This is a genomic window from Halomicronema sp. CCY15110 (genome assembly GCF_016888165.1).
In the GTDB taxonomy this organism is placed as follows: Bacteria; Cyanobacteriota; Cyanobacteriia; order Phormidesmidales; family Phormidesmidaceae; genus Halomicronema.
In genome coordinates this window covers 1-52176 of record NZ_JACSWC010000220.1, presented here as the reverse complement: position 1 = coordinate 52176, position 52176 = coordinate 1, and the positions used below count along the sequence as shown (strand labels likewise).

Genomic DNA, 52176 nt, shown 5'->3' with positions numbered 1-52176 from the left:
AAATTTGAGGCCATCTTTCAGGGATGGTCACTAGCCCAGGAGGGATTTATGTGTACTTAGTAGCCCAGCCTCGGGAGGGAGACTTGTCCGCCCCCCTTCTCCCAGTTTTGGGAGAAGGGGCTGGGGGATGAGGGGGCTTGGTTTGCGAAGTATATGAATGCCTTTGTAAGCTATCCATTCGGAAAAACTCTATCAAAGACTTGTATAGCAAGGTTTCTGGCCTTGAGTTGCGGGGGGTAAAACCTCACCGCCTGCGGCACCTCTCCTTGGTAAGGAGAGGTTTATCAAGGCTGCCGGTTCGTCTCCTTGCGTGGGCGTAGCCTGTCCGAAGGGCTTAGGAGAGGAGAGGAGAGGTTCTACAGCCCATAAAACTGCCGCAACCGATCGCTGCAACCTTTCCCCGACAAGCGATGCACCAACTTGTGTATAAGGGATAGCTTTGTAAGGGGGATTAAGGGGGATCGGCGATAGCATGACGCTAAATATGGACTGACCGACTCGACCAATTACCGATCAGTCGGTCGTCCGAGCGGGTAGAGATTGTGACTTCACATCACTTTACGCCGCGAGACTACACTGCCATCAACCTTCTATGGGAGAATTTTGTCTCTAGGTGGTTGTTTATCCGAAGGACTATGCAAACTTACTACTACCTTGCTGCCAGCCAAAAATTTTTGCTCGAAGACGAACCCCTTGATGAGGTGCTGCGCGAGCGCCGTCGCCACTATCAAGAACAAGAAAAGGAAATCGATTTTTGGCTGGTCAAGCAGCCCGCTTTTTTAGAGAGCGAAGGCTTTGGCGAAATCAAAAGTCGCTGTCCGCAACCCGCAGCAGCGGTGATTTCGACTGACAAGACAGTCATTACCTGGCTCAAACTCCGGTTAGAGTATGTCATTACGGGGGCATTTCAGGCTCCGTCGCCGACGCTGCCCGATCCTTTGGCATCGCTGGAGCCTGTGGCTTAACGTCCGCCGGATTGGCGGTCACCAGTCGGGCTGGCCGGCAGTGCGGGCACCATCCTCACCGCTGAACGTCGATGGGGCCGTCGTCACTGATGGCGGCAGCCAGCGCCCTTCCTTTTGTATTCAGAGCGCGTCATTGTGTCAGAGACTCCCAAAAAACTGCTGATTGCCGCGAGTGGCACCGGCGGCCACCTGTTTCCCGCGATCGCCACGGCAGAGCAACTGCCCGAGTATGCGATTGAATGGCTCGGCGTACCGGATCGTTTAGAAACCGAGTTGGTGCCTCAGCAATATCCCCTGCACACATTACGGTTGGGCGGTTTTCAGGGGCGGCTCGGGCTGGGGTCGCTACGGTTGCTCGGGCAAGTGTTGCAAGCCACGTTGCAGGTGCGGCAGCTACTCCAGCGCGAGCAGTTTGATGGGGTCTTTACCACCGGCGGCTACATTGCGGCCCCGGCCATCCTGGCGGCGCGATCGCTGGGGCTACCGGCTATTTTGCACGAGTCGAATGCGCTGCCGGGCAAGGTGACTCGCTGGCTCAGTCCTTGGTGCTCGGTGGTGGCGCTGGGGTTTGAGGCGGCGACCAGCCACTTGCCCAAAGCGAACAGTGTGGTGGTGGGCACCCCGGTGCGATCGCAGTTTCTCAGCGGTCAGGAGTTGCCAACGGAGGTGGCACTGCCGCCCGATGCCCCCGTCATTCTGGTGGTGGGGGGCAGCCAGGGGGCCGTCGCGGTTAATCAATTGGTGCGCACGGCCGCGCCAGCTTGGTTTGAGGCGGGGGCTTGGGTGGTGCATCAGACGGGCACGAACGATGCTGCGGCCCAGAGTTTGCAGCACGATCACTACATTCCTCTGCCTTTTTTTGACGCGATGGCTGGGCTGTTTCAGCGGGCCGATGTGGTGATCAGCCGGGCGGGGGCGGGCACGCTCACGGAATTAGCCTTCACCCATACCCCGTCGGTGCTCATTCCTTATCCCTTTGCGGCGGAAGACCACCAGGCGTATAACGCAGCGGCGTTTGCAGCGGCCAATGCGGCGCTGGTTTGTCGGCAGGCCGATTTGACTGCCGCTACCCTGCAAGATATGGTGCTCACGCTCATTCATAATCCCGAGCGTCGGGCGCAGATGGCCGCCGCTGCTGCCAACTTGGCAATTCCGGATAGTGCGGAGCAGCTGGCCAGTCTGATTCGCCAAACGCTGACATCATCCGGCTAGTCGCACGGAGACTGGCGGCGATCGCGCTTCTCCCCACGGATCTTGAACGGCCACTCTGGTCTCTCGCCGGGATTGACGCTCAGTTGACCGCGATCGCGGGGGATGGCTACTGTAGGAAGGTTTACGCCCTAAGCCGCGAGATGCCGAGTAATCGCGGCCTCGTATTCTTCCTGCTTTTTGGCTCCGATCAGGGTTTCCGCCAGGTCACCGTTGGCAAAAAACATGACCGCTGGAATGCTCCGCACCCCAAAGCGTTGAGCGACTTCTTTATTGGAATCGAGATCTAATTTCAGAATTTTGACGCGATCGCTGTAGTCATCGGCCAATTGGTCAATCAACGGCGCAATCAATTTGCAGGGGCCGCACCAGGTCGCCGTGCAATCGATCACCACCAGGGGTTCGGACGCTAGCAGGGCGTCAAATTCTGTTTCGTTTTGCACATAAGCAGCGGGCATAAGATCGCCTCATTAAAAATTCATTCTCTCACGGCTACCCACCAGGAAACTGCAAGCTGCTGGGATTAGCCTTTGTGCTCTGGGGAGCCCGGCGGGTAAGTGGGGCCTGGAAAGACTCCCTTCAGTGAAGGGGAAAGCGATCGCCCTGCCTCGCCTCAATACTCACGTCTGCTTTTGCCGCGATCGCGGCATAGCTCAGGTTTTGCTCAGCCTTGACCGCTTCGAGCCGCTGCATTCCTTCGAGGCTGGCAAATACAGGGTGATGAGTGACGACATGGCGGCGGGGAGCGATTTTCTCTAAGGTTGATGAATGGGGGATTGGGGATGGCGGATTTTGGCGTGGCGAGTAGAGGGGATGCCGCGATCGATCAGGTTGAATACAATAGGGCGGTTTCTCTGTTCCCGCTGTCCTCGTTAATCAACCTGCTATGACCACCCCCACCCCCATCACCCCCGCCCAGTACCGCATCATTGCCGGGTTTGGTGGTTTCCTCATCCTCATTGGTGCGGCCCTCAGCATTTTTGGCGTCATCTTTCTCAAAAGTGCCCTGGCGAGTTATACCTGGCCCAGCACCCCTGGCCTAGTGCAGGCCGTCACGTCGAATCTCTACTATTCCGAATCGAACGGCAGCATCAAAACCTATAGCTACACCGTGGCCTATCAATACGAGGTCGCCGAGATTAGCTATACGGGCGATCGCTACTCCCTGGGGGCTGGCCCCACCGCGAGCCAACAACAATACGACAGCCATGCCGAGGCCCAGCGGGCAGGCAAAGCCGCCTATCCCCCCGGTAGCGAGGTGACCGTCTATTACGATCCAAAGACTCCCACCGCCGCCGTGCTCCAGCCTGGGGCTAATTGGGGCACCTATGTGCCGCTCATGCTGGGGGCGGTGTTTTTACCCTCCGGCGTGTTGTTTTTCAAGGTGTTGGCGCGTGCCCAACAAGCCGCTGGCTAGAGCCGGCCCCCTTATCACAGTCACAGGGCAAATTATTGTCGACTTCTCATCACCGACTCAGTCAGGGCGGCGAGTTTCGATCTAAGTTGAAGTGTCTGTTTTAGACGCGCAAACTGATTAATTCCTTGTAAACCCATGGCAAATTTTGTTCTGTATGGCCCGGCGCTGAGCACCTACGTTCGCACCGTGCGGATGATTTTCACCGAAGCCAACACCCCCTACGAGCTCAAGCCCGTCGACATTTTCACAGGCGAGCAAAACTCCCCCGACTATCTAGCCAAGCATCCCTTTGGCAAAGTCCCTACGCTCGAAATCGACGGTCAGTATTTGTATGAGACCTGTGCGATCGCTGAATACCTCGACGCCGCTGTCAATAACAATGGCCTCACCCCCGATGACCTGATGGCCCAGGCCCACATGCGGCAAATCATGGCGATCGTCGATAGCTATCTGTATCCACCCGCCATCACCACCATCACCATTCAGCGGTTGATTGTGCCCAGTCGGGGCGGCCAAACCGATGAAGCCGCCGTTGCCGCCGCCGTGCCCAAAGTGCAAACGGCGTTGAAAGCGATTGAAGCGATCGCCGCTTGTTCACCTTATCTCCTTGGCGCTGAGTTGACCTTGGCCGACCTGTATCTCTTGCCCGTCGTGCTTTACCTGTCCAATACCCCCGATTGGGAGGCCGTCATCAGCGAGACGCCCCAACTCAAAGCCTGGTGGGAAACCGCAAGTCAACTGCCCAGCTTTAAGCAGGTACTGAAGTAGTCTGATCAGACGATGACGCGATCGCTCCCCTGGCGCGCTGACCAATTTTTCTCTCAGCCGTTAAATTGGGGGGGCGATCCGCTGTTTGTTCGGCATCGCTGCCGCGCTGTCGATTACTCAACGTTTGAAACCTGATGGAAACTCAAAACCCAAGCCTCTTTGAACAATTTTTAGCGCCCCTCTTTGAACAGTTCATCGACAAAGAAGCGCTGCTGACACTCCGCAACAGCATTGATTGGGAGACGGAAGTCGGGGCGATCGCCAATCCCCAGGTAACCTATCCCCACTATTACCAAACCAGCAAATTTCACGGCATCGACGACGGCTATCTCAACATCGATGCCGCCATCACCTACGACCCCATCACGCAATACGTGCTGCCCCCCAGCGAAACCTGGGTGCGCGAAAGCCTCGTCAACGCCATTCAGGGAACTCCCCGCCGCATTTTAGACTTGGGCTGCGGCACAGGCACAACTACGCTTATGCTCAAGCGCCGCTTTCCCCAAGCCGAGGTGGTCGGGCTCGATCTGTCGCCTCACATGCTGATCATGGCCCAGCGCAAAGCCCAAGCGGCCGGGTTGGAGATCACGTTCCGCCATGGCGATGCGATGGCGACCGGCCTCGATGACGCCTCGTTTGATGTGGTGTGCGCCACCCTGCTCTTTCACGAAACGCCGCCCCTCGTCGCGAAAACCATTTTGCAAGAAAGCTGGCGGGTCATGAGCCCCGGCGGTCAAATGCTGGTGCTCGACGGCAATCAGCAAACTCTCCGCACGGTGGATTGGCTCAGCAATATTTTTGAAGAACCCTTTATCCGTGAGTATGGGCAGGGCAATTTGGATGCTTGGTTGGGCTATGCCGGGTTTGAGACCGTCCGTACCCAAACTGTGTTTGTGCTCAATCAGCTCAGCACTGCCCGCAAACCATTGCCCGTGGCCGCTGCTGCCATGGCTGATGAACCAGTCGCAACGCCGTTTACCGCCCCTGGCGACCCGGTGCCGGTTTAGAAGCTAATCCTGGTCGATCGCGATTTTCGGTCGGCTCAAGTCCGGTCGATCCCCGGTCGGGTAGGCTTCCAGCCTGCCGCCCTCACCCGTCAGGGAGAACATACCTCTGGATGGCTAGTCAGCGGCTGCGGACGGCCAGGATGGCCATCCAACCAGAATCCTGAAAATCTCGACAAGATGAGGGATAGAGGGGGGAGAGCGCGATCGCCGGACTTCCGATTGAGCTACCCATCAGCCCAACTCAAAAGTCGTCACCCCAAAAATGCGATCGCACGGCAACACCGGCACCGCAGGCAAATACATCCGCGCCGTTTCGAACATGCTGGTCAAACCATAGCGTTGGGCCAGCGCGACAGCGGCAGCATTCACTTCTGGCACATCCAGATAAACGGGCTCGCCAGCGGGCACATGAGCTTTGAGCTGCTGAAAGAGGGGGTCTGCGATCGCGGGCGTATCGGCAAACAGTGGCCCAATCTTGTACCCCTGACGGCAGGGCCGCAAAACGCCGTACCCCACCAGAGCCTGCCCCTCTAAATATCCCAGTGCCACACTCTCGGGCTGGGTGAGCCAGCAGCGCAAAAAGGCGGTGCGATCGTCGGGAAATAAGGGGCGATCGTATTCGATAATTTGGGCCGGTGGCAAGGACGACAACGGCACAATTGCCTCAGGCGGCGGCGCAACCTGGCCATCCCCCCATCCCTCATAACGAATGTTGCGATAGGCCAGTTGAAACCCCGATTTCAGATAATTACTCTGCTGATCGACGACGCCATCCAGCCCGACGGTGCGACCCTTTAGCGTGGCTAACCCAGCCTGCCACAGCTGCCAGCCATAGCCCCGCCCGCGAAACTCTGGCCGCACCATATAAAATCCCAAAAAGCCGAAGGACGCGCCATATTTCACGACTGAGATAGCCGCGATCGGTTCATCATCGAGCCAGCCCATGAAAAAGCCGCTGGGATCCGCCGCATAAAAGCAATCGGCATCGTGTAGACCAGGATTCCACCCCTCGGCAGCAGCCCAGTTGATGGCTAAGTCTAAATCCTCGCGAGTCATCGGTTTGATGGTGTAATTTGGCATACGCTGTTAGCTGATTCTCAAGTACAGTTCCCAGAGAGTTTAGGACGATCGCCCCATGACTGCTGCCTACCCCCGTGATCTCATCGGCTACGGCCACAACCCGCCGCATCCCCACTGGCCTGACGGGGCGCGGCTGGCTCTCCAGTTTGTCATCAATTATGAAGAGGGGGGCGAAAACTGTATTTTGCACGGGGATGCCGCTTCCGAAGCCTTTTTGTCAGAAATTATTGGGGCACAGCCGCTACTGGGCGTGCGCCACATCAACATGGAATCCATGTATGAGTACGGCAGTCGGGCGGGCTTTTGGCGGCTGCATCGACTCTTTACCCAACGGCAATTGCCGGTAACCGTCTACGCGGTGGCGATGGCGTTGGAGCGTAACCCCGATGCGGGTAAAGCCATGGTCGAAGCGGGTTGGGAGGTCGCTAGCCACGGCTACCGCTGGATTGATTACCAATATGCGAGTGCGGACACTGAGCGCGAGCACATTCTCAAGGCCATTGAAATTCACACTCAAGTGATTGGCAGTCGCCCCCTCGGCTTTTATCAGGGACGCATGAGTCCCCATACCCGCCGCCTGGTGATGGAAGAGGGCGGTTTTCTCTATGATGCCGACAGTTATGCCGATGATTTGCCCTACTGGGTGGGCGGCGGCGATCGCCCCCACCTGGTGATCCCCTACACATTGGACAACAACGACATGCGCTTTGCCACGGCGCAGGGCTTTAACTCCGGGGATCAGTTTTTTACCTACCTCAAAGATGCGTTTGATCTGCTTTACGCCGAAGGTGAAACCGCCCCCAAAATGATGAGCGTCGGCCTGCACTGTCGCCTATCGGGGCGTCCGGGTCGGGCCGCCGCCCTGGCCCGCTTCCTCGATTACGTGCAGAGCCACGAACAGGTGTGGATTTGTCGCCGGGTCGATATTGCCCGCCACTGGCACGAAAATCACGCGATCGGTTAGCCCCGTAGCCCCGTCTCCATGCCGCTAGCTGAGGTCTTTTTTTAACGCATCTTTAGTCAACACCTGAGGGCTAAATTTTGCGGTGTACAGTCAAGGATATCGATTGGGTAAACAGTAGATGAGCAAAAATCTGATGCGGGCGATCGCGATCGGGCTGGGGTGTATGGCCGCTTTGACCATCCTCCTTGGGGGCTTTCAGGGGCGCGCTGCAACGGCCCCTTCAGAAATGCCCGTCGTCAACGAAGCGATTGTTGCCACGGCACCCGCTCCGCCCCGACTGGTGACGGAAATTCTCAACGGTGAACCGATTGCCGTGTTGTACATGACCCGTGCCGACGATCAGGTGCTAATGCGGTGTTATCCCGGTTATGTGCCGGTGGTGAGCCATCGTGCTATGGGGCCAGACCCACAGGCTAATACCGCCCCCCAAGAAGGCGTTTTGCGTTGCCTCCCGCCCTTGCCCCACATCGGAAACGATGCCTCGTCGTTAGACCGCGAAATCCATCCCAGCTCAGAGCCTGCACCATAGTTGCGACCTGACCATTGTTGCCCTGTGGCAAGTGGCGGAGCAACGCCGCTTTGGCAATGGGGATGGCACAAATTGGAACAGCCAAGACAGCTGTTCACGGTCAGACACTGGATTTAGTTAGCCAGAATTGGCTTTTAGGTAATCCTGATCTCGGAGCCACCACAAGGAAGCCGCCGCCCGGCCCATGTCCGAGCCGCAAATTCGCGATTGTCTGCGGCAATTGGTGCGCGATCGCGGGCCAGCAAAAACGACCTGTCCTGCGGAAGTGGCCCGTGCTCTCAGTGCCGATGATTGGCGATCGCTGATCCGCAAGTTCGAGCAGTTGGTGTGGCCCTGGCGCAAGCGGGTGCGATCGTCGTGACGCAAAAAGGCCAAGTGGGCAATCCGCAAACAGCGAGAGGGCCGATGCGCTATCGCTTACTCCACCAGCAGCAGCCCGATCGCTGCTCCCAATCCTAATCCAGCCAAACACGCCACCGCCAGCAGCAGACTCGTCCGCAGTCGGGTAAACACGGTCAATAGGCGATCGCCCGTCTCAGCGGCGATAATGCCTCCCATGGCGGGTACCAAAATGGCGAGCAGACCCACCCGCAGCACCTCAAAGGCGGTGCTTTGCATTTCGACTTCTTCCAGGTTTTCGGTGCCGACAAACCCCATCGAAACGCCGAGGGCCACAGCGACCAGCCCCGCCCCCAAAATCGCCACCAGCGTTAGCACATTGGCCGACCACCAGCGAAATCGACCCAGGGCCTGGGGGCCAGCCAGAGCGATCGCCTGCAACACCACCCCGCCAACGGCGAGATACCAAATCCACAGGGGTGCTGGAAACGCCATGAGCAGCAGCCCAATCGAGAGATGCAGCAGAGTGACGACCACCAGCCACCCCCAGGGAAACCGACCTGTCCCCCGGGAAGCTTGGTGACGAAGCCGCCGCCACCCTCTGGGTTTGAGACGCTGACGCGGAGAAGAAGCCATATCGTTAGAAAGCTTGCGATCCAAGCAACGAAAACATTACCAGCCAGCCCTTCTTACTCATCAGCGGATGGACGAGGCCGTGGCAAAACGGTGACCAGGCTGTCGTATCACCAACCCGCTTGCAAGAATGCCAGCAATCTTACTCAGACTACCTTCATCAAGACAGTTTAAGCTGAGACACAGTATACAAGTTGACTGATCCCGAGCATGAAGTCTTTTCCTGTATCTTTCCAACCGCTGCGCCCCAGGCGGCCCCGTTGGCCAGGTGCCGCAGTTTTTTCAGGGCTGGCCTTACTGCTAATGTTGGCCGTGAATCAGGTGAGTGGGACAGCTGCGGACAGCATTTCTGCAGCGGCGCTGCACCGACGGCTCAATACTGAGGCCGCGCCGCTGGTGTTAGATGTGCGATCGCCCGCCGAATATGCAGCCGGTCACATTCCGGGAGCTCGCAATCTGCCCTATCAGGACATGCCCGATCACCTGATGGCGCTATCCGCATTTCGAGAGGGCGAGGTGGTGGTGTACTGCGAGGTCGGTGTCCGGGCGAGGATTGCCCAAAATCTCTTGGAGCAGGCGGGGTTCGCCCAAGTCCGACCTTTGGTGGGCGATCTGCGAGGCTGGCGCGAGGCTGAACTGCCGATTTCGACTCAGAATCTTGAAAATACACCCTAAATTCAGTGAAAAGATTGCCTAAATCACTGTCTCCGGGTTTATCTTATGCTTGTGAACTGTAGCAACTATGCCCTTAGAAGCATTATTTCAGGGACTCTTAGGTGCCTCTAGCCTACTAATAGGGGCCGTCTTGGGTATCTGCTGGAAGCCTGGCCGAGTAATTACTGCGGCCATTATGGCCTTCGGCAGCGGTACGCTGTTGGCGGCGATCGCCTTCGACATTACCCAACCCGTGTTTGAAAATGCGGGTTTCCTTCCCCTATTAGTCGGATTCGTTTTAGGCGGCACCCTCTTTACTCTCATCATCAATTACATCGACGATCGCGGGGGCTTTATCCGGCACCCGTCCTCGTCCCGGCGGTTTTTCTACCATCACCGTCAAGAAGAAACCTCGGAAGTGCTCGACGAAATCGCCCATGTCGAGATGCTCCATAATCTCTCGCCGTCAGAAGTGCAGGCGATCATTCCCCTGCTCAAGCCATTAACCGTGGAACCGGGCACCACCCTCTGCGAAGAAGGTACCCCCGGCGATGCGATGTTCATTATTCTGTCGGGCGAGGCAGACATCTACAAAGGGCCGCAGTTGATGGCGCAACTCGGGGCGGGGGAAATGTTTGGCGAAATGGCTTTACTCACGGGGGAAGAGCGATCTGCCAGCGTCATTGCCCGTACGCCGATGAAGCTTTACGAACTCGATAAGTCTGACTTTGACGGCATGTTGACGCGATCGCCCCACCTCGCGAGTGGGCTCAGCCGTATTTTGGCCCGCCGGTTGCGAGAGACCACCCAATCCACTGCCAAGGCCCGCGAAAAATCCGAGGGGCAATGGCGTCAGCAAGTGCTCGACAGTGTGGAAGTCGACTTTCCCCTATCGGAGCAGCAGATTCAACAACTGGCGAAAAGTTCAGCTCCCCTCGCCATCCTCGTCGGCACCCTGATGGACAACATTCCCGAAGCCTTGGTGATCGGCTTCAACGTGGGAAGTGGGCATCTCAGCAGTTCCTTCTTGATGGCGGTCTTTATCTCCAACATTCCCGAAGCACTCTCTAGCACCGTCGGCATGCAACAGGCTGGCACCAAAGCCAGCCGCATTTTGACCCTGTGGGGGGGGGCCGTCGTGTTGAGTGGCCTCACCGCCATGCTGGGCAACTTTTTGAGTACCTTTGCCAATGCCTGGGTATTGGGCACCGCCCAAGCGCTGGCTGGGGGCGCGATTCTCGCCATGCTTTCCAGCACCATGATGCCGGAAGCCTACGAAATGGGGGGCGGGACGGTCACCTATTCCACGATCGCGGGCTTTCTGGTTGGGTTTTGGGTGGTGACCCTGTCGCTCGGTTAATCCGGCGCGGGAGACGTGGCCACCGTTGACTGCTCGCTACTTTCCCCAAGGGCTTGAGTGGCCGAGGCCGCTTCAATAAAGATACGCCTGACCTCTTCATGATTAGTGCGAATGCTCTGTTCAATACGGCGCACAGCGGCCTCAATATCGTCAGCGGAAAGGGCGTCAGCAAATTCAATATTCAACGCCAGCATGACGTCCTTAGGCCCCATGTGCAGCGTGATCAGCTGACCTAAACTCGTCACCGCCGGATCGGCTTGAATAATCGCTTTGATGCTGTCTTGGGTCTCTGGCAAGGCACTTTCGCCAATCAGCAAGCCTTTGGTCTCAGAGACTAGCACCATGGCCACCAGGGTCAAAATGATGCCAATGACGATGGAAGCAATGCCGTCATACATCTCGTTTTGGGTCAACTGGCTCAGGTACACTCCCGCAAATGCGACTCCCAGGCCCAATAAAGCCGCTGCGTCTTCAAAAATGACGATGAAACTGCTGGGGTCTTTGCTGCGTTTCATCGCTGCCCAAAGACTATCTTGGCGGTTGGGATTCTGATGGTTGAACTCGCGAATGGATACAGTCAGGGCCGCCCCTTCAACAATGGCCGCTGTGCCCAGGACGACGTAACTTACCAGGGCATTGGCAGACGGTTCAGGATCTTGAAAACTCTTCACCCCTTCATAGATGGAGAAGCCACCCCCGAGCGAGAAAATCAAGACGGCGACCACCAGCGACCAAAAGTAGAGCTCCTGGCCGTGGCCGAGGGGATGCAGCTCATCGGGGCCTTTTTCGCTCTGCTTCAAGCCATACAGCAGTAATACTTCGTTCACTGAGTCAACAACGGAGTGGATGCCCTCGGACAACATGGCGGAGCTGCCGCTGATGCTGGCCCCGACGAATTTAGCGATCGCGATCGCGAGATTGGCTCCCAGCGCCGCGTAGATAGAAACTTTGGAGGCTGACTCGGCCATAATGCTGATAGTCCGTAGGGCTGACAGGATCTACAGACAAACTGTAACGGTAGATCTGCCGTCAACTCCACTGTCAGCAGATTTAGATTTTTGCCTGAGCAAAATTAATCAGGGCACAAAACCCGATGACCTGTACTTCCAGGGCCTCATACCGTTGCCTTGAAGCATCATTTACCGAGTTTTATGCCCAGAGCGTATTAGCGGACAAACTGCGGCATCACTTCCGCTGCCGTATAGAGCCCTTGCTGCCCGCGCTGGTGTAAGGCAATCCCGGCTTTGAGATATCCAAACGCTGGCCCACAGACGTTTGCCGCCATGCTGGTTTCATCGCCCAGGGTAAACGTGTGGGTCGAAATTTTGCCCTCAAAGGTGCGGCCCGTCACTTGGACATTGGTGCTGAGGGGCTTCTTCGCGTTGCGGGTATCCACAATGCCGCCGACGGTCACCTGGTCGCGATCGCAAATCCCCGCCAGTTCCAGCATCAAATCATCGGCATGTTCCATATTTTCGAGCTGGAGAACGCCGTTGGTGCGATCTAGTAGGGCTGCCACTTCGGCATCGCTCATCGCCTGGGCCGAGTCCACGTCGTACTCCGGCATGTGGGCAATATCTTCGCGAATGGTGGCCCGATACGCTTCCCAGTTGGCGATGCCCACCCCAAAGGTGATTTTGACACTGTGAATCTCGGTGTAGCTTTGGGCCGCCACCGTCGCCGCTGCGGTCAACAACCCTGGGGTAGCCCCACACCCGGTCATATAGGTAATGCCCGCGGCTTGCAACTCGTCCCGCAAGGCCCAAATTTGCTCCATGGCACTGGTGCGCTTCAACGCATCCACCAGCACCCCCTGCCAGCCGGACGCAATGAATTGCTTCACAACAGAAGCCATAAAGGTGTTGGGCAGGTTCGGCAAGGCCAGAAAGTAACCCTGCACGTCAGGAGCCGCCTGAATCAGATCGGCAATGCTTTGCTGACTGAGCACGCCGCCGGACTCGACATAGCCCACCGAGCCGCGATCGCGATATGCCGCAATACAGCTTTGAGGGTCTAAACCGCGCGCATCATACACATAGCCTTGTTTGTCTGCCGCTGCGACCAACTGCATTTCTGTCTTGGGCATGAGTACCCGCGTTGCGGCCTGACCCAGCCCACCAAACCCGAGCACGCCCACTGCGATCGGTGATTGTGACGCCATTGTTTGAGAATTCATGGGGTTATCCGTTTACTTCACAGTTCCTCATTATCGGGCGATCTCGCCGCAGTCATCGCGCCAATTTCAACCCGGCCAACCGCAATCGCAGTATGATGTTGCAAGTCGTAAAGAACTGCAACGTTTTTGCGATCGAGATCGCAAGGACCCTTGATTTTAGCGTCACCCATCCTGCTGATAGGTTGACGCTAAGCAGCTATTTACGTAACACTGAGCAGTAATTCGAAGTGAATACTCTCGCTGTCAATAACTTGCATTAACATTTGCTATGCGATGGCTCGTCTTCCTTCAGAAATGCTTAGTAGGATAAAGTTGTCTAATAGCTTCTATCCTAGTATTCCAGTCTTTTCAGACTGACTCATTTTCCACTACCTGAAGCGCTGTATGGAAACCTTGGAATTCATCATCTATCCCGACGGTCGTGTCAAGGAGATGGTGACGGGTATTGTTGGTCGCTCTTGTGAAGAGGTGACTCGCAAGATTGAGGAACAGTTGGGGAATGTCGTCAGTCGTGAACAAACGTCTGACTTCTACGCTCAATCGACTCATCAAGCATCTACAGTCGATGCCCAAAACCAAGCGACTTATAGCGACTGGGGCTAGTTCAACGTTCGTTAAAGCACGGATAATATGTCACACTTTAGCCAGATTCGGACGAAAATCCGCAACCTCACTTCCTTGCAATCGGCCCTTACTGATCTGGGTGTTGATTGGAAGTCCGGCCCGTCGCCAGTGCGTGGTTATCAAGGTGCCACCGAAGCCGCCGAGGTGGTGATTGAGCAACCTAACGGGTTTGACATCGGGTTCCGTTTGAATCCCGAAACTAAAGACTACGAGTTGGTTGCTGACCTGCAATATTGGCAGCAACCCCTATCAGTTGATGGTTTTGTCAACCAAATTACTCAACGTTACGCCTTCCACACTGTGCTCGAAGCAACGGCTCAGGAAGGCTTTCAAGTAGCCGAGCAAAAGACCACTGAAGACGGTGCTATTCGTCTGGTTGTCCAGCGCTGGGCTTAGTTGTTCATCGGGGAAATCTGATGCCCCAATCGTTTGAAGATGCTTCTACCGAAACGAGCAGCACTTTTCAGGCCTCTCCAAGTGGTTTAGAACCAGAGTTAGGTGGTGATCTGAGAGATGCCGCTGATCGGACTGGTTTTGAGCCGGAGCTTGGTGGGGCTTTGCGGCAAAAAGGCGTTTACGTGGATGAATTGACTTGCATTGGCTGTTGCCACTGCGCCCACGTCGCGCGGGATACCTTTTATATCGAGCCTGACTATGGACGGGCGCGTGCCATTCGTCAGGATGGTGACTCCGAAGACGTCATTCAAGAGGCGATCGACACTTGTCCGGTGGATTGCATCCACTGGGTCGATTACACCGAGCTCAAGCAGCTAGAAAAAGAGCGGCAGCATCAGGTCATTCCGATCGCTGGTTTTCCAGTCGATAAAGCAATGGCCCGCACTGAGCAGCGGAAGCGGAATAAGCGACGCGATCGCGCCCAGCCTCGTGCTCAAAATCCTCCAACTGCCTGAGTCGTTCCTGACATCCTATTGGACATAGCTGTCATATAAAGAGTGAACCCCCTCGCTAGGGATGTTTAGCGAGGGGGTTCTGTTGTTGTCTATGCTGAGTTAGCAGCGCTCACTTTTGAAAGCCACTGCTGCTGATGGGCTTAAACAGACTTATGCAGCGCTATCGCCCTTGCGACGCCGGCCAGCGACAAACGCTCCAGCGACTGCGGTCAAGCCTAAAACAGCCGCAGGCTCAGGCACAGTCGCACCCGCAACCTTGAAGTCAGGGCCTTTAAAGTGGGACTTACTGAAAAGAGTGACGGTATCGTAATCGCCAGTTAGTCCTAGGTCTGAAAACTTCAGGGCATAGCTACCGACCTCTTGTCCACCCACATCATCAATTTCAGTCGTATCAAGCTTGTAGCCTGCATTGGTAAACATGCTGCGTGTGATCTTGAAGGTCTCGCCACCGACTTTAATACCCAGATCACTATTCAAGCCGCGCTCCCAAACGAGCAAGGTGTTGAAGGCCTTGTCAAAGCTCAACTCAATTTCAAAGGCTCCGCTGTCTTCAGTGTCGATGATATGACCAAGATTCTGACTGCTCAGGTTTTCGACCACTGCAGCTTCGGAAGCGGCATCACCTGCCAGCAGTTGCTCCATCGCCACCCCATCGATTGATTGGTCGTTGACATCAGCACTAGCTGCGCCTTCGTTATCTTCTTTATTGTCGTTATTGGCGAGAGCGCCTGCCGAAATCACATCGTTATTTAAGATGATTGCTTCGCTGACTAAGGCAAGGTCGCTAAAGTCGATGATGGTCGTGCCAAACTGAACTGATGTGAGAAGAATGTCTTCGTCAGCATCTCGAACTGTAGGTGTGAAATTAGTGGTGAAAGAACCAGCGCTAACGCTACCAGCAGTCATCAGAAGGCAGCCAGCAGCAGCACCAACGGTCATAGTGCACTTAGCTAAGGAAGAAAACATAACTTGGGTTCTACTGAGATTTGACATGTTCACAGTATATTTCCTGGTTTCGTACCCTAGGTGTAAACACAACGGATTTTTTGGTAACTTCATATACATAGTCTGATTTGTGATGGTTTCTTGGTCACTGTCGACGTTCTCGATAATGACCGTTAGTCAGTGACCACAGCGATCGCTCCACCGTTCAGTGTTTTTACTCATCGTGAAAGTAACTGTCCTCAGGCAATATGGCGGTTTTTGCGATGCGCCCAGTTCCACTATCGGTCTCTGTGATTAGCGATATCTCAGCTTGAAAAAATGCTGATAACTAGTGCCTCAGAGTAATGGCCGAGGATTTTGTGGGTATAAAATAAAACAGCTTGGTCAAGTGCTTTCCCGTAATTTAGCTATGTGTCTATGGGGTGATGGTTGTTCAGGCTTCACCATTGGCGATCTATGCCAATGCGTACAGTTCGTCCCTCAAGGAGTCGTGTACTTGGCTTTCCAAAATAGGCTGGCGATGAGGTTAGTGGTAGTGTGGGCCAAAATGGGCACGAGTAAATTGCCCGACCACACTGCGCTCACGGCCAATACCAGACCAATCATCGTGGCCCAAACGACATAAGACCATTGTTGTAAACCGCTGAGATGCAGCACGCCAAAGCACAGGCTAGAAAAGACGACCCCATACATATTGAGGCCGATTGCCGGCAGCATCACCCCCCGGAACAGTAATTCTTCACTCAGCCCTGGCAAGAGTCCCATCCAGATTAAATCGGCCCAGTTAAGCGGTTCTAGTACCAGTTTGAGATACGTATTGGCGCTGTTGCGATAGCTGGGCCACACTTCGTAGGCGATCGCACTGGCTCCAGTGATGCCTAAACCAATCGCGACTCCCAAGAGTAATATTTCAGCATCAAACTCAACTGACAGCATGACCACTGAGTCGAACAGCAGCCAAAAGCGAGCGATCAGTAGCAAGACTAAGGCTGTGACCCCCATTGCTATCAAAACCTGGACGCGGCTGAGGGGTTCCATTTGCGGTTCGTTGGAATTTAAGTTGGTCACGTCTTGCTTTGCTACTTCACTGGGTTGCCATCACAACCTTACAAAACTTTCTCGGGAATTAGAAATTCTACAGCGATTTCCAAGGGCTGTTGACTGGGCCGGCGTGAAGAGAAAGTAGTCTTACTTGCGCTTGGTTCTGTCGGCAAGGGCAACTGCACCCATGCCAAAATGCCATTAGTACAGCGTATTAAGGATGATCAATTGATGGTACAGCGTATTGAGCCTCAGCCAGGCCAAGAGTCAGTTTGGGACTATCCCCGTCCGCCCCGAGTCGAAAGCTCTGAGAAACGTATTCGAGTGGTCTTTAACGGACAAACCATTGCTGACTCACAGCGTACGGTGCGTATTTTAGAAACCAGTCATCCACCGGTTTATTACATTCCCTTAGAGGACGTGCGACAAGAGTTTTTGGTGCCGGTTCAGAGAACCACTTTTTGCGAATGGAAGGGAGTGGCTCAGTATTTTGATTTGGTGGTGGGCGATCGCCGCGTCAACCATGCCGTGTGGCGTTATCCCCAACCGACGGAACGGTTTGCGGCGATTCAGGACTGTGTAGCGGTCTATCCTAGCCAGATGGAAGCTTGTTATGTTGACGATGAACAGGTGCAAGCCCAAACTGGGGACTTCTACGGCGGTTGGATCACGAGTGATATCGTCGGCCCGTTTAAGGGCGGCGCAGGCACTTGGGGCTGGTGATCGCCCGGAGGCTTGGCGCAAATTACCGAGCTTCTTCTGGCTACATGAAAAAAGGAGCCGTTCGTAAATCACGAACGGCTCCTTCCGGTTTATTGAAACGATCCGGTGCTAGTTACACAGCAGCGGCTTTCTTGACTTTGGCATCCAGTTCGCCCGCCGCGTACTTAGCTGCGAAGACTTCGACACCAACCTGTTTGATCTTGCTAGCATTGCCAGCGGAACCAAAGGCTTCATAGCGATCGCGGCAAACCTGCTTCATGTACTTGATGGCAGGCTTCATGAAGTGGCGAGGATCAAAGTTGGAAGGATCGGCTGCCGCTGCTTCACGAATGGCCGCAGTGATTGCCAAGCGGTTGTCAGTGTCAATGTTGACCTTGCGCACACCACTCTTGATGCCCTTTTGGATTTCTTCAACAGGCACACCGTAGGTTTCAGGAATCTGACCGCCGTACTTATTGATCATATCCAGCCACTCTTGAGGCACGGAAGAAGAACCATGCATGACCAAGTGGGTGTTGGGCAGACGCTTGTGAATTTCTTCGATGCGGCTGATCGCCAAAATTTCGCCAGTGGGCTTACGGGTGAACTTGTAAGCACCGTGGCTAGTGCCAATCGCCACCGCGAGCGCGTCGACTTGAGTCGCTTCCACAAACTGCACCGCTTCATCGGGGTCAGTCAACAGTTGGTCATGGCTGAGGGTGCCCTCAAAACCGTGACCATCTTCTGCTTCACCAGCACCGGTTTCCAAAGAACCCAGGCAACCAAGCTCACCTTCGACACTTGCGCCGATCGCGTGAGCCACCTTCACCACTTCTGCGGTAACGCTGGCGTTGTAGTCAAAGCTAGCCGGGGTCTTGGCATCGGCTTCCAAGGAGCCATCCATCATGACGCTGGTAAAGCCATTGCGGATAGCAGAGTAGCAAGTAGCGGGGCTGTTGCCGTGATCTTGGTGCATCACCACGGGAATGTGGGGATAAGTTTCAACCGCCGCCTGCACCAAGTGACGCAGGAAGTTTTCACCGGCATACTTCCGTGCACCACGGGAAGCTTGCAAAATTACGGGACTATCGGTTTCGTCAGCAGCCTCCATGATGGCCAGGATTTGCTCCAGGTTGTTGACGTTGTAAGCCGGGATACCGTAGCCTTCTTCGGCTGCGTGATCCAGCATTAACCGCATAGGGACGAGCGCCATAAAAATCCTCCTAGTCTTTTTCTTGCCTTCGGCAATCGTAACTCAACACCAATAGGTGTCCTTACCTATCAATACTAAGGCAGAACCTTCGCCTTTATGACGTTTTGTGATGGGAAGCTTACGTCTATATAAACGGTCAAGTCAGTGACAATCGGCCCCTAAACGCTTTTGTGAAGCGTATTCTGAGCTTTCTGCAAAGCACTTAATGGACGCGATAAACTGATTAATCGAAGCCCCCAATAGCCCCGAAATTCTGGCAAAGGAACGGAAAACATTAAGATTTTTTAGGACGTGGATAAAGAATATTTGGGTGTCAACGAAGTGGATTGACCCTTTGGAATTAAGCTCACGCGAAAAAAATGGGTCGCCTGGGATTCGAACCCAGGACCAATCGGTTAAAAGCCGAGTGCTCTACCGCTGAGCTAGCGACCCGTGAATATGCATGATTTCTCAAGCACGGTTATTTACGATATCACACTATCTGGAAGTTCCACGATCGCCGTGGGAGAAAAATTGGGTGTTTTATCGACGGTGCTCTGTGCCAGGCATTCCCGATGGTCTGGGAGATGCCGCGCAAGGGGAAATTGGTGCGCTAACGTTGGCTAAGCGGGGACGACAACTTTCTCGACCCCTTCTAGGTGAAAGGCGTCGTGAACTGCTTTCAAGGCTTCTACGCCGTCGGCTTCGGCCACTAGGCAGCTAATCTTAATTTCAGAAGTGGCGATCATGTGGATATTGATCTGGCGCTGGGCGAGGGCGGCAAACATGCGGGCGGCGACCCCAGGAGTGTTGATCATTCCTAGGCCGACGACGCTGACTTTGGCGATCGCATCATTCACCACCACATCCCCGCAGTCCAGTGCCGCCGCCGCACTTTCGACCACGGCACGGGCCTGGGCGGCCTCAGCCTGGGCCACTGTAAAGGCAATGTCGCGGGTGGTGTGGCCGTTCACCAGGCGACAGCGTTGGGATTGAATGATCATGTCGACGCTGACCCCAGCTTCGGCTAGGAGGGCAAAGATGCGGGCGGCCATGCCCGGTTGGTCGGGCACCTGACGAATGGCGACCTGCGCTTGTTGCAGGTCGAGCGCTGCGCCCCGCACGTCTGGCGCGGCCTCTAGCATCGGCGGCTCAGGGGTGGCATCGAGTGGTGAACAGGTGACTTGAAACGCTTGACAGAGGGCATCGATCGCGCGATCGCACTCATCTCTCACGACGGTGCAACTCACTTTGACTTCTGAGGTGGAAATCATTTGGATATTGACGCCCGCTGCGGCCAGGGTGGAAAACATTTTGGCGGCCACGCCGGGACGACCGATCATGCCCGCCCCAACAATGCTGACTTTCGCCACGCGCTGGTCGACCAAAATTTCGGCCTCCGTGGAGTCTGCGGGATTGCCGCGCAGCACCGGGGCGATCGCCTCCGCTACCGCCTCCGCTTTAGCCAGATTCTGGCGCATCACGGTGAAGGCAATGTCATTGGTATTGCCATCGTGGATGGACTGAATAATCAAGTCCACATTCAGGCTTTGTTGGGCGATTTCGCCAAAGAGCTGGGCGGCGACGCCGGGGCGATCGGGAATGCGTAGGAGCGCGACTTTGGCCTGGTCGAGATCAAATTCCACGGCGTCGACGGGATGTGCCAACTCCAAGTCGTCCAAAGATTTCGGCTGACGGGCGGGCGCGATGACTTGGGTGCCGGGTTCATCCGTCCAGCTCGATCGCACCACCAGGGGCACCCCATAGTTGCGGGCGATTTCTACCGCGCGGGGATGTAGGACTTTTGCGCCCAAACTCGCGAGTTCCAGCATTTCGTCACAGGTGATGCTGGGCATGAGTTGCGCCGCTGGCACCAAGCGGGGATCAGTGGTCAAAATTCCCGGTACGTCAGTGTAAATTTCGCATTTGTCTGCCCCGAGGGCCGCCGCTAGGGCCACGGCTGAGGTATCAGAGCCGCCGCGTCCCAGGGTGGTGATTTCAAAATCGGTGCTGGGGCTCACCCCCTGAAAACCGGCCACCACCACCACTTTGCCGTCCGTCAGATGGCGCTGTAGGCGCTCGGTGCGAATGTTGAGAATCCGGGCGCGGCTGTGGTCGGCTTCGGTCATAATGCCGACCTGCGCCCCCGTGAGGGAGATGGCTTCTTGTCCCAAGCTGTGCAGCGCCATGGTGAGGAGGGCGATCGACACCTGCTCACCGGTGGACAGCAGCATATCCATTTCGCGGCGGCTGGGACTATCCGAAAGCTCATTGGCGAGCTTTACCAGGCCATCGGTGGTTTTGCCCATGGCCGACACGACCACCGCCACTTGATGTCCCGCGCGGACGGTGTGGCTGACGCGCTGCGCCACTGCCTGAATTCGTTCGACTGAGCCGACCGAGGTTCCCCCAAATTTTTGAACGATGAGCGCCATAGGATAGCTGTTGTAGTCGCGACTGCCGGGATGTGTGAACGCTTGCTAGGACTGCATTCACCGCCTCGACGCCACCCTCAATATCCGTTGAAGATGAGCGTCAATGCTTACCAAGCGTACCGCATGGTGTTTGCGATCGCGGCTCCCTATACCACTCTGTTAGCGATCCTTAAAAAAGCACAATATCGCTGGCCGCCCTAGATAAATGAGGGGCCAGCGATCCCTGGAAATTTCTCGATGGGCGGGGCTGAGGGTGGGTTGGTGACATTCTCAGGCCACTGGGCCGACTACTGGGCGACGGCGGGCCAGTTGGCGTCAGCCTGGGCAATGTTGCCGGGAATGTCGCGCTCCCAGCGGGCTTGAATATTAGCGTCGTAGTTGAGATAGAGCTTATCGTCCACAATGCTCCAGGCGGTGGGATCGATCGCGGCGGTGTAGCCCTGGCTCACGGCCCACGCGCAAAAGCCGCCGTACTGCGGGGCATATTGGGCCGGGTTGCTGGCAAAGGTATCGCGGTTGGCGGCACTGGCAAACTGCCAGGTCGCGCCACTCCACTCATGGGTGAACTCTGCGCTGCCGGGCACATACGCGCCTTCGGTGAAGTAGGCCACGGGGTCGGCTCCAGCGATCGCCACGGCATCTTGCACATACACCGCCGCTAGCGCAGCTGAATTTTCTGTGGAGTCAGCGGCGACGGGTTCGGCGGTAGTCGTATCGGTCGGGGATGCATCGGTGGCGGGCTCGGCCACGCTCGTGGTTTCTGTTTCTTCTACCGGGGCTGAACTGGTGGCTGAGGAACCGCAGCTAGCGATTGTTAAACCTGCCAGCAGTAGGGGCAACACAAACATCGAACGCATGGCTTTCTCCTAACAAACAGCGAATGGACTGGCTTCACTATGGACAAATTAAGTGACGAATCTGAACGTGGCCTGAGAATGCGGCGAAAAGAATTTGAGGATTGGCGGAGTTGAGGCGATCGCCCGCATGGAGGGGATCAATTTACCCTGCTAAGATCACAAAGCGATTATTTCCGGTATTTGTATGCAGCCTCGCCGTTTTGCCCGTGAACTGGCCCTGTTGGGGTCGAGCCAGTTGAGTAGTACCAAACCCAGCGCGATCGCGAGTCAAGATCTCGATGCGCTGGTGACCTCCGCCGTACGATCGCTGGCGGGCGAAGTGCAAGATGCTCTGGAAGTTGCCGCCGGAGAAGTGCAGCAGGGGCAAGATCAGCTATTGGCTAGCGAAACCCGTGCCAGCAGCGTAGATGAAGCGCGCACCTCTTTGCAAAAAGCCTTAGAAAAGACGCAATCGGCGATTAATCGCCTGGGCAGTGCGCTGCAAATTCCCGAGATGATTCAGCTGTCGAACCGCAAAGAAATTCGCAGTTATGCGATCGAGTTAATGTTGACGACGGGCAAAAATCGGGAGGAGGTGGATGCTGAACTGAACGAAGCTATGGTGTCTTGGAACGTGAAGCGATTGCCGAAAATTGATCGCGACATTCTGCGGATTGCGGTTGCGGAGATGAAATATCTTGGTGTCCCCGATCGCGTTGCCATTAATGAAGCCATCGAAATTGCTAAGCGCTACAGCGATGAAGATGGGTACCGCTTTATCAATGGGGTGCTACGCCGCTGGGTCAACCGCTTTTTGCAAACGAGTGAGGCCGCCCCAGCGGCAGACTCGCCAGCCAATGAACCGCCATTGCCTCTCCAGGCTGACTCTGACGCGCCCCTGGTATAGATTTAAGAGCCGCCGATTTTTCCGTAAACCTCGTTATCGCTGCATATTGAGTTTTCTATGACCAACTTCAACTGGTTTAGCCGTACCTTTGATCAGTCCTCGCCGTCCGATCAGGCGGAACAGCCGCCAGCTGAGGAAACGACGTCCGACTCCGCTGGCGAGGCGTCGGCGGACGAGCCAGCGGCTCAGAGCATGAGTTCTGACGACTATTTGGCCTGGGCCAAAGCGGCTTACCAAAATATTCAAAAGCAGCAGACGCCCGCAGCGGTTGCCGCTGCGGGCGAAACCGCTGCGGCTGAGCCCGCCGAAGCTGAGCCCGCTGAGGCAAGCGCGGCTGAGGCTGAAACAGAAGACGCTCCCGCAATAGCGGCGGCAGCGCCTCCCACCGCCCCCGTCGCTGAAACCGCTGAGGAGTCGGCGGCAACTGAGCCCTCGGCAACGGCGAGTCCAGACCCTGTGGAGCCATCGGACGAGGAGTCGGCGGCGGCGATCGCCCCGGACACTGCTCCAGAGGAGTCCACCGCTGCTGCGCCCCCTGCCACCCCCACGGGGCCGGCTTGGATGCAGGCAGCGGCAGAGCGCCAAGCCCGACTAGAGCGCTTGCAAGAAACCGCGATCGCGGAACCCGAACCCGCGCCCCAACCCGTCACTGCCACGACGACGGCAGCGGAGCCCGTACTCCCCGACATTAACTTCGATGAGGCGTTTCTCTGGTCAGCGGAAGTGTTGGCCGGACAGGGCCGTAGCGCCGTCGACATTTCCATTGAGGAAATCACCTGGCTGAACAAACTGCGCCAAGGCCTCGATAAGACCCGGCGGGGGCTGGTGAACCAGCTGAAGGCGATCGTCGGGCAAGGCCCGCTGAACGAAGACGCCGTGTTTGAAATTGAGGCATTGCTGTTGCAGGCGGATGTCGGGGTGGAAGCGACCGACACCATCATTGAAGCGCTGCAAGCCAAGCTGCGAGAAGAGGCCCTGCCGCCAGAGCAGGCGATCGCGTACCTCAAAAAGATCCTGCGGGACATGCTCGATGCCCCCCTGGGCGACTCTCACAATCTGGAATTTGTGCCTGACAAAGACACCTTCAATATTTGGCTGATGACGGGGGTGAACGGCGCGGGCAAAACCACCACCATTGGTAAGCTGGCCCATATCGCCAAAAAGTCTGGCTACTCCTGCATCATTGGGGCGGCAGACACCTTTCGAGCGGCAGCGGTGGAGCAGGTGAAAGCGTGGGGAGCCCGCAGCGATGTGGAGGTGATTGCGAATCCGGGCCAGAACACTGACCCGGCGGCGGTGGTGTTTGACGCGATTACGGCGGCGCAATCGCGCCATTGTGAGTTGCTGCTGGTGGATACTGCCGGACGCTTGCAAAATAAGAAAAATCTGATGGACGAACTCTCGAAAATTCGGCGCATTATCGATAAAAAAGCGGCGGATGCGAAGGTCGAGTCGCTGCTGGTGTTGGATGCGACCTTGGGGCAAAACGGTTTGCAGCAGGCTAAAGTCTTTGCCGAAGCGGCCAATTTGAGCGGCGTGGTGTTGACGAAGCTGGACGGTACGGCGCGGGGGGGCGTGGCGCTAGCGGTGGTGCAGCAACTGAACTTACCAATTCGCTTTATCGGGGCGGGCGAGGGCATTGAAGATTTGCGGCCCTTCTCTAGCTATGAGTTTGTGGAAGCTCTGCTGAGCGGTTGATTGGATAGCACTTAAATTCAAAACCCCGGCTTCTCTCAAGAAGCCGGGGTTTTACAGTACAGCGCGATCGCGGCAGTGATTAACCCAACGCTTTCTCAATGGCGGCTTTGAGGTCAGCATCGTCCGGAGCGGTCTGCGGCTCAAAGCGGGACACGACTTCACCGTCGCGACCGACGACAAACTTGCCAAAGTTCCACGCAATGTCTTCACCGTCGCCCACCAAGAACTGATAGAGCGGACTGCGATCGGGGCCGTTCACGTCTTGCTTTTTCAGCAGGGTGAACTCGACATCGTACTTGGACTTAGCGAAGTCCTTGATTTCTTCTGGGCTGCCGGGCTCCTGCTTGCCAAATTGGTTGCAGGGCACGCCCACAACCACGAGGCCGCGATCGCCATATTCCTTATCCAGGGTGACCAGACCGTCGTACTGAGGCGTCAGGCCGCACTTACTCGCAACGTTCACAAACAGCACTGCCTTGCCGTCGAGGGCATCCGCTGGCAGGGGGGCACCGTCCAAAGTGGTGAGATTAGGGAGTGGCATTAATATTGTCCAACGTTACAACTGGTTACATTATTAGGCATTCCCGTCCCGATGCCATCCCCCTGAGCGGCGATCTCTGGAGGCAAACGTCCCGTACAATCCAAAGGCGATAGCTCCTGGGTGGTTTATGCCTGTTGATAGCTGGTTTCCCCTGGCGATTTACTACGAAGATTTGCCGGATGCGGCCATTCAGAATCCGGCCCTCCTCGCCGCCATTTTGGCCCTCGAAGCATCAGTACAGGAGCGGCGAAACTTTCCCGAAATGGCCTGGACAGGCGATCTGCACGGCATCCACCAAGTCCATCTGGACGATCGCTTTGCCTGGCTGGTGCAACAGATCGAAACCCATGTGGTGCAGTACCTCCAGGTTTTGGGCATTGATCTCAGCAAGGTGGATTTGTATATTCAGCGGGCCTGGCCGGTGGTGTCTCGCCATCAGCAAGAGGTCGGCGTCCATTGTCACAATACGGCCCACATCAGCGCGGTGTATTACGTCTCGGTGCCTCAGTCCGGCAGCGATGAGTCCGGCTGCTTGGCCTTTATCGACGATGCGCGGCAAAACGAAGTGAGTCCGGGGCTGGGCAGCGAAAATACGGATGTGGTGGCCGAGTGGACGTCGTTCAACCAAGATCAGGCGCTATATCCCCCCGTGGAAGGGCGGCTGATGATTTTTCCCTCGCGGCAGCGCCACGGCGTCACACTGAATCACACGGATGACGTGCGCGTTTCGGTTTCCTTTGACATTGTGCTGACGGCAGCAGCGGGCAGTGCCGCCGGGGCGTATGAATTTTTGACGCCGCCGCCCGCGCAGTGGCGACGGTTTTCGTCAATGACGGCAGCCGAGACGTAGCGCGAGGCGTGAGCGCCCACTGGCAAACCTGGGGGCATTCATCGCGGGGTAAACGGGGTGCGATCGCGGTTATTTCCTGACGCTCAACGGGCTGGTGACCCCGGGTCGTTATGGGATGTTAACGAAACCTATGAAATGTATGAAGTTGCGGCCCTCTCAGACGCTTGTCATCCACAATGGGGGGCGTCAACGGAGTGGTCGCCCTACGGTAAGCCCACTGGTGGAGCGCTGTTGGGGGCGGTGGTGAGCTCGTTGACCGGATCAATTTATTCAATGAGAGCAATGGTCAACTTTTTTCGCAATGCCTTTAATGTGGTGGTCTCGATTTTCTTGGTCACGTTTATTGCCATTAACTTGGTGCAAGTCGGGAAGTTTTTGCTATCGTCTCAGGGATTGATTTAGCATTCACAGGTCATGAAGCGGTGGCGCGATCGCCCTGGCTCTGTGGGTCGGCTAGATTGCCGTGAGATGTGATAGTGACATGTTTGAGACCCACTCTTTGGTGCCTGAGACGGCTGAGTTACCCGACTGTCCGGCCATTGCTAGCCTTCTCAATGCGGCGATCGCGCTCACGCCCCCCTTGCAAGTGCAAGGGCAACCGCCACTGTTGCACATTTATCTACCTCCCAGCCATGTCGGCATGATTGGGAGTCTGCTGCCCCAGCTGGAAGCGGCGTTGCGATCGCTATCGGGCGAGCAATCTTGGGACATTTATTGTTTTGCCGAAATCCCGACGAGTGAGGCCGTCCCCGATGGCCCGACGGCCCGGCTGATCCATCACACGCTGATTGAGCCAGCTCACAGGTCAACGGCGCGATCGCTGCAATTGCCCTCGTTTACGCCTGAGCCATTCGCTGCAGAGTCCATCGCTGACGATCCCGTCGCCGTCGCTGCATCGCAGACCCCGTCGTCGTCTGACTCGACGGCTTCGCTGCCTCTGCCGACCCTGTCAACCTCTGCCCCCGTGCCGCCTGCTGTCGCCCAGTCAGCCCCCCTGCCGTCCGTCACCACCACCTGGCAGCAACAAGCGCTGAACCATCGCCGGCGCGGGCAACGTCGGCAGGCGATTTTCGGCATCCTCGCGATGACGGGGGTGAGCTTTGTGTTGGGGTCGCTCACGTCCGCTGGGGTCACCTGGTTATTTGCCCAGCGGGGACAGGCAACTAGCCCCGTAGAGGCCGACGTAACGATTTTAGAGCCAGCGATCGCCCCCGCCGATGTCCCCACTGAGGCCACAGAAAATGGCGACCCCAGTGCCGCGATCAGCACCCCTGACGCTGCGTTACCGATCTCCCCCAATTCTTTGATTAGTCCCATTGCCACTCCGAGTGAGCTGGGAGCCGCCGCCAAAGCGCTGATCGCCCCGCCGACTCTCCCCGCTGCCGTGCAGATCAAGGCCGTGGGCGACGTGATTCCCGGCACCGACTTTCCCAACTATCGACTGCCCAACGACCCGAACTATCTGTTCAACAGCGTCAAGATGTTTATGGGCGAGGTGGATATTGTCTTTGGCAACTTTGAAAGCACGCTGACGGACCATCCCTACGCGGCGAAAGACATCAGCCAGGGCATGACCTTTGCCTTTCGCACCCCACCCAATTGGACGGATGTGTTGAAGTCCGCTGGTTTTGATGTGTTGAGCGTGGCGAACAACCATTCCTTTGACTTTGGCGATGCCGGATTTGAAGACACGATCGCCAACATTCACCAGTCGGGGATGCAGGCCGTCGGGCGCAAAGGCGACATTGTGAAGGTGGACGCCAACGGCTACACCGTCGCGTTTATCGGGTATAGCTATTGGCCCGACCATAACGATATGAACGACTTGGCAACGGCGACGGCCCTGGTGCAGCAAGCCCAGGCTGAGGCGGATATGGTGGTGATTTCCGTCCATGCCGGGGCTGAGGGCACCGACGCGATGCGCGTGCGCAACCAAACCGAGTACTTCTTTTCTGAAAATCGCGGCAATCTGGTGCAATTTTCCCGCGCCATGATTGATGCCGGGGCCGACCTGATTTTGGGCCATGGCCCCCATGTGCCCCGGGCTATGGAGCTTTATCAAGATAAGCTGATTGCTTACTCGCTGGGCAACTTTTTGGGCTACCGGACCCTATCGACCACTGGCCCTTTGGGGCTATCCCTGATCTTGCAGGTGGATCTGGATGAAACGGGCGATTTTCTCAAGGGGCGGGTGATTCCCGTCGCGCTGGATCGCAATGGCGTGCCTTACATCGACAATGCCTTTGCCAGCGTGACCTTGATGCGACAACTGACGCGTCAAGATTTTCCGGAGACGCCGCTCACAATTGACGAGATGGGATACATTTTGAGGACTGATCAGCCTTAGCCAGCAGCTGTTCACAGATACAACAGGGGTAAGTACACGGCGATGTCGTTGAAGAGTCTATGGGGCGAGGAGACAAACGGGAGTAACGCCATATGCGATCGCGCTTAATTACTGGCAGTGTCATGCTTGTGCTATTACTGGCGGCTGTGAGTACCTGTCGGCAAAAATCCGCGTCTACTTCCACCGAGGGGGCGAATCAGAGCGATGTTCCGTCGGCACTCACGGCGGTGAGCAATGCATCAGAGCCCCTGCCGACTGGGGCCGCCACCCACTCTACTCAACGTACTGGCAGTGTGCAGGCCCGGGCAGCGGCTCAAGCTCGTCCAGAGTCCATCGTGGTGAGCTTGACCGCAGACGACCCAGTGGCACAAATCAATGTGCGATCGCAGCCCACCCAGACCAGCGCCGCGATTGGCTACGGAGACGTTGGCGAATCCGTGATTTTGGGCCATACCGAAACGGATGCCGACGGTTATGCCTGGTATCAGGTCACCTTTCAGCGGGATGATTTGGTGGGTTGGGTGCGCGAAGATTTGCTGGCCTTGCCGACGGTAGCCCCCATGGCCGAGGCCGAGGGCGCGTCCGCCCCAGTATCTGCTGGGCAAGCCCCCAGCGACACTTTGAAGACAGCCCTCGATGAAACCTGCGGCAGTCAGCAAGCGATCGAGGCTTATTACCTCACTCCTAGCAGCACCATATACATTTGCAAGGTGCGGAATCGGCGCACCTACTTGTCACAAGAGACGGGCACCGAACAAGTGGTGACTGCCCAAGACGTGGAAGCCCTGGGCGGTGGCTACATCATCACCAACGGCAACTTTGAATATCGCCTGGATTCGGGCAACTTTGTGGTCGTGCGGTTTGATGACTCTGGCCAACAGGAAGAAGTGCTGCGCGAAACCATCGTCTACACCGAACGGTATTAGGCGGGCTCCAAGAACAAAAATACCGGGCTGTGGTGCATTACGCTGCGCTCATGGCACCCTACAAGTGGGAAATTCTTTTTCAGAGATCTCCTGAGAGGCTGGTTCCCCAGCCATTGCCGTCAGCGCTTACGCCGCCGGTTGCCCTTGAATGACCATGACCGAGCACGGTGCCCGGTGCAGCACGTAGTTGCTCACGCTGCCCAACATGATTTCTTTGATGCCCTGGTGGCCCCGGCGACCAACCACAATGAGGTCAGCCTCCCAGTCTTGCGCCGCCGCACAGAGCTGGTGTCCGGCCTCGCCAATGCGCCAATCCCAATCGACTTCCACTCCCATGTTTTCGGCATCGTGGACAAAGCCATTCATCCATTTGCGGGTGGCTTCCATGCTTTCGTTGACCTGCGCTTGCGCTTGCTGCATGAATTTGTCGAGGTTAGCGTTGTAGCGATCGCCAAAATCTTGATTCGAGCGGGGCAATGTCAAACAATGCAGCAACATCAACTTGGCCCCTTGTAATTTTGCCAATTCAGTCGCTTGCTTAAACACCTCTTCAGACCGGGGGGACTGATCGATCGCTACTAGAATTTTTTGATACACACTCATTAACCTTAATTTCGCGATGTAGATGATGCGACTGTCGAGTCAGCCCATGAAGATTGATGCTGACTGGTTTTGATCGTTTCGCGAACCTCCAGTTTTAGCTTTCCCGAAAACCATTACCAGCAAGGCCAGACTACATTTTTCGTTGTTGAAAGTTCGTGTTTGGCAACACAGTTTCACACTTCTCCCAGCCTTCGGGGCAGATATTCGGCCCTCATGATCCGGCCAGCGCCCAAAGCCGCTGCGATCCCTGATAATCGAGACAGCTAAGTATAGGGAAAAGCCGATGGGACAACGACCCACACGACGACAACTGATCGCTGGGGCGGGGGCGCTAGCTGCAATGCTGCCCTTTGCTACCCGAGCACCAGCACAGGCCGCCGCGCCCGCCATCATTAAACCGCCCCGGCTGCGACCCGGTGATACCGTCGGCATTATTAGTCCAGCGGGGGCCACGTTCAACACCGCCGATTTAGACATTGTGATGGATGCAGTCAGGGGGTTAGGACTCGTTCCCCGTCCCGCGCCCCATGTGCTGGCGCAGTATGGCTACCTGGCGGGACAAGATCGCGATCGCGCCGCCGATGTCAATCAGTTTTTTGGCGATCCGACCATCTCGGCACTCCTTCCCATTCGCGGCGATTGGGGCTGTGCCCGCATTCTGCCCTATTTGGATTACGACCTGATTCGTCAAAATCCCAAAATTATCACCGGCTTTAGTGACCTGACGGCCCTGCTGCTGGGCATTACCGCCCAAACGGGCTTGGTCACTTTTCACGGCCCCAACGGCCTCACCGCCTGGCGTCCCGACCAAACCGTGCCCTTTCGCCAAGTGCTCTTTGACGGGCAAGCGTTGACCTTTGAAAATCCCATTGCGGGAGAAGACCGCGATCGCCTCATGCAAACTCGCTTTCGAGTGCAGACCATCACTCCCGGCCAAGCCCGAGGCAAACTCTACGGCGGCAACCTATCGGTCATTTCCGGTATCGTCGGCTCCCCCTACGTCCCGGACCTCACCGGAGCCATCCTTTTTTTAGAAGACGTCGGGGAAGCCGTTTACCGCATTGATCGCATGCTCACCCAGCTCAAACTCGCCGGGGTACTCGACCAACTCGCAGGCTTTGTCTTTGGGCAATGCACCAACTGCGACCCTTCTGGTGGCTACGGTGCCCTCACCCTCGAACAAGTCTTGACCGACCACATCGCCCCCCTCGGCATCCCCGCCTGGTGGAACGCCGCGATCGGTCACGTCGAACCCATCCTCACCCTGCCCCTCGGCGTCGAAGTCACGATGGATGCCACCGCTGGGCGGATCGTCATGGAGGAAGCGGCGATCGCGCTGTGAGCCGCGCAAATTCCTCAAGAAGCGTCAATTAGATATTGTTGGCCTTGCTTTACTCCAGCAGCCAACCAAATATCGCACCTATGCTCAAATTCAACGGATGGGCAAAGCTGGGGACTGGCACTATCTGCTCAGATTGGTCAAACACTTCAGGTTGCTGCTTGGGCAAATATACGAAAACAGTTTGCTCATCAGGGTCAATTAACCAACCCATTTGGCTTCCATGGTTAAGACAATGCAAAATATTTTTAGTTACTTTGGTTTGGCTTTGATCCGGTGAAAGGATTTCTATCGTCCAGTCAGGAGCACACAAAAAGGTGTTTGCAACCTCACCATTTGGGTCACGAGGAATCCTTTGCCAGCTAAACACCGAAACATCTGGAACCGTTGAGCGACCACCAAACGTACAACGCAGTTCAGAAAATGCCCGTGCAATTTTTAGGGGTTTAAGAACCCCATTAACAGTGGCAGAAAATTCAGTTTGAATCGTGCTGTGCTTTCCCTGTGGCATGGGCTTCTGAATAATCTGCCCATCAATATACTCGCTAGCCGGTTTGGTTTCTGACCACGTCAGAAATTCCTCCAGAGGAATGAGTTTAGAGGGAGACTGGACCATTTGAGTTCTCTATTGACAGGAGTTGGGTAGGGTCTATGTCAATTCTAGAAGGCGGGCATATCTAACAGCTGCTAATGAAGCCAACAGGGGATGGTCGCATTTGAATGACATCCATCATATTTACCGATTGGATGTGCTGAAAAATTGCGGTGATGACTCAGGTTAATTGGCCAGTTAGCGACGGATGAGGACGACTTCAATTTCGAGGTCGTCGTAGTCGTCGAGTTCAGAGATGTCTTCAAAACTGATTTGGTAGCGATCGCCGTTGTTGTAAATCGATTTTTGTACGCGGACGGCATAGGCGTCGTCATACTCTGGATCGCCAATCAGACGATTATCACCTTCAAAGTAATAGGTAAAAAAACCGGCTTCAGAGCCCAAGTAGAACCATTGGGAAGGATTATTATTTTCGATTTCGTGAACCATGGTCGAGAGCGGGGGCAGCATATCGGGGGAGCGGGGCGGGGCTTGCTCTTTGTAAACCCGTAATCGCTGCTGATGGTCAGCCTCACCAGAAATAATGCGGAACCAAACTTCATGCCGATCGCTCTGCCCCGCATTCCATAGGGCGTAGGCTGTGGCATCGGGTTGCGAAATGTCGAAACTGTGCACCAGTTGCTGCAGGGGCGGCGGCGTAATCGTGGTTTGTGCTTGCAGCGATCGGAGGGGGGCGATCGCGGTCACCATAGCCGTGGTTAACAACAGCGCACCGACTTTGCTAGCCCAAACGCGAACAACCATTTCCCAACTTCCTCAAGTGACGCAGTTCTGCCATCCACCATAACTTGCCCGTCAAATTTTGCATCATTTCGCGCTAAAAAAGCTATATTTGAATCCTTTTGGCCAACTCTCCTCAGTCCATAGCCAGTCAGCCAGCTTCATGCCCCCGCTCCCTTCCTCCCGCACCCGCCATGCCCGCTTCTATCGACATTCCTCTCTGGTTACTCATTGGTCTACCGGACAGCGGCAAATCGACTTGGGCGCGACACTTTCGGCAAGCTGATCCTGCGATCGCTTACATTTCCACCGATCAGATTCGCGGCGAGTTGTTTGGTGATGAAGCGACCCAAGGCCCCTGGCCCCAAGTTTGGGAGTGTGTCGGGCAAAAAATGCGAGGGGCGGCGCAGCAGACTCAGCAAGGCCAGCTATCTGGAGCCCTATATGATGCAACGAATGTGCAGCGTCGAGGTCGCCGTCGGGTCATTCAAACCGCTCAATCATTGGGGTTTACGCGGTTGTTGGCAGTGTGGTTCGACGTTTCTCTTGCCGAATGCCTTAAGCGCAACCAGGGGAGATCGCGGCAGGTGCCGCCGGAAATTATCGAAACCATGTCGCGCCAGTTAGCAGGCGCGCCACCGCATCCCAAAGAAGGATTTGCTGCCGTATATCGTCTGGGCTAGCGTTAAGAGGGGGAGCTCTCAAATATAGTCTCGGATAGGAGGCATCCGCCTTCACTTTCCGCGACTTTTTAACAATTCACCCGTAAAAATTGATTGATACAACAAAACAGGTTAGGTAAACGACCTAACCTGTTCTGAAAATCCGGGCGTTCTAAGTTGGCTTAGTCAGCGGCGACACGAATGTTGATCGTCGCGGTCACTTCGGCATGAAGCTTGATTGTGACCTTATATTCGCCGAGCTTGTTGATGTCAGGCACAGAAATGTCGCGACGATCTACCTCTTTCTGCGTTGCTAACTGAATTGCCTCGGCCACATCCGTAGAGGTGACGGTACCAAAAATCGCGTCATCTTCACCGACGGGCTTCTTGATGACAAACATGCCGATGGTTTCCATGGCTGTTTTCATCGCTTCGGCATCATTCTTAATCTGTTCTAGCCGCTGGCGAATCTCTTCGCGACGACGCTCTACCTGCTTCAGTACGCCAGGAGTCGTGCGCACCGCTAGCCCACGGGGAAACAGATAGTTACGGGCATAGCCGGGTGCTACCTCAACCAGGTCCCCCGAAATTCCCAACTTACGAATATCTTCTTGTAAAACGACTTGAACTCGCTTGGCCATAATTTTCCTTCAAACGCCCGGTCTAATACTCTACCTAAAGAGGGGGGATGCTGGCAACTCCCATTTCTGAGCGTTGCGAGTGGCAAAATAGCTTTAATCCCAGCTCACTAGTACCCGCCATGCCAAAACTTTTGCTCGTAATCGTGCCCGCGATTTGGATTGTAGCGATCGCCATTCTGTCGGTACAAAATGCCACCCCCGTCGCTGTCAAATTTTTGGGAATCCAGTCCGTCGAGCTGCCCTTTGGGGTGGTGCTGAGTTTTTTTGCTGCGGGCAGTATGGTGATCACTGCTGGGCTGTGGTGGCTGCTGGCCCAGGAGCGACGATCTCGATAACCTACAGTCACCGCATCGACGAGCGCTGCCCCAGCGGCCAGACGACTTAAGGCGATGGATCGCTAATTACGTGACATCCCACCAGCCAAAGCCCGGCCCGACAAAGCGCACGATGACCCAGAGGGCAATCATGGCAAAGATGCCAATCCAGGCACCTTGAGTGGTCCACTTAACGAACTTTTCGCCCTGATCTTTGGTGATGGGCACCCAGGGCAAAATGTTTTCCTGTTTACCGTAATCTTCGCCCAGTTTTTCTTTACGGCGCTTAGATTCTCCCATGGCAGACCTTTGAGGGGGTGTCTACAAGTTAACGGCGATCGCCCAGAGTAAATCTGGCAGCAATCATTCGATATCATACCGCGTTCTAAAAGCGCTGTTGTCGAGGCGATAGAGTGGCGGGTTCTGACAGCCAGAGATGCTGGCGCTGGTGCAGCCGAATGGCGGGATTCAACGCCTCTAAAATCTGTCGGCCATAGCTGCGATGGTTGACCCGGTTATCCAAAATCGCGACGGTACCCTGGTTGGCCCGTACGGGGGCGATCGCCCGTTGGAGTTCCATCAGCGCCGTAGGCAGCAAATATAACCGGAACCAGTCCTGTCGCGATCGCTTGTAGTAGGCAACTCGGCCTGCCACTAGCGGGTTTTCTAAAGAGGGCAGTGGCAACGTTGCCAGCACCAACAAACTCGGTAACGGCAGTTGGGTCTGGTGGGTTTGCCAAAAGCGCCAGCCGGTCACGAGCACGCCATTCGCTGGGAGGTCGGTGGTTTCGACCTGTACCCGCGAGCCAAACTGCGACGCCAGGGTGGTGGCCACTTGCCGCTTGAGGGGGGTATCATCCACCAGCACCACCGTAAAACCGCTGCGACTGGTACCCGCCACCACCAAATAAGCCAGTTCGTCTTGCAATACGGGCTGGAATTCAGCGGTGTTGGGCAGGGGAATGCGATCGGGTAAATAAAGTTGAATTTCTTCGGTATGGCGATCGGGATTGAATTTGAGACAGGTCATCTCGCCCAATCCCAAGCGTTGCCGGAACTCTGTGGCGTCCGTGTTGGCATCCAGCGCTCCCCCCATCAACACCAACGGCTGCTGCTGCCAGTGGGGCGTTATAAACGTCGCCACGTCTACCGGGGCGCAGTTCAGCGTCCAGCGTCCATTCGTCCGCTCTAACTCCGCCCAATGTAAGGATTCAGGCCGATTCATCTGCGCCCAAAAGCGCTGCCACTGGGGCGGCATCCCGGTTTGCCCCACGTCCCCATCGAATAAAACTTCTTGCAGAGCCATCAGGACTTGCCGTTCCGGTTCATCTACCAAGTGGCAGTGATACGGGTTGGCTGGATGCTTAAAGACTTGATGGGTCAGGCTGACCCGCGTATCCCGAATCAGGGTTTGATGCTGCGGATAGGCCTGCATTAAGCTTTGCCAAGCATCGGCGTCGAGCTTGACCGTCAACACGTCGCGAATCTGGAATTCGAGTTCATCAGCACCATCAATAAAGACGGGGACGCCGTTGGGAAAGCGCTGTTGTTGAAACAGGCGATCGCGCAGCCACACCTTGGGACTGGTGACAAAAAGGCCTTGGAAGTCGGCGTGGGGCCACTCATCGCCCCATTGCACAGGCTTTTGGCAGGGCATCCATTCCTGCAACCGAGGAATGTCGCCTAACAGGACGGCTTGTCGCAAGGCATCGGGCAGCACCAAAATAGCGGGATCGGGCCACAGCAGCAGCGACATCAGATAGCTGAGGCGATAATGGCCCTGATATAGCGCGGAAGCGCCCACCTGGATGAGGGAGCTGCGCCCCAACCGCAATGCTCGCGCAGCCAAGCGGGCCATCGTCAAATGATGGGGCCAGTTGGTGTTGCGATGATGTCGCAGAAATGCCCGCAACTGTTCATGCACCTGTGCTTCCAGCACTTAACCTTGCTCCTAACTGCGTAATGCCTCTCATTGTGACATAGCCGCTTCAGGGTTCCCATATTTTCAGTCCCGGCGGCGCGTTAGCCCGTCTGGTCATGACCAGAGCGGACGGCTCAGCTCGCTTCTGGCGTCGGGGCTGAGAACAGCGTTCCTTGCATGACGGTGACCGCTTGACCGCTAATCAGGATGCGATCGCCCGCTCGCTTGACCTTCAATTGGCCGCCGCGCTGTGAAACTTGCCTGGCGACAAATTCTGACTTACCCAGCTTATCTTCCCAAAATGGCACGAGGGAGCAATGGGCCGACCCAGTCACGGGGTCTTCTTCAATGCCTACCGCTGGGGCAAAGTAACGCGACACAAAATCAATGCTGGGGTCTTCGCTGAGCGCGGTCACAATCACACCTTGGGCGGGCAACAAGCGCATCATGGCGAAATCTGGCTGGAGCGATCGCACATAGTCTTCAGACGGCAACTCGACCAAATAATTGGCCTCAGCAGAGCCCCCATAGGCCACTGATTGGGGCTGTAAACCCCGCAGACTTTTGAGTAATTCTGGTGGCGGAGCAACAGGCTTTACTGGCTGCACCGGAAAGTTGAGCGTAATCCACCCCGCTGCCTGACTCGCGGTGAGCAACCCGCTCTTGGTGTGAAACCGCGCCATTTGATCCGCCGCTAACTGTCCCTCACTCCACAACACATGGGCACTTGCCAGGGTGGCATGGCCGCATAAATCGACCTCGGCGGTGGGGGTAAACCAGCGCAATTGGTAGCCGTCTTCCACTGGGTACAAAAAGGCCGTTTCTGACAGATTCATTTCGGCAGCGACGACCCGCATCCAAGTTTCACTGGCGGGGGTGGACAACACACACACGGCGGCTGGATTGCCGCCAAAACAATAGTCGGTAAAGGCATCGACCTGCAAAATCGTCACACTGTCGGGGGAGCTCATGAACTTTAGAAATAAATTCCAGTAATGATCGCGTTGCGTTCTCATCATGGCTCAGAAATCGCCCCAAATATTGCCCAATATCGGGGTTTATTGCCCAATATTGCCGAATATTGAGGTTATACGGTGATCGGCGGGGGGTGATGGCAACAAGGGTGATTTGACGACATGGCGGTTCCCTGAGGAACTGAGCCGCCATGCCGTCACTTGAGAAGCGTTTTGCCAATTCGCTTTAAACTAGCAAGATAAATAATTAAGAAAAGTGAATCTAGGTCAAAGACTATGCTCAAGATCGCTCGAACCATTTGTCGAGTCCTGTGTATCGGAATATTGCTCGGGGTATTGTCGCTGGCTACCGGGCCCGCGATCGCAGCCGAAGACTTCACCTATGCCGAACTGCGTCATCGCTCCTTTGCCGGGGAAGATTTGACTGGGTCTTCGTTAGCGGCGGCGGATGCCTACGAGGCCGACTTTACCGATGCTGATCTAAGCGAAACTATTTTGACTAAAGGGGTCTTTGAAAAAGCCCACATGGCCGGGGTGAATTTGACTCAGTCCTTTGCCGATCGCGTCACCTTCAACGGGGCTGATCTGACGAATGCGATCGTCGTCGATGCCATCATGACCAGCACCACGTTTTATAACGCCAATATCACTGGGGCCGACTTTTCCGGCACAATTTTAGACCGCTACCAAATCAAGAAAATGTGTGAACATGCCGATGGCGTGAATCCTGTCACTGGGGTCGCTACCCGTGACAGCTTGGGATGTCCCTAATCGCGATCGGTTAGGCGATCAGGGGACGGTTCTCTAGCGGCATCACCAACACGGTACAACTTCAGCTAGAGAGAACCGTCCCCGGGGCGATCTGGTTTATAGAGCCGGGAGTAAGAGCCGCGATCGCGATGATTTGTGACAAACTGCGATTCGGCCCTGCCGTGAGGAACCCTAAGCCCAGTTCAATCAACGAGCCCTAGCCAGCGACGACTTGCCACAACTGGCTGTATTGCTCGTGCGCATCCCCGGTTCTATCCATTATGAAACTGATTTATCGCGGCATTCCTTACGAGACTTCGGCCAGCGTCGAAACGGCCAGGCCGCACCCCTTCCGGCAAACAAACAAATCCGCTGACTCCCCAGTCAATCTTCGTCATCCAGGGCCAGAACTGACTTATCGCGGTGTTCGCTATACCCCATAACCGGTTAGAGGAGCAGCGCACCACCACGATGCTGGGCTTGCGCTCTGGCAGTGGGCGGCTCCTGTACGCGGCAACTGCTACTGATGGTGCTGCTGGCATCTGGCGCACAGATTTTTGCGCAATTCCGTTCTATTTTCTAGCTTAGAAGTATCGCCATGGAGTGCTCTTGGGAGAACCATGGGCTCATCCCGGCGATCTCTGGGCAATTTGCTAGAACTCGATGCCGCACCCCTTATGATTATTGATCCCCATTACCCCCATATTGTGCTGACCTGTCCTTACCGGCATTGCACCATTGAGTTGGAGCAGTCAGTTTGGCAAGAGGTCACCACTTACACGGCCTGGGTTAACTACGAGACGGGCTCTGCCGTCGCCGTGCCCAAAGCTTGGACCCGAACTGATGCCATTAAACGGGCCAAGCAGTGGATTGATCGCAATTTTGATAGCGCCACGGCGCGTTCCTGAAAATAGGCACTGAATCGCGACACCATAGCCAAACCCCTGACTTCTCCACAGCGCGTAGTCATGTCTGTGCGCCATAAGAAATCAGGGGTTTTTAAGACTAGATCTAAAAGCTAGAGCAAAAATCTAGTGGCTGTGGTGATGGTGTTCGTGGCTGTGCCCGTGGTCATGGTGATGATCGTGGGCGTGGGCGTGACTGTTTTGCTGGGCCTGAGCGTGGGCGATCGCCAGTGTCGGATTCACCGCCAAGGCGTCTTCTTCCAGCAGGTCGTTAATCTGACCATCGGCCCAATCGGCCACCATCTTCAAGAATGCGGGATGATCATTCACGCAAGGCATTTGCACAAAGCTGACATCCGAATGCTTTTTGCGCACGTTTTCGATGATGTGCTCCACATCCAACAGCGTCTCATGATTTTCGGTGGCGAAGCCAATGGGCATCATGACGATCGCCTTGGCCCCCAGGTCAATGAGGTTTTGGGTAGCCAGTTTGGCATTTGGCTGCGTCCATTTAATCAGGGGGGTTTGGTGATTCAGCCAGCCCACCGAAATCAGGGGATACCGATAAATTAGGCGTTCCCGCACGCGCTCGTACAGCATTTGGCTTTCGTCAATGCCAGAGGTGAACCCTTTCGCTTCAAACGGACAGCCGTGGTTCATCAACACGATGCCAATTTGGGAAGGCAAATAGGCTTTGGCCAGTTCCGCCGCAATTTTTTCTTCGACCATCTGCACCATCAGATCCAGATAGGCGGGTTGGTCAAAAAAGGAGGGAATGTAGCGGACACCATTGACCCAATGCTCCTCACCATCGCTTAACTCGGCAAGGGCATGATTGACCTGCTCGACGGCGATACCGCTGGTGAAGATAGAATCGACCACCAATAGCGGATAGATGAGTAGCTTGCTAAAGCCTTCCGATTTGATTTGCTCTAGGACTTGTCCCGGCAAATGAGGCTTACAGAAATTGAACGCTTTGAAGACTTTGACGCGATCGCCCCAGCGGTGCTGCAATTCGTGTTCTACACCCGCCCGCTGCTTTTCAAAGATGGCATTGTGAGGCGAAATGAACTGGTCGTGTTGATGACTCCACTCGTGCAGGTCAAATATCGCTAATAGCTTCGCCATTGGCGGGTACACCCAAGTTGGCACCGGAGCAAACTTCGCCGTCAGCAGATTCAACGCCTGCTCATTGTAGTTCGCAAAGTCATCGTAACTTTCGACTTCGCCATAGCCCATCAGCAGGACTGCCACGCGATCTTGCCGTTCTGAAGGGCCAACTTCAGCAGCCTGATAGCTTTCTTGAATGTTTTGAGTAGTCGTAACCAAAACTTTTCCTCGATGATGCTTAATGATGCCTGCGGAAATTCTAGCGGTTGAATCGCGAGCAGGTGCAGACTTCTAAATTATAAGTTAACATCCCCCTATGGGGGATACCCTAAACCGCTAGAAGCAGGTCTTGCAAAGGGTTTTCACTCCGCTCTCTACACCGAGAAGTCAGTTTTAAATCAATAACCAACCTTAAATTTATGCTTGTTTTAATTATTGAGGTCGTAGTCAAGCGGCTGACCAGGTAATAGATTTTTAGCAGAATGATTTGCCCAAGTTTTCGAGATCCGGGCTGAATGCACGACTCAACGTATTTCAATGCGATCGCGATCAGGATTCCGGCGATCGCCTCGGGGCCATCGGGGTTCCTGGCATTGATTCCAAAACAGTTAGCTGCCGCCATCGATGCCCTATTGCTGAATCCCCGTTCTGCGGGTCTCGGCATTACTCTCGGCATTTTCTTGGTATCGGTACCCGTCTTTTTTGAAGCCCCCCTGGTGAGGACTGCCCCGGTGCTATGTGTGGCGCTGACGGCGGTGTGGGTATGGCTGGGGGAGCAATGCCGTCCCCACCCTCGTACCGCCTTTGTCGGTGAACTCTGCGTGGGGTTGAGCTGGAGTTGGCTCGCGGGAGCCATTTACTGGGGCTGGTTTCGGTGGGAGCCGCTGTGGCATTTGCCCATCGAATCGATCGGTCTGCCCATCGCCCTCTGGGGACTCTATCGAGGGCGGCATCGCGTCGGGCATTGGTTTTACCTGGGCTCGCTGTTAGGCACTGCCGTCACCGATTTATATTTCTACCGTCTGCACCTCATGCCTTACTGGCGAGCCATGATGGTGGCCCCCCCAGCCGACGGCATCACCATCGTGCAAGCTGCCTTCACCCAGATTCAAACTGTGGAAGGGGTGATGATCGCGATGGCTTGCGCCGCATTCTTATTACTCTTGGCCTGGATCGGCGGGCGATCGCGCCAGCGCCACTACTGGGTGTTTAGCGGCACCCTCGTCGGCACTTTGCTGGTCGATAGCTTATTTGTGGTGTTAGCCAGCCTGCCGTGACTGCCATTGGCGGTCGGCGACGTGACCATGGCCGCCATCGCCACAGAAGATTAGTGATACGGTGATAGCAGCCTTTGTGTCGCTTCGATAACCGCTATTTATGCTCGGCATAGAATATTTTTTCTGCGGTTGACGCAATAATTGTTAACAAATAGTTACAATGGTTGTACGAGTTCACCTCCTACATTAAGGCGAGATGACATCAATTGTGTTTGGTAATTTGCCAGTGCCCGGTCAGAGCGGCGATCGCGTCGTGAGTAAAGCTGTTACCGCAGCCATCTCGGCGCTGTTTAAGCAGGCCGAAAAATTGGAAGCGATTGTGCGGGCAGAGCCGGTAGCAAAGCTTTTTCAGGGCAGTGTTGACGGCTTTGACTTCATCGGCAAAGGGTTGCTGATGCACAGCGGCTTGCGAGTCGAGTCTATGGAGTTCTACGTGCAGTCGGTAGCGATCGACTTTGGCGCTATTTTCAAGGGTCAGGTCAAGCTAAAGCAGTCGACCCAGGCCAATATGCGCATTGAACTGTCCGAGGATGACCTTAATGCTTCTTTCAATACAGATTTTCTGATTGAGAAGATGCAAAAGCTCACCTTCAAGGGCGAGAATCTCAACTTTGAGACTGTGCAACTCAAGATTCAAAATGACGGTTCGCTCAAACTCGATAGCCGCATTCGGGTGGGCTACGCGGCTGAACGACAGCAAATCAGTTTGACCACTCAGCTGGAAGTGGAGAATCGGCAGCGGATCCAATTTTCCAACGTGAGCCACGGCAGTGAATCCACCGACCTGGAATTATCCCAGGCCCTGGTTGAGCACCTTAACAACATGTTGGATTTAGATAAGTTTGCGCTGGACGGCATGCAGCTGCGGGTCGATCAGTTAAGGCTGCGGAATCAAAAGCTGACGCTGTATGGCATGGCCAATATCACGAATTTTCCGCGTCGAACCGCGACGCAAGCAGCGGCCTAGGCAGTGGCCTAAGACCTGGTGGACCGACGGCATGAACTCTTCCCCCTCGAAAAAAGTGGTAAGAAGCGGGTGCTCTCGCCCGTTGCAAGGGCGGCGGGTACTGGTGCAGCTCGTTAAATCGCCAATTTCCTAATCCAGTAATGCCGCATTGTGAGGGCTCGTTGTTGCGTCGAGGCTGAGTTTGACGGTTTTTGCCATGTCGGTTAACGCCTTTCCAGTAAGATAAACGAAGTGCGCTTGCATGATTGATGAGTGAAATCATGCGAGAAGTTATTAATGACATTTGGGGTCGTAGCCGCAACTAGGATGGATTCGAATTCAACGCTTAACCAACTCAAAGCGGCGCTCCCGTCCGGGCAGTTGCCCTCTAGCTATCGCGTCTACTTTAAAAACACGCTGATTGCGCTCTGTCATGCTTTAGAAGATCACATTCTCAAAAGTACGGCTCAACATACTGGGCAAGAACCTTTGGTACTAGTGACTTTCCAGCAAGGGAAGTGGTACATGCAGGAGGCCGATCGCTATCTGAGTATTGCCCAAAGTTCGGCCGCGGTGGCGATCGCCGCCTGTGCCGACAGTGGCCTGGAAAATCACCCCACGGGTCAGCTAGATAACGTGTCAATGGTTGAGTTATCTCTCGATGACAGCCTGGTTCACGAGTGGAATCTGATTATCGTGGCCCCTGGTTACACCGCCATGGTCCTCTGCCACGAGTTGTCGCCCGAGGAGTATCAAGCCGATACCCAACCCCGCAGCGATGTTGAGCGCAAATTTTATGGGCTGTGGACCTTTGACCGAGTCGCCGTTGAAGCAGCGGCTGCCATCTTGGTGGAACGGATGCGTCCGTATGATGCGGCACTGGCTGATCGCCTGACGGCTTTGCAGCAGCAGATGAGCACGACCCCCGACTCCATCCCTATCGATTTAACGAGCGTCGTGTCGCGCATTGTGAACTATTTGCAAGACAGCCAGGAGCATCTCATCACGGCCAGCCGTCAAGCCCAAGAGCTGTGGGAACTGGAAGGCCATGCCCTGCGAGTCAACCGCAACATGACGGCTAACAAGCTGCAAGCCTTTTTGCGTATGGCCCAGCGAGTCGACGAGCGTGACCAAGATAATCCCCTCGCTTCTTTGCAAGTGGCGGCTTTGGCTGAAACCCTCGGACAAATTTTGGATTTGCCGACTATTCGCCTGCGCCGACTGCGATTGGCCGGGTTACTATTCCGTATTGGGTTGGCCGAAGCGCCCATAGAAGTGTTTAAGCAGCCTGCCAGCCAACTCCGCGAGTCAGAATTGGTGACTTGGAATAATCGGGCCTACTTGGGAGGGCAGCTGCTCGGGGCCATGGCCGAGTTAGAGCCCGTGCGACTCATCGTCAGCCACCAGCTGGAAAACTGGGATGGCAGTGGTCGGCCCGATGGTTTGCGCGGCGAGTCGATTCCGTTAGAATCTCGCACCTTGCGGTTGGCGGCCCACTTTCAAGAACTGACTCAGTCGCGGGGCGATCGCCCGGCTCTGTCGCTAAGTGATGCACTAGACAAATGTCTCCAGCACAGTGGCACCCGGTTTGATCCCACGCTGCTAGAACATTTGTCAACGATTGTGCGTTTGACCGAAATTGGCATGATGCAACTGCCTGAACGTCCTAGCCAGCTTCCCAAAGTCTGGTTAGAAGAATCGTTATCCTCCGTCAATTAACCCTAATGCTGCTCGGATTATGACTTCGTCTACCACTTCATTGCCTTCACCGCTGGATATCACTGCTGTGCGTGCAGGACAGCACCAAGACCTCAGTGACGCTGGGCTCGCGGGACAAGATTTGTCGGGGGCTAACCTGGTGGGGGTCAATTTGGCGAGAGCCGACCTCGCGGGAGCTAACTTGGCTGGTGCCGATCTGAGCCACAGCAATCTGCGGAGTAATTTACGTGGGGCTAATTTGGGGGGCGCTAAGCTGGTGGGAGCTGATTTCCGCAATGCGGAACTACAGGGCAGCATTTTAATCGAGGCCCGGTTCCAAAGCACGAGTTTTGCGGGGGCTTTTATGGCGGGGGCCAACCTCAGTCAAGCAAATTTGGCCGGCACCGATTTTCGGGGTGCGGACCTGCGTGGGGTTGATTTGCGCGGGGCCCAACTGGAGCAAGCTGATTTCAGTAATGCCAATTTGGCCGGAACGAACTTTGCCGATGCCAATCTTGAAGAAGCTATTTTGTCCGGGGCGATTGTGCGCGGCGCTAATTTTGCCGGGGCCAATTTGCTTTGCATCGAAGGCGAAGGCGTGGCTTGGGAAGGGGCTTGTCTCGACGGCGCGGCGAGTGCAGGTAGTATCCTAGACTCCTAGGCTGCACGTGAACCGGAGACAACGGTTTTGAATCTTCCTTCTTTTATCTGGCTGTGGCGCATTGCCGCCTGGTCAATGGGACTGGCGGTGTTTTTGTTTGTGAGTTTGTTGGTGATCGGCGGCTGGATGCGCTATCTCCGGCTTCAGCAATCAACGGTGCCGAGCCTTGATGAGCCCACTGCAACATTTCTCGGATGGCGGCGTCTACACTTTGCCCTGGGCGTGGTGTTAGTGCTCACGGTGCTGCTGCTGCTGAGTATCGGTGTTGTTGGCACGCTGGGCCATTTTGGTAGTTTGGGGCACTCACCCCATTTACCCGCTGGTCTTACCGTGGTGGCTCTGACGTTAGCTTCAGCTTGGTCAGCCACGCAGATCAACCATCCGCAAAAACCCTGGGCGCGATCGCTCCATCTCACTCTGAATGGCCTGTTGATGATTGCCTTAGCCCTCGTCTCGTGGTCGGGCTGGGTAGTCGTGCAGAAGTACCTGCCTTGAAAATTATCTAAGTCAAGGGACGGTTCCCTTTTCCTGCCTCGTGACTACCGGGTTGGCCAATAGGGGAACGTTCCCTGTGATATGGGGGAGGGCATCATCTCCAATGCTTATTTAGAGACGTGCTCGCAATAAAAGTACCGGATCCGCACTTGAATTCATCCCACCTACCCACCCCCTCACTGACTCACCGACCCATCATTACCGAGATTTTTATTTTCCCGTCGATCCCTTAGCTTGCTGTACTCAGTATCTTGCATCGTTGTCTTGAACCAGTGGCTTATTTCGGAGAGCTGGATTTCGCTTGAGAACGCTCCGTACGTACCCAGTCAGACTGCGGCTTAACTAAAAACTTGAAATATAGCGGAATCTTCCAGAGTAGGTAACCGGCAAAGGTGACCAAGCTGCCGAGGGGGATATCTTGACGTGCAAACCGTAGCCAAGCCGTCGCGATCGCGATGAACAACAGTCCTCCTGCGATCGCGGTGACCAATATCGGTAACCATCCCAGCCCGACCCCAGCCGCTAATCCGGTCAAGCCGACAGCCAGTACCCAGAGCATCACCAGCAAAGTCAATGGCGGAACGGCGAGATCCAAAGCTAGGGCGAACAGATCCATGCGTCCTTGCTGGAAGCTTTGCCCCAAAAGCTGGGGCACGTAGTCGCGCAAGACGGTAAGGTGACCATGCTCCCAACGGGTGCGCTGGCTGGTGGCCGCTTGGGTGCTGTCGGGCAATTGCCCCATGACTTGCACATTTGGGTCAAACAGTGGCGGATGACCTGCGATCGCTAGATCTAAGCCTAGCTTCATGTCTTCCACAATGTGACCACTAGCCAGATCCACCGTCATTAATACCGACCAGGGAAAGGCCATGCCCGTACCAAACAGTAGGCTCGGCAACCCGAGCTGTCGCATCCCGAGGGGACGCACCCAGTTTTTGACCGTAATTGCAAAGGCCGAAATCAGCGCTTTGCTGCTGGGTGCATCAGGGACGGCGAAGAGATAACGAGACTGGACGGGACGCCCGGTGGTCAGCGCCTGCGCTGCCAGCGTCAGCAAAGAGCCTCCTGTAGTCAGGCAATCGGCATCCATCATGACCACGACATCTGGCGCATCGGCGGCCAGTGCTCGTAGGCCAAAATCGAGGGCGTAGCCTTTACCGCGACGCTGAGCATCTTGCCGTTCTAGCACCTGCGCTCCCGTTGCCCGGGCCACGTTGGCGGTGTCGTCGGTGCAGTTATCGGCAATTACCAATAACGTGTCTTGGGGGCGCAACTGCTGCTGAATGCTTTGTAAAACAGGGGTGATGTTGCTGGCTTCGTTATGGGCGGGCATCAGCACGGTTACCTTGGCTGCTGTGTCCAGGCCATCAGTATGGGGTCGAATGGTTGGCAAGATAGCGGCAATCACGCATTCCACTACCAATACCCCAATCGGCAGCGCGACCGCGATCGCCACCAATAGCAACACACTCTGAGCAACAAATAGCACCATATCAATCAATCACCATAGGATTAAAATAGCCGTGGCTGAATTGGGACCATTGAAAAGTTACTCCGCCCTTCAAGCCCTCGACACCTAACAAGACGCCAAAAAAATTACGCAATATATCGCCCTCATCCTACAAAAGGTTTTGGCCGTTCCTGAGGGGCGGGCGAGGACTTTACAAGAGCTTCACAGTGGCAGGGGAATTCTGGGAAAACCTCATCAACGTGACGTCCAGCCGCCGAAATTTCACGTTCATCAGGATCACAGTTGTTAGGAATATTGCTGGGTCAAATGCCCTGACAAGAGCCAGTGTCGGGAGGACGTGGACTGTCCTCAGTCCTGGCGTTTCAAAAGTATTCATAACCCGTCACAATAAAAGCGTCCTCTCAAGCGATCGCCGCTCCTGCTGACATCATGACTGTTCCCGCTGATTCTGCCTCCGACCGCGCTGCCCTCGCGCCCGATTTTTGGGAAAGTCGGTATCAAAATGGCACTGCCCGCTGGGATCTGGGACAACCAGCACCGCCGTTAGTGCATCTATTTACGTCGCCGGATGCGCCAGAGCGGGGCCGGGTCGTGGTGTTGGGCAGCGGCCACGGACATGACGCGGTGTGGTTGGCTCAGCAAGGGTTTGAGGTGACGGGGGTAGATTTTGCGCCAGCGGCGATCGCGGCTGCTAGTCGGCTGGCAGCCGCGGCTCAGGTGTCGGTCACTTGGCTACAGTGCGACATCTTTGACCTATTACCCGCCTACGAGCAGCAGTTTGACTACGTGGTTGAGCACACCTGTTTTTGCGCCCTAGCCCCTGACTTGCGCGAGCGTTACGTCCAGCTCGTCCACCAATTACTCAAGCCCGATGGGCAATATATTGGGTTGTTTTTCACCCACAATCGTCCGGGTGGCCCTCCCTTTGGCAGTCATCCTGATGAACTACGCCAGCTCTTTGCCCCGCACTTTGAGCTGCGTCACCTGGCGCGGACACCTCATTCCGTCAGCGATCGCCTCGGCGACGAGCATCTGGGCCTATTTGATAAAGACTAGCTCAGGGCGCAAAGGCTGCTGTAATTTGTTCCACCCCACATTTCGCCCTTTGAATTGTTATATCGAGAATTGAATGGCAAAAGTTGCTCGTTGATGGGGCGCATTCACGGGCTTGATGGGTGCTGCCCCTAACAGCGGAATGTGGGCTGGTTTCCTAGCCCATAGGGAAGCGTCCCCTAAAGCTGCTATCCCCAGAGGCGTCGTCGTTCTGGGCCATTGAGTCTTTGATGGGCATCGCGCAACAGGTTGGGAATCTGTAGCCCACTGGGGCATCGGGGAAGACAGTCGCCACAGTCGGTGCAGCGGTTACCCTTCCGACCCGGAAACCAGTGCCCCGCATTTTCAAACATGCGGTAGCGATACTGTCCATATTCAGTCATGTCGTAGGCGATCGCCAGATTCCTTAACCGCAGCACTTCGGGGATATTGATCGATTCGGGGCAGGGCAAACAGGCATAACATTGGTGGCAGCGATCGCTACCCAACGTATTCTGAGCCGCCGCTTCGAGTTGGTCAAACGCCGCCTGTTCTTTAGCGGTGAGGGGCTCGGTGCGATCGCTCACCCGCAGCGGGGCGGTCAACTCTTCAGGCTTGGCGGGGCCAATGCTCAGGGTGGTGATGGCGGCTTGGCTGAGCAGCCAACGATAAGTCAAAGGCAGCGGTTCAAAGGGGACGCAGAGTTCGCGCAAGCGATCAGGAGGAGTGTAGAGCAGGCCGCCCTTATCCGCCGGTGAAATGATGAATATCCCCAAATCATGCTGCTGAGCGAGTTCTACCGCTGCGGCAGGGCGACGAAAAAAAGCGTAGTAGTGCAGATTGACAAACGCAAACAGTCCGGTACGGATGGCCTGCTGAATCAGCGCTAAACTGCCGTGGGTCGAAAAGCCGATGTGACGTACCTTGCCTGCCTGTTGGGCCGCTTGCAGAGCAATCATGCAGCCATCCGGGGCTTGCACCCAGGCCAGATGCTCTGGCGTGTTCAAACCGTGAACGGCGAGGCAGTCGATCGCGTCAACCTGCAAGCGCTGTAGCGACTCGTCGATATGGGCGGCCATCGTCGCGGCGTCAGCGGTGGGCGGAATTTTGGTGGTGATGATGAGGCGATCGCGGGTGGCCTTCCCCAACCTCTGCAACGTTTGACCCAGCAACACTTCGCTCTGGCCATAGCCCCGGGCCGTTTCAATATGGTTGATGCCCTGGTCAATGGCGGCGCTGACAGTGGCTGCAAAAGTGTCAGCCGTGGAGAGCGATCGCATCGTGCCCAGCGAAAACACCGATAGCTGCAATTCGGTTTTGCCAAATCGGCGATACTGCATCGTGCCGCATTTCACCCGCGCATCCGGCTCCCGCTCACCGCCCTGTTCACTGTTCAAACGTGTCGTTGCTGATGCCGCCCTGTTGGGTAAAGTCAGAGGGGCTCAAATTGGATATGAAATCTCGGAAAGCTTGCTTTTCCGCTTCGTCAGCAGCGCGATCAACGGGGATCGACGCATCCGCAATGACTTCCTCCATGACCCAAATCGGAGCGTCTAACCGCAGGGCGATCGCGATCGCATCACTAGGTCGTGCATCCAACTCTTTCCGGGTTTCTCCGGCGCTCAACGTCAGCAGGGCATAAAAGGTGTTGTCCTTCAACGCATGGATGACGATGCGTTCTAACGTCATCTCCCAATCGTCGATGAGATTGACAAATAAATCATGGGTCAAGGGCCGAGGAGCCTGTTGATTTTCCAAGGCACCAATGATGGATTTGGCCTGATCTTGTCCGATATAAATGGGTAGGGCGCGGCGATCTTCGGTATCTCGCAAGAGCACCACAGGATTGCGTGAAATCGCGTCGAGGGCAATACCAGCGACTTTCATCTCAATCATTAGCTTGGCCTCTACAACTCACTGGACGGGATCAAGGGTGGGAAAGCTCCACAATTTAGTGTGATTCTAAGCGATAGCCACCGCTTTGAGGACTGAGTCTTTCACTCCATGACTTGACTCGCAACGGAGGCAAAAGGTTCGGCTCGGGCCTGACCTCGCTGCTCCCGGTGATCAAGACAACCTGACATCAGCATGGATGTGTTGGGAGGGAAAAATCGGTATCGTTTCTAAGTATGCCCTTATATTTCAATGTGTGGGGCCAGATGTCGTGAATATTTTGGGATGAAAATTTTGTGTTTACAGGCTTAATACAAACGCTAGGAAAGTTAACACGACTCGACTCCAACCATCTCAAGATTGTCTGTGACGGGCCAGGTAGCGATCGCCTGCTGGCCGATTTGGACTTGGGAGACAGCATCGCCGTGGATGGCGTGTGCCTCACCGTCGAAACTGCCCTGGCCAATGGCTTTATCGCGACAGCCTCACCAGAAACATTGGCGAAATCCAGTCTGGGAGATGTTGTGGATGGCGGCTGGGTGAACTTGGAAAGCTCCCTGCGGGTAGGCAGCAAAATCGGCGGGCATTTTGTCACCGGGCATGTAGATGGCCTCGGTCGGTTGGAATCAGCGGTTTCAGACGCCACGTCTTGGGAATTGCGATTTGCCGTGCCCTCGCCCCACGTCGCTCGCTACATCGTGCCCAAGGGCAGCATCGCGGTGAATGGCATTAGCCTCACCGTGGCTGATTGCAGCCCCAGCGGTGACTGGTTTACCGTGGCCGTGATTCCCGTGACCTATCACGAGACCAATTTGCAATACCTGCAGCCCCAGCAGGCGGTGAATCTAGAAGGCGACGTATTGGGCAAGTATGCCGAAAAATTCCTGAATCTAGGGCCAGTCCACGGAGCAACAGAACCGGATATCGCCCTCGACTTTTTGGCTGAGCATGGTTACGTCTAGCCACATGAGCGAGTTGTCAGCTGGTCGATGATGGGTGAACGGGGCGGTTCGGTTGGGAAAATGGACTGCCCTCAACCGTTCCAGGGTTCGTTTACTCGGTGCGCGCGTGACTCCACTCTGCTTCCAATACCGCTTCCATTGCTGCTGCTGCGAGGGGCTCGCCGTGCTCAAAGTAAAAGCCCTGGCCAAACTGCACGCCTGACTTCGTCAGAGCCTGAGCTTGGTACTGGGTCTCAATGCCCTCAGCAATCACCTCCATGCCAAAGTGATTGGCGATCGCACAAAAGGCGTCGCATAACAGCAGCGAGGCTTGCGGTCCAGAAATGAAACTCCGGTCAATTTTGAGCACATCAAATAGACCCCCAACCTGACTGACCACACCGAGACCGTTATAGCCAGTGCCCGCGTCATCAATGGCCCAGCCTGCCCCAAACGACTTCAAAGTCTTAATCATGTTGAGCACAGCCGCTTGCGATAAATCGGCAAAATCCTTTTCCGTGAGTTCAAACCCAAAAGAGTTGTTCTTCAGAATGCCTTGCTGCAGAACCTTTTGGGCATGCTTGAGAAACTCAGACCTAGTTAAGTCGTAGGCACTAAGATTGATGCTCATTTTCATCGATTGATCAAAGCGGTTCCAGACACAAGCCTGCCGATAGGCCTCAGCCAAGACATAATCTGTGATGAGCCCGATGAGGCCGGATTTTTCAGCCATGGGGATAAAATCCTGCGGCAGAATTAGTCCTTTCTCGGGATGTTGCCACCGCACCAGGGCTTCAAACCCCACAGTCGGATGACTCGGCTCTTGCAAATTAACGACCCGCTGATAGAACAACACAATTTGTCCGTCGATGATCGCCTGCTTCAGCTCCTTTTCAAACACATATCCCCGCTGGGCCCGCTCTCCCATTTCCGGCTCATACAAGACCACTGGGGAATATTTTTCCCGATCAGCTTTGCGCGTGTTCAGGGCAATATCGGCCAGACGAATCGCACTGTCTAAGGAGTCGTTTTTGATGGCCAGATAAACGCCCACCGAGACCCCGACATTCAGAATCAACTCATCTACCGAATAGGGTTTTTGGATGGCATCGTGAATGCGCCAGGCCGTTTCTAGCGCAATCTCTTGGGGAGCCGCATCGGCAATGGCCATCAAAACTAAAAACTCATCTCCCCCTAATCGAACCAGGAGATCTTTGGGGCGAGTACTGTGTCGAAGGCGATCTGCGACCTGTCTCAGCACCTCATCGCCGACGATATGGCCTTGGAGATCATTCACTTGTTTAAAGCGATCAAGATCCAAGTACAACAGAGCGTTGAACTTGAGAGGCTGATCTAAGATCTGGCGATTATAGAGTCCGGTTAACCGATCAAAAATGGCCGCATTTTTAAGGGTGGTGATATTAGCAAACGTCACCCCAAACCCCTGGAGGAGTGGAAATGAGCGATTTTGAAACCAGCCCAGCTCTGGGTAGGAAAATTCTGCGGTGATATTTTCGCCCTGGGTGCTGCGGCAATATTGCTCAAACAGGCCACTCTCTAGATGGTGCGGCATGGCCTGAATGAGTAGCCTGCCAGTCATCGGTTCAGGGGAGCCATGCCGCCGAGCGTAGTCATTTTCGAGGGTGCAGCGGAAATCGACAATTTCGTTGGTTTCGCTATCTCGCACCGCATCAAACGCCATCATGCCGATCTGCGCATTGTCTAAAAAGCCTTGCAGTAGGCGCTGAGCTCGCAGTTGGCCGATGAAGTGATCGGCTAGCCCACGGGTACTCACGATCAGGGCAATGGCTTCGAGGCCACTAATCACAGCGCAAGGATAAATCGCGGGAGAGTTATGCCCTAAAAGATGGGTCAGGGCACAACTCAAAATAAAGGCTGAAAATAGTCCCAAATGAGCAAAAAGCTGCCAGGGTAGTTGATATCGGCGGAGTCTCCACAGCCAATAAACTAGACAAAAAGGAATAATGAGATAAGCGATCGCGGTGGCGATATTAGCTGTTTGAAGGGCAGTCAGCTCCACATCACTATGCTCCTAAGGATGATTTCTGAGGCCATCTTGCTCACTGGTGCAGAAAAGTTTTGGGAGCAAAGTATCGGTAGTCTCATCGTGAGAAAGTCGTCACTTTCGAGAAC

Annotated in this window: 55 protein-coding genes, 1 tRNA gene and 1 pseudogene; 33 read left to right on the top strand and 24 right to left on the bottom strand. The window is 55.4% G+C overall.

Annotated features, from left to right (window positions below):
• The first annotated feature begins 635 nt into the window (after nucleotides 1-635).
• Both JUK32_RS08275 and murG read left to right on the top strand, forming a co-directional pair.
• Nucleotides 636-965, top strand: coding sequence for an MgPME-cyclase complex family protein (locus JUK32_RS08275; protein WP_204138382.1), 330 nt, complete (start codon nucleotides 636-638; stop codon nucleotides 963-965).
• A 135-nt stretch (nucleotides 966-1100) separates the two neighbouring features.
• Entirely contained in the window at nucleotides 1101-2177 is a 1077-nt protein-coding gene (gene murG / locus JUK32_RS08270; RefSeq protein WP_204138381.1) for an undecaprenyldiphospho-muramoylpentapeptide beta-N-acetylglucosaminyltransferase, read from the top strand.
• A gap of 128 nt (nucleotides 2178-2305) precedes the next feature.
• On the opposite strand, the gene trxA is transcribed toward murG, so the two are convergent.
• Nucleotides 2306-2632: a thioredoxin gene (gene trxA / locus JUK32_RS08265; RefSeq protein ID WP_204138380.1), complete on the bottom strand. Its 327-nt coding sequence runs from the start codon at nucleotides 2630-2632 to the stop codon at nucleotides 2306-2308.
• Between the two features lie 428 nt (nucleotides 2633-3060).
• Here trxA and JUK32_RS08260 point away from each other — a divergent pair, with 428 nt between their 5' ends.
• The 3 genes from JUK32_RS08260 to JUK32_RS08250 all read left to right on the top strand — a co-directional run bounded on the left by JUK32_RS08260 (nucleotide 3061) and on the right by JUK32_RS08250 (nucleotide 5366).
• Entirely contained in the window at nucleotides 3061-3591 is a 531-nt protein-coding gene (locus tag JUK32_RS08260) for a DUF3592 domain-containing protein (protein WP_204138379.1), read from the top strand.
• A 135-nt stretch (nucleotides 3592-3726) separates the two neighbouring features.
• Entirely contained in the window at nucleotides 3727-4359 is a 633-nt protein-coding gene (locus tag JUK32_RS08255) for a glutathione S-transferase family protein (RefSeq protein WP_204138378.1), read from the top strand.
• A gap of 134 nt (nucleotides 4360-4493) precedes the next feature.
• On the top strand, nucleotides 4494-5366 hold the full coding sequence (locus tag JUK32_RS08250; RefSeq protein ID WP_204138377.1) for a class I SAM-dependent methyltransferase: 873 nt from the start codon (nucleotides 4494-4496) through the stop codon (nucleotides 5364-5366).
• A 231-nt stretch (nucleotides 5367-5597) separates the two neighbouring features.
• Here JUK32_RS08250 and JUK32_RS08245 read toward each other — a convergent pair whose 3' ends face one another.
• The gene (locus JUK32_RS08245; protein WP_239112451.1) at nucleotides 5598-6422 is read right to left on the bottom strand and encodes a GNAT family N-acetyltransferase; all 825 of its coding nucleotides are present in this window, start codon (nucleotides 6420-6422) and stop codon (nucleotides 5598-5600) included.
• Between the two features lie 79 nt (nucleotides 6423-6501).
• Here JUK32_RS08245 and puuE point away from each other — a divergent pair, with 79 nt between their 5' ends.
• From puuE to JUK32_RS28685, 3 genes and pseudogenes are all read left to right on the top strand, one after another.
• A complete protein-coding gene (gene puuE / locus JUK32_RS08240; RefSeq protein ID WP_204138375.1) occupies nucleotides 6502-7410 on the top strand; it encodes an allantoinase PuuE in 909 nt (302 codons plus the stop codon).
• Between the two features lie 118 nt (nucleotides 7411-7528).
• Complete coding sequence (locus JUK32_RS08235) at nucleotides 7529-7939, top strand: hypothetical protein (protein WP_204138374.1); 411 nt, start codon at nucleotides 7529-7531, stop codon at nucleotides 7937-7939.
• Between the two features lie 184 nt (nucleotides 7940-8123).
• Nucleotides 8124-8398, top strand: a pseudogene (locus tag JUK32_RS28685) (DUF3253 domain-containing protein).
• On the opposite strand, the gene JUK32_RS08220 reads toward JUK32_RS28685, so the two are convergent.
• A complete protein-coding gene (locus JUK32_RS08220) occupies nucleotides 8357-8914 on the bottom strand; it encodes a hypothetical protein (protein WP_204138371.1) in 558 nt (185 codons plus the stop codon). The pseudogene JUK32_RS28685 and the gene JUK32_RS08220 overlap by 42 nt on opposite strands.
• A 207-nt stretch (nucleotides 8915-9121) precedes the next feature.
• Between JUK32_RS08220 and JUK32_RS08215 the strand changes: the two genes are divergently transcribed.
• Complete coding sequence (locus JUK32_RS08215) at nucleotides 9122-9586, top strand: rhodanese-like domain-containing protein (protein WP_204138370.1); 465 nt, start codon at nucleotides 9122-9124, stop codon at nucleotides 9584-9586.
• A 67-nt stretch (nucleotides 9587-9653) separates the two neighbouring features.
• A complete protein-coding gene (locus tag JUK32_RS08210; protein ID WP_204138369.1) occupies nucleotides 9654-10925 on the top strand; it encodes a cyclic nucleotide-binding domain-containing protein in 1272 nt (423 codons plus the stop codon).
• Here the strand turns inward: JUK32_RS08210 and JUK32_RS08205 are convergent.
• Entirely contained in the window at nucleotides 10922-11893 is a 972-nt protein-coding gene (locus JUK32_RS08205; protein WP_204138368.1) for a cation diffusion facilitator family transporter, read from the bottom strand. The genes JUK32_RS08210 and JUK32_RS08205 overlap by 4 nt on opposite strands.
• A gap of 197 nt (nucleotides 11894-12090) precedes the next feature.
• Nucleotides 12091-13101 carry a saccharopine dehydrogenase-like oxidoreductase gene (locus JUK32_RS08200; RefSeq protein ID WP_204138367.1) on the bottom strand — a complete coding sequence of 337 codons (1011 nt, stop codon included), beginning with the start codon at nucleotides 13099-13101 and terminating at the stop codon, nucleotides 12091-12093.
• A gap of 384 nt (nucleotides 13102-13485) precedes the next feature.
• Between JUK32_RS08200 and JUK32_RS08195 the strand changes: the two genes are divergently transcribed.
• Genes JUK32_RS08195 through JUK32_RS08185 form a run of 3 tightly spaced genes read left to right on the top strand, consistent with a single transcriptional unit; the run spans nucleotide 13486 to nucleotide 14636 of the window.
• Nucleotides 13486-13704 (top strand): DUF2997 domain-containing protein, encoded by a 219-nt coding sequence (locus JUK32_RS08195; RefSeq protein WP_204138366.1) that lies wholly within the window; start codon nucleotides 13486-13488, stop codon nucleotides 13702-13704.
• Nucleotides 13705-13731: 27 nt separating this feature from the next.
• Nucleotides 13732-14121 carry a DUF1257 domain-containing protein gene (locus tag JUK32_RS08190; RefSeq protein WP_204138365.1) on the top strand — a complete coding sequence of 130 codons (390 nt, stop codon included), beginning with the start codon at nucleotides 13732-13734 and terminating at the stop codon, nucleotides 14119-14121.
• A 20-nt stretch (nucleotides 14122-14141) separates the two neighbouring features.
• A complete protein-coding gene (locus JUK32_RS08185) occupies nucleotides 14142-14636 on the top strand; it encodes a ferredoxin (RefSeq protein ID WP_204138364.1) in 495 nt (164 codons plus the stop codon).
• Between the two features lie 150 nt (nucleotides 14637-14786).
• Here JUK32_RS08185 and JUK32_RS08180 read toward each other — a convergent pair whose 3' ends face one another.
• Entirely contained in the window at nucleotides 14787-15602 is an 816-nt protein-coding gene (locus JUK32_RS08180) for an exosortase-dependent surface protein XDP2 (RefSeq protein ID WP_204138363.1), read from the bottom strand.
• Between the two features lie 459 nt (nucleotides 15603-16061).
• A complete protein-coding gene (locus JUK32_RS08175) occupies nucleotides 16062-16583 on the bottom strand; it encodes a CPBP family intramembrane glutamic endopeptidase (protein WP_239112450.1) in 522 nt (173 codons plus the stop codon).
• 270 nt (nucleotides 16584-16853) lie between these two features.
• On the opposite strand from JUK32_RS08175, the gene JUK32_RS08170 reads away from it, so the two are divergent.
• Nucleotides 16854-17345 carry a DUF427 domain-containing protein gene (locus tag JUK32_RS08170; protein ID WP_204138362.1) on the top strand — a complete coding sequence of 164 codons (492 nt, stop codon included), beginning with the start codon at nucleotides 16854-16856 and terminating at the stop codon, nucleotides 17343-17345.
• Between the two features lie 112 nt (nucleotides 17346-17457).
• On the opposite strand, the gene fba is transcribed toward JUK32_RS08170, so the two are convergent.
• The 4 genes from fba to JUK32_RS08150 form a co-directional block, all read right to left on the bottom strand.
• A complete protein-coding gene (gene fba, locus JUK32_RS08165) occupies nucleotides 17458-18537 on the bottom strand; it encodes a class II fructose-bisphosphate aldolase (RefSeq protein ID WP_204138361.1) in 1080 nt (359 codons plus the stop codon).
• Between the two features lie 360 nt (nucleotides 18538-18897).
• A tRNA-Lys gene (locus tag JUK32_RS08160) sits at nucleotides 18898-18969 on the bottom strand.
• A gap of 170 nt (nucleotides 18970-19139) precedes the next feature.
• Nucleotides 19140-20951 carry an aspartate kinase gene (locus tag JUK32_RS08155; protein WP_204138360.1) on the bottom strand — a complete coding sequence of 604 codons (1812 nt, stop codon included), beginning with the start codon at nucleotides 20949-20951 and terminating at the stop codon, nucleotides 19140-19142.
• A gap of 287 nt (nucleotides 20952-21238) precedes the next feature.
• Nucleotides 21239-21808: a YHS domain-containing (seleno)protein gene (locus JUK32_RS08150; protein WP_204138359.1), complete on the bottom strand. Its 570-nt coding sequence runs from the start codon at nucleotides 21806-21808 to the stop codon at nucleotides 21239-21241.
• Between the two features lie 184 nt (nucleotides 21809-21992).
• Here JUK32_RS08150 and nusB point away from each other — a divergent pair, with 184 nt between their 5' ends.
• Nucleotides 21993-22694, top strand: coding sequence for a transcription antitermination factor NusB (gene nusB, locus JUK32_RS08145; protein WP_204138358.1), 702 nt, complete (start codon nucleotides 21993-21995; stop codon nucleotides 22692-22694).
• A gap of 57 nt (nucleotides 22695-22751) precedes the next feature.
• On the top strand, nucleotides 22752-24392 hold the full coding sequence (gene ftsY, locus JUK32_RS08140; RefSeq protein ID WP_204138357.1) for a signal recognition particle-docking protein FtsY: 1641 nt from the start codon (nucleotides 22752-22754) through the stop codon (nucleotides 24390-24392).
• Between the two features lie 79 nt (nucleotides 24393-24471).
• On the opposite strand, the gene JUK32_RS08135 is transcribed toward ftsY, so the two are convergent.
• Nucleotides 24472-24933 (bottom strand): glutathione peroxidase, encoded by a 462-nt coding sequence (locus JUK32_RS08135; protein ID WP_204138356.1) that lies wholly within the window; start codon nucleotides 24931-24933, stop codon nucleotides 24472-24474.
• Nucleotides 24934-25060: 127 nt separating this feature from the next.
• Here JUK32_RS08135 and JUK32_RS08130 point away from each other — a divergent pair, with 127 nt between their 5' ends.
• The 4 genes from JUK32_RS08130 (at nucleotide 25061) to JUK32_RS08115 (ending at nucleotide 29056) form a co-directional block, all read left to right on the top strand.
• Nucleotides 25061-25783: a TIGR02466 family protein gene (locus JUK32_RS08130; RefSeq protein ID WP_204138355.1), complete on the top strand. Its 723-nt coding sequence runs from the start codon at nucleotides 25061-25063 to the stop codon at nucleotides 25781-25783.
• A 57-nt stretch (nucleotides 25784-25840) separates the two neighbouring features.
• Nucleotides 25841-26185 carry a hypothetical protein gene (locus tag JUK32_RS08125; RefSeq protein ID WP_204138354.1) on the top strand — a complete coding sequence of 115 codons (345 nt, stop codon included), beginning with the start codon at nucleotides 25841-25843 and terminating at the stop codon, nucleotides 26183-26185.
• A 79-nt stretch (nucleotides 26186-26264) separates the two neighbouring features.
• Nucleotides 26265-28130, top strand: coding sequence for a CapA family protein (locus JUK32_RS08120; protein ID WP_204138353.1), 1866 nt, complete (start codon nucleotides 26265-26267; stop codon nucleotides 28128-28130).
• 92 nt (nucleotides 28131-28222) lie between these two features.
• Entirely contained in the window at nucleotides 28223-29056 is an 834-nt protein-coding gene (locus JUK32_RS08115; protein ID WP_204138352.1) for an SH3 domain-containing protein, read from the top strand.
• A 126-nt stretch (nucleotides 29057-29182) separates the two neighbouring features.
• Here the strand turns inward: JUK32_RS08115 and JUK32_RS08110 are convergent, their stop codons facing one another.
• The gene (locus tag JUK32_RS08110) at nucleotides 29183-29653 is read right to left on the bottom strand and encodes a universal stress protein (RefSeq protein WP_204138351.1); all 471 of its coding nucleotides are present in this window, start codon (nucleotides 29651-29653) and stop codon (nucleotides 29183-29185) included.
• 289 nt (nucleotides 29654-29942) lie between these two features.
• Between JUK32_RS08110 and JUK32_RS08105 the strand changes: the two genes are divergently transcribed.
• Nucleotides 29943-31001: an LD-carboxypeptidase gene (locus JUK32_RS08105; protein WP_204138350.1), complete on the top strand. Its 1059-nt coding sequence runs from the start codon at nucleotides 29943-29945 to the stop codon at nucleotides 30999-31001.
• A gap of 49 nt (nucleotides 31002-31050) precedes the next feature.
• On the opposite strand, the gene JUK32_RS08100 is transcribed toward JUK32_RS08105, so the two are convergent.
• Nucleotides 31051-31614 (bottom strand): Uma2 family endonuclease, encoded by a 564-nt coding sequence (locus JUK32_RS08100; RefSeq protein WP_204138349.1) that lies wholly within the window; start codon nucleotides 31612-31614, stop codon nucleotides 31051-31053.
• A 174-nt stretch (nucleotides 31615-31788) separates the two neighbouring features.
• Nucleotides 31789-32355, bottom strand: coding sequence for a hypothetical protein (locus tag JUK32_RS08095; protein ID WP_204138348.1), 567 nt, complete (start codon nucleotides 32353-32355; stop codon nucleotides 31789-31791).
• Nucleotides 32356-32525: 170 nt separating this feature from the next.
• On the opposite strand from JUK32_RS08095, the gene JUK32_RS08090 reads away from it, so the two are divergent.
• Nucleotides 32526-33014: an AAA family ATPase gene (locus JUK32_RS08090; protein ID WP_204138347.1), complete on the top strand. Its 489-nt coding sequence runs from the start codon at nucleotides 32526-32528 to the stop codon at nucleotides 33012-33014.
• A 161-nt stretch (nucleotides 33015-33175) separates the two neighbouring features.
• On the opposite strand, the gene rplI is transcribed toward JUK32_RS08090, so the two are convergent.
• Complete coding sequence (gene rplI, locus JUK32_RS08085) at nucleotides 33176-33634, bottom strand: 50S ribosomal protein L9 (RefSeq protein ID WP_204138346.1); 459 nt, start codon at nucleotides 33632-33634, stop codon at nucleotides 33176-33178.
• A gap of 119 nt (nucleotides 33635-33753) precedes the next feature.
• On the opposite strand from rplI, the gene JUK32_RS08080 reads away from it, so the two are divergent.
• Nucleotides 33754-33969: a hypothetical protein gene (locus tag JUK32_RS08080; protein ID WP_204138345.1), complete on the top strand. Its 216-nt coding sequence runs from the start codon at nucleotides 33754-33756 to the stop codon at nucleotides 33967-33969.
• Nucleotides 33970-34035: 66 nt separating this feature from the next.
• Here the strand turns inward: JUK32_RS08080 and JUK32_RS08075 are convergent, their stop codons facing one another.
• The 3 genes from JUK32_RS08075 to JUK32_RS08065 form a co-directional block, all read right to left on the bottom strand.
• Complete coding sequence (locus JUK32_RS08075) at nucleotides 34036-34248, bottom strand: DUF2839 domain-containing protein (protein WP_204138344.1); 213 nt, start codon at nucleotides 34246-34248, stop codon at nucleotides 34036-34038.
• Between the two features lie 85 nt (nucleotides 34249-34333).
• Nucleotides 34334-35887, bottom strand: coding sequence for a helicase C-terminal domain-containing protein (locus tag JUK32_RS08070; RefSeq protein ID WP_204138343.1), 1554 nt, complete (start codon nucleotides 35885-35887; stop codon nucleotides 34334-34336).
• Between the two features lie 116 nt (nucleotides 35888-36003).
• Entirely contained in the window at nucleotides 36004-36840 is an 837-nt protein-coding gene (locus JUK32_RS08065; RefSeq protein WP_204138342.1) for a PhzF family phenazine biosynthesis protein, read from the bottom strand.
• Between the two features lie 279 nt (nucleotides 36841-37119).
• Here JUK32_RS08065 and JUK32_RS08060 point away from each other — a divergent pair, with 279 nt between their 5' ends.
• The 3 genes from JUK32_RS08060 to JUK32_RS08050 all read left to right on the top strand — a co-directional run bounded on the left by JUK32_RS08060 (nucleotide 37120) and on the right by JUK32_RS08050 (nucleotide 38501).
• Complete coding sequence (locus JUK32_RS08060; protein WP_204138341.1) at nucleotides 37120-37614, top strand: pentapeptide repeat-containing protein; 495 nt, start codon at nucleotides 37120-37122, stop codon at nucleotides 37612-37614.
• A gap of 260 nt (nucleotides 37615-37874) precedes the next feature.
• Entirely contained in the window at nucleotides 37875-38036 is a 162-nt protein-coding gene (locus JUK32_RS08055; RefSeq protein ID WP_204138340.1) for a DUF4278 domain-containing protein, read from the top strand.
• 177 nt (nucleotides 38037-38213) lie between these two features.
• Nucleotides 38214-38501, top strand: a complete 288-nt coding sequence (locus tag JUK32_RS08050) for a hypothetical protein (protein WP_204138339.1) — start codon at nucleotides 38214-38216, stop codon at nucleotides 38499-38501.
• Between the two features lie 123 nt (nucleotides 38502-38624).
• Here JUK32_RS08050 and JUK32_RS08045 read toward each other — a convergent pair whose 3' ends face one another.
• A complete protein-coding gene (locus tag JUK32_RS08045) occupies nucleotides 38625-39827 on the bottom strand; it encodes a ferrochelatase (protein ID WP_239112447.1) in 1203 nt (400 codons plus the stop codon).
• 296 nt (nucleotides 39828-40123) lie between these two features.
• On the opposite strand from JUK32_RS08045, the gene JUK32_RS08040 reads away from it, so the two are divergent.
• The 5 genes from JUK32_RS08040 (at nucleotide 40124) to JUK32_RS08020 (ending at nucleotide 44685) form a co-directional block, all read left to right on the top strand.
• A complete protein-coding gene (locus tag JUK32_RS08040; protein WP_204138338.1) occupies nucleotides 40124-40885 on the top strand; it encodes a DUF3120 domain-containing protein in 762 nt (253 codons plus the stop codon).
• Nucleotides 40886-41081: 196 nt separating this feature from the next.
• Nucleotides 41082-41852, top strand: coding sequence for a DUF2993 domain-containing protein (locus JUK32_RS08035; RefSeq protein WP_204138337.1), 771 nt, complete (start codon nucleotides 41082-41084; stop codon nucleotides 41850-41852).
• A 306-nt stretch (nucleotides 41853-42158) separates the two neighbouring features.
• A complete protein-coding gene (locus JUK32_RS08030) occupies nucleotides 42159-43550 on the top strand; it encodes an HD domain-containing phosphohydrolase (protein WP_204138336.1) in 1392 nt (463 codons plus the stop codon).
• Between the two features lie 19 nt (nucleotides 43551-43569).
• A complete protein-coding gene (locus tag JUK32_RS08025) occupies nucleotides 43570-44190 on the top strand; it encodes a pentapeptide repeat-containing protein (RefSeq protein ID WP_204138335.1) in 621 nt (206 codons plus the stop codon).
• Between the two features lie 27 nt (nucleotides 44191-44217).
• A complete protein-coding gene (locus tag JUK32_RS08020; protein WP_204138334.1) occupies nucleotides 44218-44685 on the top strand; it encodes a DUF4079 domain-containing protein in 468 nt (155 codons plus the stop codon).
• Between the two features lie 277 nt (nucleotides 44686-44962).
• Here JUK32_RS08020 and JUK32_RS08015 read toward each other — a convergent pair whose 3' ends face one another.
• A complete protein-coding gene (locus tag JUK32_RS08015; protein ID WP_204138333.1) occupies nucleotides 44963-46177 on the bottom strand; it encodes a glycosyltransferase family 2 protein in 1215 nt (404 codons plus the stop codon).
• A gap of 408 nt (nucleotides 46178-46585) precedes the next feature.
• On the opposite strand from JUK32_RS08015, the gene JUK32_RS08010 reads away from it, so the two are divergent.
• Nucleotides 46586-47212 carry a methyltransferase domain-containing protein gene (locus JUK32_RS08010; protein ID WP_204138332.1) on the top strand — a complete coding sequence of 209 codons (627 nt, stop codon included), beginning with the start codon at nucleotides 46586-46588 and terminating at the stop codon, nucleotides 47210-47212.
• Nucleotides 47213-47397: 185 nt separating this feature from the next.
• Here JUK32_RS08010 and JUK32_RS08005 read toward each other — a convergent pair whose 3' ends face one another.
• Nucleotides 47398-48528: an aldo/keto reductase gene (locus JUK32_RS08005; RefSeq protein ID WP_204138383.1), complete on the bottom strand. Its 1131-nt coding sequence runs from the start codon at nucleotides 48526-48528 to the stop codon at nucleotides 47398-47400.
• 46 nt (nucleotides 48529-48574) lie between these two features.
• Nucleotides 48575-49084, bottom strand: a complete 510-nt coding sequence (locus JUK32_RS08000) for a bifunctional nuclease family protein (protein ID WP_204138331.1) — start codon at nucleotides 49082-49084, stop codon at nucleotides 48575-48577.
• Nucleotides 49085-49377: 293 nt separating this feature from the next.
• Here JUK32_RS08000 and ribE point away from each other — a divergent pair, with 293 nt between their 5' ends.
• Nucleotides 49378-50043 carry a riboflavin synthase gene (ribE, locus tag JUK32_RS07995; RefSeq protein ID WP_204138330.1) on the top strand — a complete coding sequence of 222 codons (666 nt, stop codon included), beginning with the start codon at nucleotides 49378-49380 and terminating at the stop codon, nucleotides 50041-50043.
• A 91-nt stretch (nucleotides 50044-50134) separates the two neighbouring features.
• Here the strand turns inward: ribE and JUK32_RS07990 are convergent, their stop codons facing one another.
• Nucleotides 50135-52063, bottom strand: coding sequence for a bifunctional diguanylate cyclase/phosphodiesterase (locus JUK32_RS07990; RefSeq protein ID WP_204138329.1), 1929 nt, complete (start codon nucleotides 52061-52063; stop codon nucleotides 50135-50137).
• Nucleotides 52064-52176 lie beyond the last annotated feature (113 nt).

What these genes read in the sequence shown, in the direction of transcription:
- JUK32_RS08120 (WP_204138353.1), top strand. Translation starts at nt 26,265, where the DNA reads ATGTTTGAGACCCACTCTTTGGTGCCTGAGACGGCTGAGTTACCCGAC.
- JUK32_RS08025 (WP_204138335.1), top strand. Translation starts at nt 43,570, where the DNA reads ATGACTTCGTCTACCACTTCATTGCCTTCACCGCTGGATATCACTGCT.
- JUK32_RS08220 (WP_204138371.1), bottom strand. Translation starts at nt 8,914, where the DNA reads ATGGCTTCTTCTCCGCGTCAGCGTCTCAAACCCAGAGGGTGGCGGCGG.
- fba (WP_204138361.1), bottom strand. Translation starts at nt 18,537, where the DNA reads ATGGCGCTCGTCCCTATGCGGTTAATGCTGGATCACGCAGCCGAAGAA.
- JUK32_RS08130 (WP_204138355.1), top strand. Translation starts at nt 25,061, where the DNA reads ATGCCTGTTGATAGCTGGTTTCCCCTGGCGATTTACTACGAAGATTTG.
- JUK32_RS08155 (WP_204138360.1), bottom strand. Translation starts at nt 20,951, where the DNA reads ATGGCGCTCATCGTTCAAAAATTTGGGGGAACCTCGGTCGGCTCAGTC.
- JUK32_RS08170 (WP_204138362.1), top strand. Translation starts at nt 16,854, where the DNA reads ATGGTACAGCGTATTGAGCCTCAGCCAGGCCAAGAGTCAGTTTGGGAC.
- JUK32_RS08115 (WP_204138352.1), top strand. Translation starts at nt 28,223, where the DNA reads ATGCGATCGCGCTTAATTACTGGCAGTGTCATGCTTGTGCTATTACTG.
- JUK32_RS08180 (WP_204138363.1), bottom strand. Translation starts at nt 15,602, where the DNA reads ATGTTTTCTTCCTTAGCTAAGTGCACTATGACCGTTGGTGCTGCTGCT.
- JUK32_RS08010 (WP_204138332.1), top strand. Translation starts at nt 46,586, where the DNA reads ATGACTGTTCCCGCTGATTCTGCCTCCGACCGCGCTGCCCTCGCGCCC.
- JUK32_RS08210 (WP_204138369.1), top strand. Translation starts at nt 9,654, where the DNA reads ATGCCCTTAGAAGCATTATTTCAGGGACTCTTAGGTGCCTCTAGCCTA.
- JUK32_RS08080 (WP_204138345.1), top strand. Translation starts at nt 33,754, where the DNA reads ATGCCAAAACTTTTGCTCGTAATCGTGCCCGCGATTTGGATTGTAGCG.
- JUK32_RS08250 (WP_204138377.1), top strand. Translation starts at nt 4,494, where the DNA reads ATGGAAACTCAAAACCCAAGCCTCTTTGAACAATTTTTAGCGCCCCTC.
- JUK32_RS08200 (WP_204138367.1), bottom strand. Translation starts at nt 13,101, where the DNA reads ATGAATTCTCAAACAATGGCGTCACAATCACCGATCGCAGTGGGCGTG.
- JUK32_RS08190 (WP_204138365.1), top strand. Translation starts at nt 13,732, where the DNA reads ATGTCACACTTTAGCCAGATTCGGACGAAAATCCGCAACCTCACTTCC.
- JUK32_RS08050 (WP_204138339.1), top strand. Translation starts at nt 38,214, where the DNA reads ATGGGCTCATCCCGGCGATCTCTGGGCAATTTGCTAGAACTCGATGCC.
- JUK32_RS08185 (WP_204138364.1), top strand. Translation starts at nt 14,142, where the DNA reads ATGCCCCAATCGTTTGAAGATGCTTCTACCGAAACGAGCAGCACTTTT.
- JUK32_RS08105 (WP_204138350.1), top strand. Translation starts at nt 29,943, where the DNA reads ATGGGACAACGACCCACACGACGACAACTGATCGCTGGGGCGGGGGCG.
- JUK32_RS08075 (WP_204138344.1), bottom strand. Translation starts at nt 34,248, where the DNA reads ATGGGAGAATCTAAGCGCCGTAAAGAAAAACTGGGCGAAGATTACGGT.
- nusB (WP_204138358.1), top strand. Translation starts at nt 21,993, where the DNA reads ATGCAGCCTCGCCGTTTTGCCCGTGAACTGGCCCTGTTGGGGTCGAGC.
- JUK32_RS08005 (WP_204138383.1), bottom strand. Translation starts at nt 48,528, where the DNA reads ATGCAGTATCGCCGATTTGGCAAAACCGAATTGCAGCTATCGGTGTTT.
- JUK32_RS08205 (WP_204138368.1), bottom strand. Translation starts at nt 11,893, where the DNA reads ATGGCCGAGTCAGCCTCCAAAGTTTCTATCTACGCGGCGCTGGGAGCC.
- JUK32_RS08100 (WP_204138349.1), bottom strand. Translation starts at nt 31,614, where the DNA reads ATGGTCCAGTCTCCCTCTAAACTCATTCCTCTGGAGGAATTTCTGACG.
- JUK32_RS08090 (WP_204138347.1), top strand. Translation starts at nt 32,526, where the DNA reads ATGCCCGCTTCTATCGACATTCCTCTCTGGTTACTCATTGGTCTACCG.
- JUK32_RS08040 (WP_204138338.1), top strand. Translation starts at nt 40,124, where the DNA reads ATGCACGACTCAACGTATTTCAATGCGATCGCGATCAGGATTCCGGCG.
- JUK32_RS08150 (WP_204138359.1), bottom strand. Translation starts at nt 21,808, where the DNA reads ATGCGTTCGATGTTTGTGTTGCCCCTACTGCTGGCAGGTTTAACAATC.
- trxA (WP_204138380.1), bottom strand. Translation starts at nt 2,632, where the DNA reads ATGCCCGCTGCTTATGTGCAAAACGAAACAGAATTTGACGCCCTGCTA.
- JUK32_RS08065 (WP_204138342.1), bottom strand. Translation starts at nt 36,840, where the DNA reads ATGAGCTCCCCCGACAGTGTGACGATTTTGCAGGTCGATGCCTTTACC.
- JUK32_RS08055 (WP_204138340.1), top strand. Translation starts at nt 37,875, where the DNA reads ATGAAACTGATTTATCGCGGCATTCCTTACGAGACTTCGGCCAGCGTC.
- JUK32_RS08235 (WP_204138374.1), top strand. Translation starts at nt 7,529, where the DNA reads ATGAGCAAAAATCTGATGCGGGCGATCGCGATCGGGCTGGGGTGTATG.
- JUK32_RS08275 (WP_204138382.1), top strand. Translation starts at nt 636, where the DNA reads ATGCAAACTTACTACTACCTTGCTGCCAGCCAAAAATTTTTGCTCGAA.
- JUK32_RS08000 (WP_204138331.1), bottom strand. Translation starts at nt 49,084, where the DNA reads ATGATTGAGATGAAAGTCGCTGGTATTGCCCTCGACGCGATTTCACGC.
- ftsY (WP_204138357.1), top strand. Translation starts at nt 22,752, where the DNA reads ATGACCAACTTCAACTGGTTTAGCCGTACCTTTGATCAGTCCTCGCCG.
- JUK32_RS08030 (WP_204138336.1), top strand. Translation starts at nt 42,159, where the DNA reads ATGGATTCGAATTCAACGCTTAACCAACTCAAAGCGGCGCTCCCGTCC.
- JUK32_RS08215 (WP_204138370.1), top strand. Translation starts at nt 9,122, where the DNA reads ATGAAGTCTTTTCCTGTATCTTTCCAACCGCTGCGCCCCAGGCGGCCC.
- JUK32_RS08135 (WP_204138356.1), bottom strand. Translation starts at nt 24,933, where the DNA reads ATGCCACTCCCTAATCTCACCACTTTGGACGGTGCCCCCCTGCCAGCG.
- JUK32_RS08095 (WP_204138348.1), bottom strand. Translation starts at nt 32,355, where the DNA reads ATGGTTGTTCGCGTTTGGGCTAGCAAAGTCGGTGCGCTGTTGTTAACC.
- JUK32_RS08035 (WP_204138337.1), top strand. Translation starts at nt 41,082, where the DNA reads ATGACATCAATTGTGTTTGGTAATTTGCCAGTGCCCGGTCAGAGCGGC.
- JUK32_RS08175 (WP_239112450.1), bottom strand. Translation starts at nt 16,583, where the DNA reads ATGGGGGTCACAGCCTTAGTCTTGCTACTGATCGCTCGCTTTTGGCTG.
- JUK32_RS08245 (WP_239112451.1), bottom strand. Translation starts at nt 6,422, where the DNA reads ATGACTCGCGAGGATTTAGACTTAGCCATCAACTGGGCTGCTGCCGAG.
- JUK32_RS08260 (WP_204138379.1), top strand. Translation starts at nt 3,061, where the DNA reads ATGACCACCCCCACCCCCATCACCCCCGCCCAGTACCGCATCATTGCC.
- JUK32_RS08195 (WP_204138366.1), top strand. Translation starts at nt 13,486, where the DNA reads ATGGAAACCTTGGAATTCATCATCTATCCCGACGGTCGTGTCAAGGAG.
- puuE (WP_204138375.1), top strand. Translation starts at nt 6,502, where the DNA reads ATGACTGCTGCCTACCCCCGTGATCTCATCGGCTACGGCCACAACCCG.
- JUK32_RS08255 (WP_204138378.1), top strand. Translation starts at nt 3,727, where the DNA reads ATGGCAAATTTTGTTCTGTATGGCCCGGCGCTGAGCACCTACGTTCGC.
- rplI (WP_204138346.1), bottom strand. Translation starts at nt 33,634, where the DNA reads ATGGCCAAGCGAGTTCAAGTCGTTTTACAAGAAGATATTCGTAAGTTG.
- JUK32_RS08015 (WP_204138333.1), bottom strand. Translation starts at nt 46,177, where the DNA reads ATGGTGCTATTTGTTGCTCAGAGTGTGTTGCTATTGGTGGCGATCGCG.
- JUK32_RS08060 (WP_204138341.1), top strand. Translation starts at nt 37,120, where the DNA reads ATGCTCAAGATCGCTCGAACCATTTGTCGAGTCCTGTGTATCGGAATA.